The organism is Arthrobacter russicus (assembly GCF_031454135.1).
GTDB classification, from domain to species: domain Bacteria; phylum Actinomycetota; class Actinomycetes; order Actinomycetales; family Micrococcaceae; genus Renibacterium; species Renibacterium russicum.
On the sequence record NZ_JAVDQF010000001.1, the window covers coordinates 1196027 to 1249591 of the forward strand.

Below are 53565 nucleotides of genomic sequence, written 5' to 3' on the forward strand. Positions count from 1 at the left end.
GATGATTCCGACTTCGGATTCTCGAAGCGTCGAAACGCTTTCCCGCAATTTCGCGATACCTTCGACAGGCTCGGCATCCACTTCCTACAGGCTTCTGCACGCCTGCTCGCCGGCGCCAACCCTATTCCGCATCGTCATCGCCGAGCTGCCGCGCTTCCCCGAGTTGGGCGAAGCTCACTTCGGGCATAGCAAAATGCCCTATTTCGACTCGGTCCGCCGCTATCTCGACACCGAGAACGCGCTGGGGACCACCAAGCTCGACGACACGGAGATGGCTGCAGCCCAATTCCTCGGGATGATCTCCAACTACGTTTTCTGGCCCAGGATGCTGCTCATGAACTGGTCCCCCCGACGACGCATCAATAGCACACGCGGTCGGCGAAGCGGTACTGATGATAGAAGCCAGATATGGCGTGGCGAATAGCGCAGGCTGAAACAGCGGGCGTTCCGCACGCAAGCACATGGCGAGGCGCTTACGTTGGTAGGACCTCTAAATGACGGACGCGGGTGGATTCAAACCGAACGTATGGAGGCGGGTCGAAGGGCTAGAATCCGTCTGGGAGCGTGCGAAACGAAGCATCGTGACAGAGTCGTCAGCGGCTTCCGAGCCCGGTCCCGGGGTGGTGTTGAACCTAACGAGACGCACCCGAACACCACTGACGGACGAGAAAGTAGACGCTGTCCGAATCGCCCGTGCCACCCGTGAAAGTGTTATGCCCATCGCCAAACGGTTCGGGATACTCCGGATGACAGTGTGGAAAAGGCCACTTGACACACATAAGGCCTGTCCGGTCAGCTTGCCGCCCGCACGGGCGTGCCGATCAGCTATACACGCTCACTTACCGAAGGTTAATTCCAGCCGGTAGTGTACATACATGGCAAACACCAAGAGTCCCGCAGTTGCCTCCAAGGAACCGGCGAGCGAAATCAACGACACGAGTGGTTCATCCTCGCGAAAGAAGCGGACTGTCAGGCCGTTCCCTGCCACCTCGTTCAAGGAAGCGTTGTTCCTTGCTCAGGCGATACAGAAGCATGGGGCGGGCCAGCGCACTCGGAGGTTGACCCTGTTTGAGGCCCTGGATCGCTCGCCCGATAGCGGCCCAACCCGAAAGCTGATCACCAGCAGTGTTCAGTATGGCATCACAACCGGCGGGTACTCAGCGGAGTGGCTCGACCTGACTCCCACAGGAAAGATTGCCTCGAATCCAACCGCGCCGGATCGAGCGCGCCTGGAGGCAAGCCTCGATCTTGCAATCATCAAGGTCTCCTCTTTCAACTCAATTTACGAGAAGTATTCCGGCAGCCGTCTGCCGACCGCTGAGGTCCTTCGCGATGCGGCCCGGGAATCTGAGGTCGATGAGAGCATTGTTGCGGAATGTGTAGAGACCTTCCTTGCCAATGCTCGTGAACTTGGACTGATCAGAACCATTGGAGGCTCGGAGCATCTTGTTACCGTCGAGGCCGCCATTGAAGCACTCAAAGATACGGAACCTGAAGAGCTAGTCGTGTCCGGAGCGGACGACACCCAGATCGCACCGACCAGTGAAGCACCTCCGACGTCGAGAACTGCCCGAAAAGGCTCACCTGCCGATGGGCTAGAAGATGTATGTTTCGTCATCTCCCCAATCGGTAATGCAGATTCTGAGGAAAGAAAGCATGCCGATCTTATGCTTTCCGCTTTGTTTGAGCCTGCGTTGGCGGAACTCGGTCTCCGCACGGTGAGAGCCGACGGAATTGCTAAACCAGGTTTGATTACCGGTCAGGTAATGGACCACGTAGCGCGAGCTGCTCTGGTTATCGCTGACCTCAGCTTCGGCAACCCAAATGTGTACTACGAACTCGCGCTTCGACACGCAACGCGAAAGCCGATCGTCCAGATCATTCGTACTTCTGACATTCTGCCCTTCGACGTGGGCCAGTATCGGACTGTACACATCGACATGACTGACATCTATACACTTGTGCCTCAGATTGATCTCCACAGGCAGGAGATTACGAGGCAATGTCGCGCCGCCCTCGAAGAGGGAGCAACTTCAGAGAGTCCCCTGTCTCAGTTCTATCCACAGTTCTGGGACCAAATCAGCGTGGGGTAGTGGATCAGGAGGGCATTACCGCCCTCCAACGATGATCGCGGTTCGATCCAGCCGTCGCGGACAATTCCGCAGTGTGAGCATTGCCGCCGCTCTACATACCCGCATCAACCGATGTCAGGTGTTTTTGTACGTTTCAATGGTGGAGCATAGGAGATTCGAACTCCTGCTTTTCTCCCGTATTCACAGGAATCTTTGTGGGGCTACAACAACGCCACTCGCCACCATTTGTCGCCTCCAAACACCTAAATGCATCGCTTGTGACTCGCGGACATACGGTGATCAGGCGCTTGCGTCCTCATCGGTACTATCAAGTTCTGCCGACTCCGCCACGGTTAGGTACCCGATTCGATCAGCGAGAACTTCCGGCGTAACCCACAGCTCGTCCGCCAGCTCCCACACCGAACGGGCCCACTGCTTGCAGCGCAGCAGATCTTCCATAGCAATGAGTCTTCGGGCAGCCTCTACACGGACTCCGATTTCGGCCGCTGTTTTCTGGCATTCAGTGTGCCCACGTTCAATGTGGATCATTTCGTGAGCAAGAACGCATCGTCGTTCAACCTGCAGAAGGCGACTATCCAGCCAAATGGTGCTGTGGCCGTCTGTAATGCCATTCGTGTAATTCAACTCAGTCCAGTTGACGGTAATTTCTGGCTTTTTGCGCAGTTCCCGCCAAGGGTGAAACATGATCTGATCCTAGCTTTAGCGACTGACAGTTTTCATTCATGGTCAGGGTGGTCCTGGGACTCTTCTCCACGCTTCTGAGCTTCGGCATGCAGTCGCTTACCCTCACTGACGCCAGTGTGAGCGGCGAGCGCGAATTCGTCCGGCACGCCGGACTGCGTCGAAGACTGGGCGCTCTTGTTTTCTGATGCCTTGAGGCTTGCTTCCCATTTGTGAAGCCTTGCGATTGTCTCGGTGAGCAGTTCGAGGTCGGTCAGTTCGGAGGCTTTGCTGACTGGCTCCGCCACAGTCCAGCCGTCCATGTAAGCCATGTCGATGCCTCGGTCAACGCCCTCCGGATCGCTGTCGGCCGCATCCAAAAGTCGGCTGATGACGCCGGGACTCCAGGAGAGCGCGTCTTCAAGTTTTCGGAGCGATTGCGGGTTTGGCTCGCGTTCGCCCGTTTCGAACTTTTGGATGGTTTGGGTCGATCCAATTTCGGCCATGCGTGCGAACTCGCGGAGGCCAACCCCCTTTTCGTTCCGCCGCATCCTTGCCAGGTGCCCAATGTGGCTGAGCATTACTTCTCGATTGATCATGTCTCCACTGTGCCTGAGCGCGTGGAGTAACACAACCACACGAACACTTCGAGACTGAGACGAAAAATCGGAAATACACCACTGTAGTTACCCGCGATACACCGCTAAAACTAGGCAGACGGCACATAGTTACTCCACGCAGAGTTGACAAGCAATACGCTGTTACTCCATACTTGATACATGAGCACATCACAAAGACGACGCAAGCGGATTCGCGCCCCGCTCGAACCAAATCCGGAGTATGTCCGCGTCGGCCTCCGCATGAAGGCCGTCCGCGCACCAGCCCGATTGAGCAAAGAGCACCACCTAAGCCAAGACACGGTAGCCACAGAAGCAGGAATGAGTCGGGGCTACTACGCACTCATGGAAAGCGGGTACAAGCCAGTGTTGCCACACTGGGTGCTCCCGCTAGCTGATGCTCTGGGGTGCCCACCTGAGCTTTTTGGAATTGACTGGAAATGAACAGTACTGAATTGCCAACGTTCATCACCGTCAAGGAGCTTGCTGTCCTTCTCAGAACGTCTACGACAAGCATCTACCGCAAAGTCCCTGATTGGCCGCACCACCGATTCGGAACCGTGATCTTGTTCTCTGAAAGCGATGTGTCGGCGATCCTTCAACTCGGGAAAGTCCCCCCCGCAGATCGATGCAGCGAATCAGCGATACCTGAAGAAACCGTTCGACAACGAAACAAGCGACTCCGCCGAGCATAAGAAGGGGTCCAGGAGGCGGCAACCTCCCAGACCCCTAGCACCCACCCAACCTCCTGCAAGGAATTGAAATGGATACCTCATACCCTAAATCACTCACCGTGCACGAAGCAGACAAGGCGCTGCGATTCTTCTTGAACGAGTACCACGAAGAACACGGGCTTAACCTCAACGAAGACCTGTTCTACCCGTTCATGCGGGAACTGTCTTACCGGTTGAATGCGGACTTCCGCGTGATCTACGTGCTTGAAGAAGCCATTGAAGCGCTGGATGAATTGGCGCAGATCGAAGCCGGTACGCACCCGGAGCTGCTCGAAAACGCCGCAGGCACGATCAGCAACCGTGAAGAACTGACCGAAGCCGCGGAAGACTGGTTGAACCGGTCGATCGCTGACGCTCTGATGGGCGCGAAATTCAACACCACGAAACTGCACACGAAGCCGGGCTTCTCGTGGGCTTCCTGAAGCCCACCAAACACGGGCAGGCGTTGCACGAGTATTTGGCCGGCGCCCTTTTCGGGCTCCCTTTCGCGGCGATGTTCCTTGCTTACGGATGGGCGGTCGGTTACTGATGGAAACGCTGTATGCGGGCATCGTTGACCGGCTCAGCAGCGCCGACTATCACCGGTACCACGCGCTCGGTTCGACAAGTCTCAAAACGCTGGCAATGCGTACCCCTGCGCACTACCAATGGGATCTGCATCACCGGGTCGAGAAAAAGGAGTTCGACTTAGGAACTGCGGCGCACTCCATGATCCTAGAAAACGATGACAGCCGGATTGTGCAGGTGAATTTTGACAGCTGGATCAGTAGAGACGCCAAAGAAGCCCGCGCGGCAGCCTACGCAGACGGACTCACTCCGCTGCTGATCAGGGACTACCGGCAGGTTGTGGGCATGCGGGACGCGGTCATGGCCCACCCGTTGGCAAGGCAAGCCTTCACCAATCACAAAGCAGAAACATCCGTTTTCTGGAAAGAAGACGGTCTTGACCTCAAGTGCCGCCCTGATGCGTGGCGACCAGATCTGCTGATCGATTTGAAAACGACCAAGAACGCCGATCCCCGCCATTTCAACAAAACCGTGGCCGACTTCGGATACCACCAATCACACGCCCACTACGTAGACGGCATCAAAGCCGTGACCGGCGAGGAACTGCCCTTCCTGTTCGTCCTGGTTGAGAAATTTCCGCCCTACCTCGTCTCCGTAGTGGAACTCCACCCGCTAGCCGTGGACATGGGACGACGCCTAAACACCAGGGCGAAACGCATCTACCAAGAATGCACGAAAACCGGGATCTGGCCCGGCTACCCCAGATCAGAGCAAATTGAGCTTCCCGCCTGGGCTGCCCAACAAATGGAAGGACTGCTAAATCATGACTGAAATCGTCAAAGCCTCAGACGGCGGACTACGCGCCCAAATGGACTACGCACAAGCCGTATCAACGGGTGCGATGCTCCCCCAGGCATACCGAGGCAAACCAGCGGACATTCTTCTAGCCGTCGGGCTGGGCCAGGCAATGGGTCTCTCTCCTGCCGAGTCGCTGTACCGGATCGATGTGATCCAGGGCAAGCCAACAGCGTCAGCCGAACTCATTGCGGCGAATGTCCGCAAAGCAGGGCACAAACTCCGCGTCATCGGTGATGAGACAACTTGCACAGCACAAATCATCCGCGCCGATGACCCAGACTTTGAATTCAAAGTCACCCGCGACCTGAAGTGGGCTCAGGGCATGGGGTTGCACGCCAAAGACAACTACAAGAAACAACCAGGCACCATGCTCCAATGGCGAGCAATATCGGCTGTCGCCCGGCTGGCCTGTCCTGAAGCGCTTTACGGCGTCGCTTACACCCCCGACGAGCTTGGCGACTTGGGAGAACGCCCCAGCCCAGCACCATCGGCAGTAGACCTCCTAGACGCCAATGGCAACGACGACTTGCCTGGCGAAATTGTCGATAGCCCGCCGAGTGGACGCGACTGGGCTACAGAAATCGGCAACGCTGCCGGGGACACCGAAACCCTGACCGCGCTCTGGCACGAAGCGACTACCACCAACGCCCCACAAGAAGTCATCGCGCAAATCGTCGCAGCAGGAAACGCCGCCAAGGAGGCAACCACATGAGCACCAATATTCAGACCATCGCCGGGAACCTGACCAACGACCCGGAGTTGCGGTTCACGCCGTCCGGCTCGCCGGTCGCGAACTTCACCATTGCCTGCACGCTGCGTGTCTTCGACCGTGCAGCGAATGAGTGGAAGGACGGCGAAACACTGTTCCTGCCTTGCGCCGTGTGGAAAGAAGCCGCCGAGAACGTGGCTGAGTCCCTCACCAAGGGCACCCGAGTGATCGTCACCGGGAAACTCAAATCCCGCACCTACGAGACGAAAAACGGCGAAAAGCGCACCGTCATAGAGCTTGAAGTAGACGAAATCGGCCCCTCGCTGAAGTATGCGAACGCCAAAGTCAACCGCACCCAACGCGAACCCAAGCCAGCCAGCAACGGCACCTGGACCCCACAACAACCCAGCACACCGGCTGCCGACCCGTGGGCGACCCCGGCACCGGCAGAGCCGCCGTTTTAGGCCGCGACCATGGAACCCATTCAAGGTAGAACGAAACCCTACCCACCCAAACCAGGCTACGGGGAAGGCGTCTGTGAGCGGTGCGGACGATCCTTCGTCAATCATCACAACCGGCACCGCGATTGTCGGGACTGTCGGCTTGTCACTGGCTACTACCAACACGCCAAGAGGCGGACCCGTGATGACCTCTGAGCAGATCAAAGCAGCGTTCGAGTATGGCGAGGTAGACGGGTACACCGGCGAAAAGCCCGCAACCTATCAGGACGAAACCCTCCGCCATGCGTACCAGCGCGGGTACACCAAAAGCCGGGCAGAGAAAGCCTTGCACGACGATCAGGCCTGGCTATGCCGTACCAAGTGACCATCTACACCCAGCCCGGATGCGCCCAATGCACCATGACGAAGAAGCTCATGGACCGCGAACTCATCAGCTACGACGAGATCGACATCACCCGTGAACCGGCAGCCCTCACCTACGTAAAGCACACACTGGGCTACCTCCGTGCCCCGGTGGTCACCCTCACCCGCAACGGCGAGGTAGTCCGCGACTGGGAAGGCTTCCAACCGGCGCAAATCAAAGGAATCCACCCATGAAAAGTGAAACCCCGATCAAACAGTGCCCAGTGTGCGCGGTTTACGCGGCCGTGAACTCCGTGCCCCACTGCACTACCAGGACGTGCACCTGGAATCGGTGCTCGTGCGGCACCACCTACGACCGGTACACCGGTAGAACATTCAAAACTCAGGGCACCAGATGAGCGGCTATCAATGGGCCGGTGACACCCGAAAAATCAGCCAGCAAACACGAAACCAGACCGCCCGAAAAGAGCGGCTCATCGCCCAGTACGAAAAGGCCAAGCACGAAGCGGACCAGATGGCCCTCCAAGTACAACGGCAACGCCAACGCATCAGCCGCTACCAAGCCCAAATCGAAGCCGCCAAAACCGAAGAAAACCGAGCCCTAGCGCAACTCGAAAAACACGGCCCGTTCATCCGAGAAACCGCCTACGGCCACGCCAAAACCTTCTTCGACACCCAATACCAAGCAGGCATCAACCGCGCCCAAGCCGAAAACCATCTCCGCACAGCACACAACTCATTCCGCACCCACTGGCTCGAAAAAACCACCGCGTGAAAGGCCGTGATCCCCATCCCCTGGTTCAATGCCGATGACAAAATGCACGGACACCCCAAAGTCCGCAAAGCCGGTCTCAACGCAATCGGTCTCTGGACAGTCTGCGGCACCTACTGCACAGACTTCCTCACAGACGGCCTAGTGCCGCTCTGGTACATCCAAACCTGGCCCAACGGCACCAAACTCGCCAACCACCTAGTCCAAACCGGCTTCTGGGAAGAAGCACCAGACGGCGACTACCAATTCCTTTCATGGGACGAATACCAACGAACCCGAACCAAAGTCATAGCCGAGCGAGAAAAAGCCAGAATGCGGAAACAAAAATGGCGAGACGAACACCCCGACGCAAGCATCTAACCGAACCAATGTCACGCATGCTGTCACACCGTGACGGACGCTGTGACAGCCCCGTTCCGAACACCGTCCGTCACGCCAACCGGAACAGTGCCCAAGACCAAGACCAAGACCAAGTACTTAACTCACCTACCGCTTTTCCCAAAAAAATTGTGGAGACTTCTCCGCCATCGTCACTTAAGTAACCCGCGAGAAAACAACACGGAGGAGGAAAAATCCCATGAACTTCAGCCAAGAAACAGCCCAACACCTCACCGCAATAATCCAAGCCCAACGCCCAGCCTGGACCATCAACGGCATCATGAAAGCCCTACAAGCACTGGCCCACTCCCACACTCCAGGACAAGCCCTGGACCAAGCACTCAACGCAGCCAAAGACCAGCAAGCCAAAACACCGGCAGCAATCATCTTCGACCAATACAGGCACCAAAACCGCGCCACAAAACCGGGCACACAACCCGCTTGCGAAGACCACGAAGGCGAAACCGCGCACAACTGCCGCTGCTGCATCGCAGACGAAAAACTCGGACAACGACCCCGCGAAGCCCGAGGCAAACACCACGACCCAGGAGACCCAAAATGAACCGCATCTACGACATGACCGAAGACGACCTAGCAAAAATAGTTCTCGGAAAAACCATCACCAACATCGACACCAAAAACAACACCTGCACACTAAACGACGGAACGATTCTCGAATTCGAAGACACCTCGGATTGCTGCGCATGGTTCAGCGCGGAACTACACGCTGGACATCTCACACAGAACATGATCACCAACATCCAAGTTGAAGACAAAGCCGCAGACGATCAAGATTTCGACCAAAAATACACAATCCACGTCCTAGCAGAAGCAACCGAAGTGTTGGCAATCGATATCGAAGGAACCCCGACCAGCGGCTACTACTGCCACTCAATCAACCTCAACATCACAAGCAAGGATCAATCATGAACCGCATCAGGATCTACCAATGCAACTGCACCCACTGCACCAAAGGCCACTTCAGCGAACGCCAATGGATCGTCCAATACCCACAACCAGGACGAAACCAAGCCTCAACAAGCACCTTCTCCTACGCACAAAACATCGCAAACACCTACCTCAGAGCAACCGCAAAATGAGCGGCGAAAAGGCGGCAGGTCGTGGTCCGCGTGTGCGTAGTCGGCGGTCTGCGCGGGCTGCTGGTGCGGGGTTTGAGCGGTTGGTGGCGGATTATTTGGCGGCTGTGGTTGATGATCGGGTTGATCGTCGGGTGAAGACTGGTGCGGCTGATAAGGGCGATATTGGTGGACTCAGATTCCTTGGGCGTCGGGTGGTTGTTGAGTGTAAGAACACGAGCGTGTTGTGTTTGCCTGCGTGGACTGGTGAGGCTCGGCGTGAGGCTGCGAATGATGGTGCGGTGGTGGGTGTGGTGGTGCATAAGCGGCACGGCAAGAGCGCGGCGGGTGAGCAGTGGGTTTCGATGACGTTGGAGGACTTCGCCGCTTTGATGCGACTCGGAAACTGATGTATTTATGTATTGCTTATGAAGTGTTTTCGGAGTAGAATTGTTGTTGTCAGGTTGAGCACCAGACCCCGGAAGGAACACCATGAACACCACACCAACGATCGTCAACGTCAGTGCTTTGACCGAGCGGATCGCGGAAGTCCGCACCAGCCGCGACACCGCAGCCTGGAAATCAGCACAAGCCCTCCTCCGGTCCGACACGTCCGAAGCGCTGGACTGGGCCGAAATGGCAGCCGAAGACGACCGAGAAATGACCGCGCTCCAAGCCGAGCTGCGCACCCTGAGGCAGGCCCAAGCATGAGCAATTTTTGTCATTGCGGCCTGCGGAAGGGCGGACCGAAAGACGATCACGAACACGCCGGTTCAACTCGATGCCGTGAACACCGCAAGCGCGTAGACAACGGAGCCAGCCCCTTGCCCGGCGTCCAAAACATCACTTGGGTTGACTGCCCCGGACATTTGGAGGATGCAGCATGAACACTCACCGCACGATCAAAGCCACCGACATCCGTGTAGGCGACACCATCCAGTGGACAACCCTCGTGTGCGGAATCAGCGCGAAATGGAAAATGACGGTTTCAAGGATCGCCGCCGGGACTGTCGGGAACATTGAATTCTTCAAGGTATACAACCAACAGGGCGGCATCCGGCACTTTGACGCCGACGACGAGTTCTACCTGGTGGATCGCCCGGCCCCGAAGCTCCCCACCAAACCCGGAAGCCTCGTGTACGTCGAAGAATTCGAGGGCGAGGAGATTGAACCGCCATTCCTCGCATTCCTTGACGTAAACGGTTACTGGAATGGCGAAAGGCGCTTCCCTGGAGGCCGCGGATGCGCACTCCAGCCCGAGATCACGAAGTGGTCCCCGGCTACGGTCACCAAGGCCACACCATGAGCCGGGGCCAGCTTGCACGCACCCCAAACAACTTCCCCCGCATGAAGTACCGAGGATCTAAGCGTTGGAATCGGTCGAAAGCAATCACACTTCAGATGCTCATCAACAACTCCATATTTCGGGCGTCGTTGGCCAGGGATTACCACGTTTTTGTGCACATTTTTCCCGAAGTCAAGCGCTTCGGAAAGGGGCGGTCATGAGTCATCCGGACACGATTAGCACCTTCGAGTGGGGCGGCAAAACCTACGAAATCGACTGGCCGTATGAGCCGGAAGACGAAAAACTGCGGAACCAGTGGTTCGGTGCGATCTATCTTGACGGTGTGCAAGTCGGAGAATGCGCTTCTGGCTTCGGTGATATTTTCACCACCGAGCAGCAAGTCCTTGACGCAGCTTACGAGGTAATCGTGAGCGGCAACACTGAAGACCAAAGCCACAGATCGACAGAACAGGAGCTAGGACGATGAGCCGGGAGCACATTTTCATCGCCAGCCGGTGCATCTACTGCAACGCCGACTTCCTATGGCTGAACCTCCCGGATGTCTGCGATGCCCGCAATGACGACGAAGCACCGTTCACCTGGTCGACCAAGACTGGTGACCCATTCGCGGGGCGCGAAGTCACCACAGATCAAACGACAGAACCGGAGCCTGGCTAATGGGCATTGTCTTCCCGAACCGGGCCGGTAGCTTTACTGGGCGCTGCGACACCTGCGAATTCATTGTGGCCGAGACAGCATCTAAAAAAGCTATGGATCTAGTCCAAGCCCACGAAATCAAAGACTACCAAACGCACGAACCGGAGCCGAAGGAAAACCAATGACGGTCAAAATCGAGATCGACCACGAAGACCGGGCCTACCGGGCCGAAGTGATGACCATCGACCGGACGACCTTGGGGTTTGAAGACCACGGCATAATGACCGCCTACCTGCACTGTTCAGCCGGTTCGATCGGATGCACCCTGGGCGGCTACTTCATCCGCAATCGCTTCGGAGCCGACTTCCTGGGAACGATCCTGGAAACCCTCAAGGCTCACACCTGGGAAGAACTCAAGGGCAAACGCATCTATGTCCTTTTCGACGGGGAATCGCCATGGGGAAGCCAATCAATTGGTCTAGCAAACATTGATACGGGCGACGTGCTGATATTCGCTGATTTTTGGGAGAAAGCCAAAGCGGAGGAGAACCCATGAGTACCGAGACCAAGGCCGATTACCTGAACCTCTGGTGGGACGTGACCGGCGGCGACTGGCCCATCCCTGATGACATTCCGGCTGAGTTCGCGTGCCGCGTCCTTGAACTCGAAGGCAAGAAGCCAGCCCGCGTGGACCCGAAGCCCGGCGTGTGGATCGTCGGCAGCTACGACGAAGAAGTGAAAGCCGTCTACCAGGACGAGCTACAAGCCCGCCGGCACGCAATGGAGAACGGCCAGAACGTGTACTTCTGGAAATTCGCGGACGAGGAAAACCAATGAGCACGAGCCTGACACAGCAAGTAGCCGAAGCCCTCTACAACCTAGAGCCGCTCGTCACTGGGTACGGAGACCGGGAGCGGAAACTCACCTGGACGGAAACGCAGTACGAGGGGTACAGCGGGAAATACCTGCGTCGGGCTGAGGCGGTTCTCCCGGTCATCCTCGACGCCGCCAAAGAAGCCATTCACGACCAAAAAGTCAAGGCAGCGGTTTACGATCTGGCGTCGGTAGAAGTGATCAGCGCCTACGAAGACGTCCCTGCCGCTATTGACTCGCTAAGGACCACACCATGACTGATTACCAATTACCCGTGCTCCGACGCTTGACCGCTGACGAAGTAGAACCCGGCATGACCATCGCGGCAAAAATCGATGACCTCGTAAGAATCGGTGTTGCCGCAGAGGAGAGGGAAGGCGGCTGGCTCACACCAGAGGGGCATTGGATAGGCGAATCGGCGCACGGTTATGACTTGCTCGCTGAGGCACCGAAACCACCCGTGAAACTCCCGCAGGATAAGGGCGCGGTGATCCGCTACCGCGACCATGGAGGGCGTCAGGAAATCGCGCACCGGTTCGGTAAGTTTTTTGGCACCTGGTACGTAGACGGAAATGAGGAACTTTTCCACGACGAGGGCATTCTTGCCCGGATGAATTCCGACGGCTTCGAGGTTGCGGTCTGGACGAAACCCGAGGAGGAAGCATGACCGCCACAGCGACACTGGCCAAATACCAAGCCCTAGCCGACCAAGCCACTAGTGGGCCGTGGTCATTCCTGCCCTTAGTGAATGGGATGCCTGCCCGGACGATCTCAGCCCGGCCAGGATTCGGGACACCCACGGTCGCCTCGGTGCAAGCCGAGCCAGACGGGGCATTCATCACCGCGTCACGGTCACTTGGCCCAGCAATGGCTGCCGCGCTACAAGAAATTCTGGAATTGCATAAAAAGGACCCCGGCTCGCATCCCTACGAAGACTTGTGCACTGTCTGCGGCGACTACTACCCGTGCCCGACAGTATCCACCATCACCAAACACCTGGAGGGAAAATGAGCGCCACTGACCCGCTACGGGCCGCACTCCAAAACTGGTTGGAAACAAATCGCGAAAAGGAACATGCACGCATAAAGCTCGTGACCTTCGACGGCATAGTCATGAAGGACCGCTACTTCACAACAGACGAAGTCGCCGCACTCCTGGCTGAGCATCCGACACCAACCACCCACACCGAATACGCCGTCAAGGACCAGTCCGGCATTTTTTGGGGCCACGGAACCGACGCACTAAGAGTGGGCGACGATGCCGAACGCTACAACGGGATGCTGTTTACCCGCGAAGTGACCGACTGGGCACCTGTCAAAAACCTTTCACCCTCACCCAAACATGTAAAAAAATGGGCCGAAACTTTACATAAGGAGGAAACATGACGCCGGAGACCTGGACCGCGTGGGCCTTCGGCTTCGCTGTCGGTGCCACGCTCATCAACGCAATCTGGATCATCACCACACCAAGGAACCGGAAATGAACATGTGCCAGTGCTCCCGACCCACCCAAAACCTGATCTGCAATATCTGCCTGGACACGGACACGCACAGCCTCCGCAATCTGCTCATCGACATCCCCGAGCTGCTGGCTGAGCTGGGCACGACCACCGCCAAGCAAGATGTCACCAACCACACCGCCGGCACCGGACACGCCTACGGTTCGCGCCCGCCCATCAATCACGATTCGTACATGCTCGAAGTCGAGCTACAACACCTGTTGCTGGTGATGTGGTTGGCTACCGGTCACGAAGGCACGTACTCGTCCGCACTCGAAGCTGTACACGCCGTCCTAGGTAGGTTCGACCGTTTGGCCACCTACCAAGGCGTGCAATCACTGAAAACCCAACTCACCGACGCGAAGGCCCGGGCTGAACGGCTCATTGTCGGCTCAACAACGCGGGTCATTGTCGGTGAATGCGAATGCGGGACAACGCTCACCGCCGACGAAGACCAACAGGAAACCACGTGCGGGACGTGCTCACAAGTCTATGAAGTAGACGCCTACCGTCGCGATCGCGTCCTCAGCGCTCTCGGCGCAGAAGACCGGCTCTACCGTGCCGCCGAAGCCGTGCGACTGCTCAACAGAAACGGGGTCAGAGTCACGACCAAAGATCTCGAAAACTGGGCCAAGCACCAGCACATCACCCCAGCGGACACCGACAGCAAAGGCCGGAAACTCTACGCCCTGCACACGATTTATGCCCACACCAAGACCGCGTGAAAAGAAAACCTGTTCTAACGCTTGACAACCGACTCGAAAACATTTACCCTAAAAACGTGGGACAACTGTACCCAACTAGAGCAGAAGGCCAGCAATGACTAAGACTAGCTCTGTATCACAGGACACGCTCCAACTCATTCATTATGGCTACGTCCAAAAGGTCGACCAGGCACAAGGCGGACGGTACATCCTCACGGCTTCCCATCGCGCCAACTTTGGCGACTTCGACACCGCCATACACGAAAACCTCGCAACACTGGCAGATGAACCCGGGCGAAACATCTCCCTCGTCATCTTGACCAACAAGGGACGCAAAGCCCTCGCAAGCTAGACACCACCCCCTACCCGCTGCACAGCGGGATAAAAGCCCTGCACCTTCTGGTGTGGGGCTTTTCCCTTGACTGGCGGGTGCCCGGACATTCCGCAGGCTGCTCACCTACGACGCAACCCACAACCGCCGATCCTTTCCGGCCACCGTGGGACACCACCGCGCACCCGCCACCCCACCTGAGCACGAGCACCCCACGCAAAGGACAAGATCATGGCCCCGCAACCCCACATGTGCACCATCGGACACTACTACCACGAGCTACGCGGCACATCAGACCTGCTCCGCGACACAGTAGACCGGTGGGTCAGGGTCAGCGAGCCAGCATCCAGTGTGCTCCGCCAACTCAAAGCATGGATCGAAGACGAAGAGCTAGAACCCGATTATGAACGGTTCAAGCTCGGCATCCCGTCGCTCACCCAGTTGAAAGACCACAATCGGAACACGTGCGTGTGCATCGGGGTCTACAAATGAGCGGCATGCGAGTGTTGCCGCGCATTCCGAAACTATCCCCTGCCGCTAAGAACCTGCGCATCCTCGTTTTCGACATCGAAACCGCCCCTCACCTGGTGCATGCTTGGGGGCTGTTCAAGCAAAACGTTTCGTTGAATCAGATCATTGAACCGGGCAAGGTCTTCGCGTTCGCGTACAAATGGGTCGGCACCGGTAGGACCATGTTCGCGTCCGAGCAATCCCACGGACACGAAGGCATGGTGCAGCTCGCTTGGGACCTGTTCGACGAAGCTGACATCGTGATCGGATACAACAGCGCACCATTCGACATCCCGCACATGCAACGCGAATTCCTCCTCGCCGGGCTCACCCCGCCGAAACCGTTCAAGCAAATCGACCTGCTGAAGACGATCCGGAAGCAATTCAATTTCGCGTCTGGGAAACTCGACTGGGTCGCACAATCACTGGGCATCGGTCACAAGACCCACCATGAAGGTCACATGCTATGGCGGCGCTGCCTCGACGGCGACCCGAAGGCTTGGGCCAAAATGGGCACCTACGCCAAGCAAGACGTTGCCCTGACCGAAAAGCTCTACCACTACCTGCTGCCCTGGCTCACGAACGCCCCACACCTGGGGCAAATGAGCCGCGACGAACATTCATGCCCGTACTGCGGCGGGAAACGACTCCGGCGTGACGGCACAACTCATGCTTTCGTCACGTCATACAGGCTGTACGAGTGCCTGAACTGTCATGCCTGGATTCGAGGAACGAAAAAGCTCCAAGACGCCACGACGACCCGACCGGCGACCATCAACTAAGGGGCGGCTTATCTCCCGGCCACTGGGTCATGTGGTATGCAACGCTCCGGGGTTGGATCCTTCCACAGCAACCCATGGGCGTTGCAATTCTGTCGGCTTGGTGAAGTGGTATCACGGCGGTCTCCAAAACCGCAGTCAGGCGTTCGATTCGCCTAGCCCTCGCGAACACAAATCGTCCTCCCCACCAGTGAACCGCACCATCTGAAGCGGCAGCCAAAGCGGAGAGAGACCGAACCGGCAAAGCGTCCAGCCCGGTAGCACAACCTTGACGCACACACTTCCACAGAGCAGGAGACCGCAAATGTCCATGCACACGAAGCGAGCACTTGAAGCAGCAGTGGCCGCTCATCTTGCCGACGAATGCGACGATGCTTACCTGACCGGTTACGTCATTCAGATTGTTGGCATAGAGCCTTTGGCTGAGCACGAAAACAGCGAGGTCTACCTCACCGCTTTCATGGACTCGTTGCCTTATCACGCCGGAGTTGGGCTGTCCCAGATGCTGGGCCGCTATTTCGACGCTTCATTCGTCTACGGCCCGCAAGAAGAAGACCATGATCTATGACCGGCGGATGGGTCAAGTAGGCATCGTCCTGCGCGCCCGCAAATGGTCGACCGGCTGGTGGGTGGAGAAGATCACGAAATCCCCAGCACACCATGTGGTGATCCACATCGGGTCCGGAAGCTGCATCAGCGCCGAACCCGGCGGTGTTCGCATCCGTAGGAACGACCGATACAAGCACATCATCTGGACTGACTTCGACCTCACCGACGAACAAAAGCACAGCATGTACTGGCTTGCGATCGGCAGACAAGGCATCCCCTACAACTACCCCGCTTTCCTCGTACTCGGCCTCGAATTCCTTACCGGTCTTCCCGCGCCTGGGTGGGTAGCGGATCGGGTCAACGGACTCAACCGGGAAACCTGCTCCCAACTCGCCCACGACATCTACCACGCTGTAGGGCTCAACCCGGCCCTGCACGCCCACATAATCGCTCCCGCCCACTGGTACAGGCTCGCCCAACACGAAGGCTGGACAAACACCACCAAGTAGCCCAGGAGGCTCAACGTGGCTAATCCCAACCCCCTCACGAAGCAAGAACAAGCCCAAATACGTTCCATGTGCGACGAAGGCGTTTCCCGAAACGAGATAGCACGCCGGCTGGACCGATCCCGCTCAACCATCACAAGCTTCTGCTCCCGCCACGGCATCAAGTTTGACGGAACGATCCCCGAAGCAATGGCCAAAGCAGCGGCTATCAACGTGAAAGAACGCCAAGTCGCTGCGCGTGAGCGACGCTTGGAGATCATGGAGCTAGAGGACGAACGCCAATTGCGCGTTCTCAAAGGACAAAGCATCTGGACCACTAGGGTCAAAACCTCAGGTGGTGGAGAGAGATGGGACGAAGTAACTTTCATCCCAGCCGATGATGCTCAACGTAACGCAACGGCGGCAGCAGCGCATACAAGCGCGTTCAAGAACCTCGCACCCCTCGAAGTTGAAGTCGGTTTGCAAGAAGCCTCATCCATGTTGGATAAGGTGATCAGCGCCCTTGGCGTACCCGATGAATGATGCGATCAGCCCGAAGCAGTCGGCGTTCATCAAAGGCTCTTCTGCCCGGGTGAATGTGTGTGAGGGTTCGATCCGTTCAGGCAAGACGATCATAACTTTGTTGCGTTGGCTGATCTATGTGAATCGTGCGCCACGTGGTGGTGAGCTAGTCATGATCGGGCGCACACGCGATGCCGTGTGGCGTAACTGCGTTGGACCCATGCAAAACCCTGCCCTGTTCGGCTCTGCTGCCTCGCAGGTTGTTGGCAACTATGGTGCACCAACGGTGAAAATCCTTGGTCGGGTTGTGCATGTCCTTGGTGCCTCAGACACGAAGGCCGAAAAGGTCATTCGCGGCATGACCGTGGCCGGTTCTTATGTTGATGAGCTGACCGTCATCCCTGAGGAGTTCTTTACCCAGCTTCTCGGGCGCATGTCAGTACCTAAGGCGAAACTCTTCGGCACCACAAACCCGGACAACCCTGGACACTGGTTGAAAACAAAGTTCCTCGACCGCATCAACGACTTGGTTGATTGGACTGCCTGGCACTTCACCTTGGATGACAATCCCGCACTGACTGAAGAGTACAAAGCATCGATCAGGAACGAATTCACCGGCCTCTGGTACCGGCGCTTCATCCTTGGCGAATGGTGCGTTGCTGAGGGCGCGGTCTATGACATGTGGGAGCCATCAAAGCATGTTGTGGCGTGGCAAGACTTGCCACCCATGCGTCGTCTCATCTCAGTAGGTATTGACTACGGAACCCAGCACCCAACTGTTGCTGTTCTTTTGGGCCTCGGATACGACCGCCGACTGTATCTCATCGATGAATTGCGTCTTGACCCCGCGTTGTCCCAAGTGCGACTAAACGACGCCAAACAATCAGCTGAGATACGCGCCTGGCTTGCCAAGGATCACCTGCCGGAACCGTCCGGCCTCAAACCCGAATGGATCATCGCCGACCAAGCCGGGGCATCTCTCCGAACCCAGTTAGCCGATGACGGGATCATTACCCAGGGCGCCGATAAAGCAGTCTCGTACGGGCTCTCAACGATCGCCTGGCTGCTCGGTGAGGGACAGCTGTTCATCAGCGACCGCTGCCCCGGAGTGATCAAAGAAATCCCAGGCTATTCGTGGGACCCGAAAGCCGCCGAAAAAGGCGACGACAAGCCCATCAAAACCAATGACGACTCTCTCGATGCGATGCGCTACGCAATCATCACCACCGAATCGCAATGGCGATCAGAACTACTCACCAACCAACCTATCGCCGCGTAGAAGGGGTCACTATGGCTTTGCCAACCAGTAGCCAGTCATGGCCCCCGAACCAGCTCAGCCGCATTCTGCCCAGTATGGGCGTTTGGTCTGCGTGGTGGGCGGGCGACGCTGACATGCTTTCCTCCGTTTACGGCGGTGCGACGGGCTCAGATCCGACAAGCACCGGGTTTTTCGCTTCAGATCATGGCGGCTTCCGCGCCACGGTGGGACGGGCCTTGACTCGCTGGTTTTGGGGTGAATCATCGCGTGGGCCGGATCGGCGGGTGAAACTGCACGTTCCGATCGCTGCGGAGTTGTGCCAGGCGTCGGCCGATTTGCTGTTCGCCGAACCCGTCACCATGCGTGTTGATGATCAGAAGACGCAGGAACGCATCAACGAACTTGCCAACGACTATCTGCACGCTGAGCTTGCCGAAGCTGCGGAAGTCGGTGCAGCCCTTGGCGGGGTTTTCCTGCGCATCGCATGGGATCTGAAGAACTCGCCCAACGCCCCGTTCTTGACCCACGTTGACGCGGATCAGGCGATCCCGGAATTCGCTTGGGGGAAGCTCACCGCAGTGACGTTCTGGCAGGTCGTAAAACGCGACGGGAAACGTGTCTACCGGCATCTTGAACGTCACGAAACGAACGATCAGGGTGTTGGCATCATTCTTCACGGGTTGTATGAAGGTGAAGAAGACAAGCTAGGTCGGCCCGTTCCACTCACCGACTCAGAGGTGACCGCCGCATTGGCGTCTCACGTTGACGCGTTTGGCATCATCTCGTCTGAGTCAGAAGGACTTTGCGTAGCATACGTCCCTAACCAACAGCCGAACCGGCGGTGGCGAACTGACCCCCTAGGCCGCAACCTCGGACGCTCAGACCTGGACGGGGTTGAACAGCTCATGGACGCCCTCGATGAGGTCATGACCTCATGGATGCGTGACGTTCGGCTGGGTAAAGCTCGGATCATGATCGCGAAATCGTTGCTTCAGAACGTCGGGCCCGGCAACGGTTCGGCGTTCAACGCCGAACAAGAGGCGTACTCGTCCTTGAACATGCTCGGCTCATCATCCAGCGAGGGCGCACCAAAACTCGGCGACATGATCGAACAGGTTCAGTTCAAGATACGGGTTGAAGAACACCGTGCGACCTATATGCAGTTAGTCCAAGACATTCTCCGCATGGCCGGGTACTCGTCCGAGACCTTCGGGTTGTACGAGGGCGGCGGAGCTATCAAGACGGCGACTGAAGTCGAAGCGAAACAACAGCGTTCGTTGTTGACGCGTGACCGGAAGATCAGATTGTGGCGCCCTTCGATCGCCGAAATCGTAGAGAAGCTTCTGCGCGTCGATAAAGCCCTTTTCGGAACCGACGTGACTCCCTCGAAACCGGACGTGAATTTCACAGACGGGGTTCAAGAATCGCAGCTTTCGCTAGCGCAAACAGTGTTGGCATTGCGAAACGCTTACGCGGCATCGGATGAAGTCATCGTCGGCATGGTTCACCCGGACTGGGAAGCAGACGAGATCGCAAAGGAAGTCGGGAAGATCGCAGCGTTACGCCAAGGCGGCAACCTCCCGGACCCGATGTTTTTGCATCCTAATGACGGGAGCCTAAGCGATGGCCCAGACACAGGAAACGCAGATTCAGCAACAAGGGTTGCCGGCAACAGTCGATAGTCTTGCGCTTGCTGTTGTCGTGGTCTATCAGGGTGCCGAGACGGAGCTGATTGTGGGTTCGGGTCGGTTGATCGCTCAGACCATCCGGAGTCCGGACGAAGCACCCTATCTGTTGGGTCGGCTGCAAACTCTGGCCTCTAGCATTCGCGACCGAGTTCGGGGCGCGGTGCTGGACCTTGCGACACAGGTAGTCGATGAAGCTTCACGTAATGGCAATTTGACTGCTATGCGTGAGATTCGACAGCTAGCCGGCACCGGGACGACGCTTGGTCCGGGCTGGCTTCCGCATGATGTGAATAGTGCTCGATTGATGGCTGAAGACCTGGCTCGGCGCTTGGATGCTGCCGCATTACGGATGACCCGGTTCGCCGATGACGCCTACCGGGCCGCAACCACGAGTGCGGCCTTAGCGCAGATACTCGACAAGGCGACCCCGGCAGAGGCACAAGCACAAGCTTGGCGGGAACTTTCCGCGAAAGGCGTCACAGGGTTCACGGACAAGGCTGGGCGGGAGTGGAACCTTTCCTCGTATGTGGAAATGGCTACCCGGACCGCCACGCAGAAAGCCTTCAATGCTTCGCACAAGGACCGTCTAACCCAGGCCGGGATCGTCTATTTCACGATCTCCACGACCGGCCGGCCGTGCCCATTATGCGCCCCGTGGGAAGGCCGGGTACTCGCCGATGCGGGCAAAGGCGTCGCAACCGAAGATGGGTTCACGTTCGAAATCGCGGCGACTGTCGAAGAAGCCACAGCAACCGGGTTGTTCCACCCGAACTGCAAACACACCTTGTCCGCCTTCCTTCCAGGTTCCACAGTTCTCCGGAAGAACACCTGGACCAAGGCTGATGAAGACCAGTACAAGGCCACCCAGAAACTACGTGCGATTGAGCGCCAGATCAGGACCGACCGACTCGTGTACGCCTCAGCGGTCACTGACCTGGAAAAAGCCCGTGCGCGTCGCTCGCTGCGCGAGCATGTAGCCCTGGCCAAAGCCTACGCAGACCAAAACAACCTGCTCTATCGTGCTCGCCGAACGTCGATCGACCTCGGCAACCGACCATAAGTTGTATAGCCCTTTCGTAAGCTACCCACTAAAAACTGATGGCCCGTCCTGGTGGCGGGTTTTTCATGCCTGAAAACAGCCCAGGAGGCTACCCCACCATGAGCGAACAACAGCCAACCGTCCCGGCCCAAGATGCGACCCCGGCTACTCCGGCTAATGCCGCACCAGCCGCACCAGCCGCACCAGATGCGCAAACTCCTGTCGAACAACAAAGCCATCCCGGCGCGGCAGCCGAGTCAATTGATCAGCTCCCCGCTTGGGCGCAAAAGATCATCAAGGACACCCGCAGTGAAGCAGCGAACTACCGGACCAAAGCTTCTAGCGCCGATCAAGCATCACAAGCCACCCTTGACCGGATCGCTTCCGCTCTCGGGCTGAAAGGCGAAGAAAAGCCCGATCCAGAAAAGCTCACCGCAGAGCTGGGCAACGCGCAAGAACAAGCACGACAACGAACCGTCGAACTTGCCATCTACAAAGCTGCCGGACCGAATCAGGCGAACCCTGACGCACTCCTAGATTCCGCATCCTTCCTGGCGAAGGTGCGCACACTCGACCCCAAAGCGGGCGACTTCACGAACCAAGTCACTGACGCCATCAAAGAGGCAGTGACGGCTAACCAATCACTCAAGGCAGTCCGGGCGGCTGGCGCGAGCGGCACAGAGTTCTCTGGCGGGTCCGGCGAACAAGGCCAAATCACCGAAGCGCAACTCGCGCAAATGACCCCTGAACAGATCGTGGAAGCCCAAGAAAAAGGGCTTCTGCGCAATCTGCTCGGATAATCCGAAAGGCATCACATGTCTATCCAGAATTTCCGTCCGGAAATTTGGAGTGCGAACCTGCTGGTCGCTCTCCGCAAGTCCCTTGTGTACACGTCGCTGACCAACCGTGACTACGAAGGCGAAATTGCCGCCGCCGGTGACACCGTGCGTATCACTTCCATTGGTCGGCCCACCATCAAGAACTATGTGCCGAACAGCACTATCATCACGCCGGAAGAAGTCAACGACTCGCAACGCACCCTCGTGGTGGACCAGTCCAAGTATTTCGCCTTCGCCGTAGACGATGTTGATGCCCGGCAGGCCAAGGGCAATGTCATCCCCCAATCGATGAGCGAAGCGGCCTACGGGATGGCTGACGTGGTTGATCAGTACATTGCCAATGGCCTGTTGACTGGCATTCAGTCGGCTAACGCGTTGGGTTCCATCGCTATTGCTTCCGGCAGCCCCAGCGATGCCTACGACAAGGTCTTGGTTCCATTGAAGGTCCGTCTCGACCTGGCCAATGTTCCGACCCAGGGCCGTTCAGTTGTGGTGCGTCCAGAATTCCACGGAGCGCTGCTCCGCGACCCGCGATTCATCAAGGTCAACGAGTCCGGCACCTCTGAAGGTCTGCGTAATGGCATGGTTGGGCGGGCCGCTGGTTTCGATATCGTCTTGTCGAACAACGCCCCGAACACGACCGGCTCCGAGTATGCCGTCATCGCCGGCAACTCGACGGCGTACACCTTCGCGGAACAGATCAACAAGGTTGAAGCGTACCGCCCGCAGTCGTCCTTCTCCGATGCCGTCAAGGGCTTGGCCCTCTATGGCGGCAAACTGGTTCGCCCCGATTCGCTGGCAAGCGCGCTTGTCACCGTCAACTAAGGAAGTAGGTAACTGACAATGGCTCGTACTGCTGTCACCGTCACCGATTTGAATGCGGCGACTTCGGTCGCTGACCCGGCGGGTACAAACGCTGACCCGTCCAACGGCCATACCGTAAACGGCGTGCGCCCTGAAGTCCTGGTCTTCCGTGTCACCAACACCGGCGGAGCTGCTGCCAATGCGACGTTGAAAGCTGGGGCTCAGCCTTTGGCCCCGTCCTCAGGCCAGGGCGATCTGGTTGTTTCCGTCCCGGCGTCAGGAGCGGTCTGGATCGGCCCGACGGAGTCCGCCCGGTTTTTGCAACCGGACGGCTCAGTTGCGCTGGACTTGGCTGCCGGTTTTGCCGGCAAAGTCACCGCTTTCAAGGTCAACCGCCGCTGATCATGCCTGAAACGATGTTCATCCGTGGAGAGGGCGGGTCTGTTTTCGAAATGGGCCTGCCGCTCCACGAGGCAATTGCAGAGCGCCTCCACAAGGGGCATCTCGTGCGGGTAAATCCGGACGGTTCAACCTATACGGAAGCCGACGAGCGGACACCGCCGGCTGTTACTGATCGCAAGACGGAATGGGTTTCTTGGGCAGTCCACAACGGGGCCACCCCTGATGACGCTGAAGCGCTCACCAAAACTGACCTGATCGAGAAATACGGATTGTAGGAGGCTATCGTGGCGGGACTTTTCGGAAACTTTGTAGTCCCCGATCAGCTAGCTCAACCGGATGATCTAAAGAATTGGACTGGGGTCGATCCGCCACTAAACGCTGCCCATTTTTTGCGCTCAGCAACGTCGCTTGTCCTTGTAGCATCGGGTGCAAGCTACTATGCAACTGATCCCGCAACCGGCATGGCGACCGATCCCGTTGTTGCCAAAACGCTCAGCGAAGCCACCTGCATACAGGCAGCGGCGTGGATAGCGCTCGGCATTGACCCGGCAACAGGCGGCGTCATCGTGGCCGGGGTCGCATCAAAAAAGTCAATCGGCACCGCATCGATTGACTATGCAGATGCCGGCCGGGCGGCTCAGGCCAAAGCTCAAGCTGTGGAACAGCTTGTCCCGGAAGCCTTGAGGAAGCTTGCTGCAAACAACCTTCTCGATTCCAACGTCTGGATGTACAGCTAATGGCAGGAGTGGAAGAATTCTTTGTCCATTCGGTCAAGGTGGAAACTTTCCAAGGAACCGGTGCGTATGGTGATGCTTACGCTCCCCCGGTGACGCATTCACCAGCGACCGGAACCGGTGTTTTCCTCGAATCGAAACGGCGGTTGGTGCGGGACAAGTCCGGGCAGGAAGTCATCTCAGAAACGACGCTCTACCTGCGCCCGGCACAGGCCGGACTGTATGAGCCGGATTCGCGGGTGGAGGCCCGTGGGGTGAAGTCTTACGTGATTAGCCGCGCGGTCCTGGACGCTCCCGGCTTGGGCCTGCCCGATCATGCTGTCATCACACTGAAATAGAGGCAGCCATGACTGATAATTTCAGTGCACATCTTGACGAACTCGACGCCAAACTTGACGCGGCGCTGCCCGCGATCGCGTTCAAAGCCATGACGCATGTCCACCAGACTGCGCTGCCGAAAACGCCGCTTGAATCTGGGGATCTACGGGGCGGGTCGTCGGTTGAGAACATTCCTGGCGGGGCACGGGTGCTTTACCCCGGCCCGTATGCCCGGTACCAGGAGTATGGAATCTTGCGCCATGAAGTCGGCCAACGGCTCTACCTGACATCCGCGCTTCTTGAGGAAGCACCGAAGGTCATCGAGATCATTGATGCCGAAGTTCAAAAGGTTGTTGGCAGCTGACCGAACTAAACTCTGATCATGGATGGAAGGCGGCAGCGTGGACTTTGAGAAAGAGTTCTTGACCGGGCTCGCCCAAATGATCGCCGACAGCAACATTGCCGTGTACCGGCCGGACGGCGTTTATGCCGAGGGTGAGGCTGGGATCGTTTTCGGGTTCTGGCCGCAATCCCCCGACGCTTGTATCGTGCTGAATCTGACGCCGCTTTCTGACGAATCGATGATCAACTTTTCCCGCTACATCCTGGAAGTGCACGCCCGTGGCGCGAAAGGTGACCCCTTTGGTGCTTCTGGCCTGGCCGTACCGGTCTTTGACCTGATCCACGGTGCCCGCAACCTCGAAGTCGGCAAAATCCAGGTGACCCAGATTTTGCGCAACGGCGGCTCACCGCTGGAACAGGACGGCAGCCGCCGGGCGAAACGTGCTGACAACTATGTGGTCTGGATGGACACCAACCCGACCCAGTACCGAAGCATCAACGGCTGGGACTGACAATCGTCCCAAGCCCATAACTGAATAGCCCCTAACCACCTGCTAGCCCCGTATCTCCTACGGGGCTTTTTTCATGCCCAAAAAGCCCCTATAGGAGGCCACCACATGTCTACCTCGCTCGCGCGTCGTTTCAAATTTGATGTCTCTGCAGACGGCAGCACCTGGCTGCCGTTCAACGGGATGAACGACTTCAACCCGCAAGAAAACCCCACCTACCAGTCCACCGCCGCTTACGACACTGACGGCTACGACTCGTTCGAAAAGACGCTGACCGCCTGGCAGGTCACCGTGAAAGCATTCCGCCGGTTGAACGCCGGGGTCTTCGACCCCGGACAGGAACTTGTGCGTAACGCCCAGTTCAAGTTCGGTGAAGCCGCCCGGCTCTACGTGCGCTGGTATGACCGTAACGGCGCACCGGAAGCGAAGAGCGGCCGCGCACTGGTCGAATGGAACCAGTCGAAGACCGGCGTAGCCGATGTCGAAGAGGTCACCGCAACGTTCAAAGGTGATGGGTCTTTGACCGCGATCACGAACCCGTGGGCCGCTCCGGCGGTTCCGGTCATCGTCTCGGCGGACCCCTCCGGCGTTGCTGCCGGCGGACAGGTGAAGATCACCGGTTCCGGATTCACCGGCACTGTTTCGACTACCGGTGTGAAGTTCGGAGCCACCAACGCGTCCACGTGGACCTTCGTTTCGGACTCGGTCATTGTCGCCACCGTGCCGGCCGGATCAGCCGGTTCGGCACCCATTGTCGTCACGAACGCGGCCGGGGCGTCAACCGCTTTCCCGTACACGCGCGGCGCATAACACCTGAGCACAACGTCCGTGCCGTCGCTTTCGCATAGCGGCGGCGCGGACTCCCAACTTTTGGAAGGAAACCTTACATTGGCTTTTAGGTCACTCGAAGAAATCAACGGCCCCATCGTTCTACCGATCAGGGGCAAAGAATACACGTTACCCGTCGTCTCACTGAACGATGGGCTGAAGCTCCACAGCATCCTCTCCGGTGAGAACCAGGACGAACTGTTCGAAGAGCTTTACCGCATCCTTCTCGGCGATGCATGGCATCAAATGACCGACGACAAAGTACCTGCCCCAATCATTGATCGGGTCTTTTACACGGCGCTGGCTGACTTCCGGACCGGACGCGAAGCCGCTGAAGACATTTGGGAGAACGGACTCCCAAAAGGCTACAGCGAGATAGCGGCGGCAGCAGTTCAGAAAGCGATGACCCTACAGGGCGCGGAGCCTACGACCCCGCAACCGGACTCTACGAATGGTACGAACGCGAAGAGCAAGCCCGCACCTGGGAAGAAATCCTCGAACACTGGACACTAATCGTCGCCGATTTCGCTGAACACTACACGATACGGCTCCGTGCAGAACCGGTCATGTCCTGGGCGGAATTCGCTGACCTGATCGCCGGCCTTCTTTGCGTTGAATCGCGCCTTTTCCGTGTCCTGAATCCTGCCCCTGACCCGTCCGACTCGATGATTGGGGACACCTAATGTCCGATGGAGCCACCACTACCGGGTCTATTGACGCGAAGCTCGGTATCGACAAGACCGCATGGAACGTCGCGGTCCGGGAAACCAAAACGGAATCGGCCGAACTCGGCGCGCTCAACCCGGAAATCAAGGTTGACGCGAATGTTGCCGAAGCGTTGGCGAAGCTCGAAGCTTTGCAAATGGCTGAGCGGAAACTGCGCATCGCCGAACTCGACTTGGACAAGGTCCAGAAGGATCGCGGCGCAACACAGCAACAGCTTCTGCGGGCTCAGAACGCTTTGTCCTCGGCCACGAACCTGACTCAGCGGTTGACCACTGAACGTGAAAAGGACGCCCAGGCCACGGCCCGGCAAGAATCCGTGGTGCGCCGCTTCAGCGACGCCTTGGACCAGAACACCGAATCCGGCCGTCGCGGACGTGTCGGGTTGCAGGCACTCGTTTTCCTTTCCCCCGCGATCGTGGGCGCGATCGCGCCTATCGGTGCTGCTGCGATCGGCCTGGCCGGCGCTTTCGGTGGGATGGCTGCTGCCGGTGTGCTGGCAGTCATCGGCATCAAAAAGGAAATGGACGCAGGCACTACCACGGGTAACGCTTATGCGTCGGGCTTGGCATCGCTGAAAACGGTTCTGGACTCTTTGGGTAAGACCGCTGCGGTATCCATGCTCGGGTCTTTTCAGCAGGCTACTGCGACGATTACCGCGAATCTGCCTGCCCTGAATTCTCAGATCGGCACGTTCACCGGCCTGCTGGGCAAGATTGGTACGACTGCGCTCGATGGGCTGATCACCGGGTTACGCGTCGCGAACCCGCTGTTTCAGGCTGCCGGATTGGTGGTCCTGGATCTAGTGGAGAAGTTCAACCAGTTCACGGCGTCTACCGGGTTCTCCCAGTTCGTGACCTATGCGGTCGGGCAGCTGCCCTTGGTAATGAATTTCCTGGGTCAGACCGGAACCCTGGTGATGAACCTGGTGCAGGCTTTCGCCCCGCTTGGCCAAGTGACCATCAGCGTCCTTTCTGGCCTGATTGGCATGCTGAACAGCGTCCCGTTGCCGGTGCTGGCTGGTTTGGTCACCACGGTGACTTCGTTGGGGGTTGCTTTCAAGATCGCGCCGGCTGTGATCGCTGCCGGTCAAGCGATTGGCGTTTTCGGTTCCATGGCACAACTGGCTGTGCCCGTCGTGGGCATCCTGTTAGCTGCCCTGGCCGGGCTGGGCGCAGCGGCCCTTTCCGCGTCCGCATCACAAAATCAGGCCACCTACTCGGTCCAGTCTTTCACCCAAGCTTTGAAAGACGACAGCAACGCCATCGGTGAGCACACGCGCGCCCAGGTTGCACGAGCCCTGGCTGATAGCAACGCGGCTGCCGCTGCCCAGGCTTTGGGCATCAGCTCCAAAACCCTCACCGATGCGTCCCTGGGCAACAAAGACGCCATTGAAAGTGTCAACGAGTCACTTGAAACCGCTAAAGGCACGTACGACAACGCGGGCACTGCGGTGCTCAACTTCCTCAGCAACGGCATGGGAATGAGCGTTCAGCAGCGTGACACTGAAGCTGCGGTAAAGCTCGTCACTGACGCCTTGGAGAAGAACAAAAATGGGCTTCTCCAAGGCCAGGCAGCTAACGCAGCTGAAGCCCAGGCATTGGGCGTGAATCAGACCGCTTTGCAGCAACTCGCCGCCCAATATGGGGTCTCGGTGAGTGCTTACCAGAACGCGAAGGACCAGCAGCAGAAAACGAAAGATCAGCTCGACGCGACGACCCTTTCCATGCAGTTGCAAAACAACGCCGCTGGGTTGCTGAAGCAGGCGTGGGACGAGTTCAACGGGAAAACGCTCTCGGTTGAACAGTCTCAAACCCGTGCCGGGCAGGCTACGAACTCTCTCATCTCAGCCCTTCAACTAAACAACGCAGAGATCCGTGGCAACACTGACGCGGCGTTGAGCAACCAGTCCGTTATCCAGTCCAAGGTGCAAGCAGATCAAGCCGCCGCTCAGGCAGTAGCGGATCAGACGAAAAGCACCCAGGCCGGCACTCAGGCGTTTGGCGAGTCCAAGGCGGCACTTGAAGCCAGTCTCCGCTCCCAAGGCCTATTGACCGGCGAGGTTCAGGCCTACATCAACAAGCTCTACGACGTAAACAACTTCAAACCCAAACCTGTTGATCTTGAAGTCAAGTCCGAAGCCGCGCAGGCTGCCGTTGACGCGCTTCAATATCGGCTGTCCATGTTGAAGAACAAGACGATTTACGTAGATGTTCAATCATCGGAGTCAGTGAACAACAATCCACCAGTCAGGCCCGGTCAGATTGGCATGTATGCTTCCGGTGATCTGGTGAAGGAAAGCCCCATCAACTATCTTGCCAGTGGTGGTTCTCCTTGGCCCAGTAGGGGCACCGATTCAGTACCAGCCATGCTCACTCCGGGTGAATTTGTAGTCAAACAGCCCGCCGTTTCAAGTGTCGGGTTGAGCGCACTGCGCTATATCAACCAGACCGGCCAGCTACCCGAGTCCCGGACAGACTCGCCGGGGCCGATCACTGTTCAACTGGTGCTCGATGGGCAAGTCTTGGATTCTCGGATTGTGAATCTTGCCAACTTGCGCGTCGAAGCAGGATTTAGAGAAGCAAATGACAGGGCACAACGGAGGCCATCACGTTAGGAGCTCGCGGACAGTATCACCTGAAGTCCGTTATCCGGGTGATACGTCCACGAAGCCTCATAGTTGGACCATTTTCCGGATTGCATTCCATCCATAGCGCGCGTGGCAGTCATTTTCGACCAGGTGCTGTCCGGCATGTCGAGTCCCGTCAATACGCATTTCAATGTCGCGTTATCAAGGCCATTTCCATACTGGGGTTTCCCTTGAAGTGTGGCCGACTTACCCGAATCCTGAATCTTGGCGTACTTCAAATTGTCTTTGGACACGCATTTGTTTACCGAGGCTTGAACTGCTGGCGGCTCTGGCGTGGATGGCGCGCCCGATCCCCCACCGCAAGCTGCTAGAAAGAAGGCTAGTCCGATGACCGGGGCGAGCAGCTTCCTGGATGTTTTCTGTGTGTTCATGGCGCTAATCATAAGCCCACCCAATGACGTTTTGAGGAGGCCGGCTGATGGCGGTTATGACACGTACTAACCGGGCGTCCAACCCGTCTGCGACTTCGTCCACGAACTACGCCGTGGTTCCTGGTACGTCCGGGGCGGCTGGCCTGTCGAATCAGTCCGGTGCGGGCGCGTTCGGGGCCGGTTTCAACCGGGCCACGTGGACGACAGCTACCACAGCGGCCAGTGGCGGGATCTCGTACACGCAAACGCTGTTGAGCCCGAACGTTCAGTACTCGCATATGGTTTGGGTCAGGTCATCGAAGGCCCAGACGTTGCAGCTTTCGGGCCAGTATCAGAATTCATCCGGCAGTAACGTCGGGTCGGTCTTCACCTCGTCTGCGGCGTCCGTGGCTGCCGGTGTTTGGACCGTGTTCGCGGTCAATGGAGCCACATCGGGTGCAGCGGTTGACCGAGTGGTGTTGTCGGTCGGCGCGGTTTCTGGTGGGTCGAATTGGGCTGTTGGCGACACTTTGGACATTGATGGTGTGCTGATCGAGGCTGCACCGGTAGCTGGTGCGTTCTTTGATGGTTCGTTTGTTTCCGCTGCGAACGTCGTCTATGCGTGGGCTGGATCTGCGAACGCGTCGAACTCGACCGCGACCACGTATCAGCCAGTCGTTGCGGCTGTTGCGAAAGCTGATGCGCCGTGCCCTCGGGTGGAAGTGACGGTGACGGATCTGGCCCCGTTGAATCAGGTCGTGAATGTTTGGCGAACGTCGGACGGAAGGCGGCAAGCGGTCCGTGGCGCTCGCGGGCGGACCATGGTTGCTGCTGATTTCGTCATTGATTATGAAGCCCCGCTGAACCGCTCCCTGACCTATGAAGTGGAAGTCACCGCCGGGGTGAACGCGCTTGCGGTCGTCACGCCGGCCACGGTCATTGTGTCGTCGCAATATTGGTGGATTCAAGACCCGCTGGTTCCGTCCTCAGCCATGGCATTAGCGGTGACGAAGGGCGATTCAAGCCGTCCGGTTTTGACTGCTGCCGCCGTGAGAACCCTCGAATATGCTGCATCGGTTAGTGTGCTCCCTGTTCTCGGTTCAGCGGAGCCGGTAGCGCTGATGGGAACACGGTCGATTGCTGGGAATGTGGATTTCAGCATGTTCACCCAAGCCGCGTCCGCCACGACCGCGTTGCGTAACCTCATCAAGCAGACACCGCTTTTGCTGGTACGCCCGAACGGTGCGCGAAATGACGGCATACCTGGGGTCGCCTATTTCGCCTCCGGTAAACCTGTTGAGCATCCGGTGACGGTCGCTTTCGGTGGGTCATTGACCAGTTGGCAACTCACCGGCGATTTGGTTGCCGCGCCGACGATGAATGTGCTGGTGCCGGTGTGGACGTATGGGACGGTGCAGGCTTTGTGGGCGACGTATCAGCAAGCGCAAACGACGCTTGGTGGGAAAACGTATCTTGATGTGCTCAAATCCCCTTCCGGGGTCTAAATGAAGGAGAAAAATGGCGGATGTTAGGTGTTGGCAGGCGTACCCGGATTCGACGGGCTTTGAGGACGTGGCACGGCAGATCAGTGGCGATACAGCGTATTTGAAAGTCGGGGTCAGTGTCGCTTCCGTGACTGGCTCTGGTGCCCAGTCGGTGATGGTGGTGCAGTGGTCTGATGACGGGACGACGTGGACTGAGACGGAGCCTTTAGCGACGATCACTGCCCCGCCAGGGACAGTGAAAAAGTTCGAGGTCAAAGCCCCGTATTGGCGGATCAAGGGTGTCACGACGGGCACCGACGCGGTAGTGACAAGTAGCGCCTGGGCCATTTACTAAAACCACTCTTTGGGGGTCGTGTGCGGTTCATTGATGAGAACACGGCGAACGCGCTCACCGGCTCCCGTGCTGGTGACTTGATCCGGGTGTATGCCTGGTACGGGGGGAAACTTTCTTTCCCTGATCCTTTGAAGGTCACCTCTTGGTCGATCAATTGGGACCGGTCCCGGCAAGTGTCGCAAATGAATGTGACCATTGTGGACGAGTCCGGGAAGCAAGCACCCTGGCTTTTGGAAGATCCTTTAGGTGTTGGCGGGGCCGAGCTGCAAGTCATTTACCAGGTCGGCTCTGCCGGGTATGTGAACCTGGGGTGGTACCGGATCACCCAATCAGAACCTGATGATCAGTGGCGCTCTTATCTCATTGATGAAAAGGGCAGGATCAACCCGAACACGCCGATTCCTAAAGATAAGCGTCTCGTGTCGGTCCCTGGCGGGACGGTGGTGCAAATCACGGCGCAGGACCGGGGACGTAATGCGCAAAGCTACCGGCTGCTGGCCCCGGAGTCCCCGCCCGGGTCTTCACCGACTATAGTTTCTGAAATTCAGCGGCTCATGGACGGTATAGCCCCGGTCGTCACCACGAGCGGGGTGGTGGATCGGGCGGTGAATAAGTCCTTGGTCTATCAGGACGACCGGCTCAACGCTGTCCAGGACTTGGCTCGGCGCATCCTGTGCGATGTGCGGTTCAATGGTGATGGCCAATGCGAAATCTATCCGCTCACCGCCCAGTCCCCGGTCTGGACGGTGCGCGGCGGGCCGGAGGGTGCTTTGGTGCGGGTCAACCGCTCCCAATCCTTGGACGGGTTGTACAACATTTTCGTCGTGGAAGGCACCGCCACAAATGGTGGGCGCAGCATCCCCGTGACCGGGATCTCACAAATCTCCACCGGCCCGCTCTCCGTGAACGGCCCGCACGGTCGGGTGCCCAAATTCTATTCCTCACCCATGATCTCCACCCAAGCCGAAGCTGACGCTTACGCCCAGACCATGATGAGCACGCAGCTGGCCGGGCTGACGACTGATCTGAAAGTGGAATGCTTGCCGAATCCGGCGATCCAGCAAGGTGACTGGGTGACTATTGCCTCACCGATCGTCAATGGGCAAGAAGCCCTCCTTTCCGGGTCGGTGAAAACCATGGACCTCCGCTCCGCTGGCTCCACGGTCGGCCCCATGGCCCTGACCGTCGAATGCTCCTACACCGATGTGCAAACCGTAATGGGGGGCGTGAATCGTGGCTGACCTGTCCAATCTGGAAACCCAGACCGCGACGGTGCGCACCTACCAAGGTGTGGTCGTCGCCTCCGGTGGCACACTGGCCGTGAACGTCAACGGCCGGGTCATCCCGGCCCGCTGGGCGGACCCCATCATCGCATCAGTAGGCGACACGGTAAGGGTCGAAATATCTTCAGGAGCCACCGGCCAAGGCCAAGCTTTCGTCACCAGCCGACTCACGAACCTGCCCAGGCCCGGGACCGGGAAAGTCAAAACCAACACGCCGGGGACGATCATCACCGTGACCGGCACGGACGGGATCGACTATCCATGCACTTTCCTGGCCTCCTACACCCCCACTGCTGGGGATAATGTGGCCCTGGACTGGCGCGCTTCGCAAGGGAACGTTTTAGGGAAAGTCGGGGTCATCGCCCCACCAACGCCTGCCGGTGGAGGGGTCACTCCCCCACCGGCTCAGCCGCAAACCGGGACGAGCGTTTATGCTGCCTCGGACTCGGCTACTTTCGGGTCTTTCGGCTGGGACCGGTGGGCCGGTGGGGGCGGAAACATTTATCAAGGATCTTATGGTGCCGGACCCTTGTATGGGGCATGGTTTTACTCCGGCTCCCCCCGTGAACTGGCTGGGCGTACGATCAACCGGGTCCAATTCACGCTCGGTGCCCGCCGCACGGTCGGATCGTACAATTCCCCGGTAGCTGTCCATTTCTACGGCCACACCAGCCCGACCCGGCCAGGGGCCGACGTGGCCAGGGTCGCCGGTCCCTTCGATGTGACCATCCCGCCCGGTTGGGCCGGCGGTGTCGTTGACCTGCCAACATCTTTCGGTGCCGCACTCCAATCCGGGGGCGGCATTTCCATTACCGGCGAACCCTACGCCGGGTTCCTTGGACGCTACCAGTCCCCCAGCTCCGGGACTCTATCCCTTGATTGGACCAGATAATGCCCCAGACCAGACCCAATAAATCCACAGTGCCGGTGAACTCGGACGCCTACAATCTGACCGGGGACATGGCCACCATGGCCGACTCGCTCAACGTCGTGGTCCCGGTCGCTTCAGCGGCCGAGCGGGACGGGTTGACGAAAAAACCGAACCTGCTTGTCTCGCGCACCGATCTGGGCGGCGTCATCGAAGCCTGGGACACGAGCCTGAATTCCTGGTCGAAAGGCCGACAATTCGCGTGGCTCCGGGCGCCAGAAATCAAATGGGACTCGACCCGGCGCGGCATCGGCGTCCTAGGCACCGTCATGGACGTCAATAACGACTTCTGCGCACAATCCGGGGTCAGCGACGGCTTCCGGCTGCTCATCCCAGGACTGTACTATGTGGAACTTTTCCTTGCCGGCAACACGCAACCCGGTAGCGGGGTGGCGACTTTCTACCGTGACGGGGACCGCTACACCGAAGCCGGTATCGGCTCTACCGGGTCTTGGTGCGGGATACTCGGGGCCGTCATCTACGTCACTGGTACGTCCGATATCAGTGTCGATGGTTCATCAGCGACCGATTGGTTCATGGTCCCGAACTTCCGTATCACCAGGCTCGGCTGATGGGTTGGGGTGAATGGGCCGCCCTGGCCACCATCACGACAGCGGCAGCAGGGGGCGCTATTTTCATCGTCAAAGTCATCATCCCGTACCTGCGGAAAATCGGTCGAGTCATCGACCGCATAGGCGGGGTGGATGCTGACCCCAAAACCGGTCAAGCGCGCATCCCCTCGATCTTCGAAGACCTCGCTGACCTGAAAACCCGCCTTGACGGACAAGACGCCGTGCTCGAAACGATCCGACACGAAGTCGAATACAACAACGGGACATCAATCAAAGACAGCCAAAGGCGTCAAGAAACCGACACCCGCGACCTGAAAAACAGCTTCGATGACCTGAAAAAAGCTTTCGAAGACCACACATCAGCGCCCACAACCACAGTGAACAACAAACAGGGAGGCTGACCAATGACATACACTCTCGAAACCCAATACACGTCCAAGAACTTCACCCCCGCCGCTCAGGTGCCGGCCATCTTCGGAATGCCCCGGACGATCACCGGAATCACAATCCACCACTGGGGCGGTCTGGGTCAGCTCTTTGAAACCGTCCGCCAATGGCTGTGCACCAACAACGTCCCAACCTCGGCGCACTACATCGTCCAAGCAGGGCTAGTGTCCTGCATCGTAGCCCCAGAAAATGCGGCTTGGCATGCCGGCACGGCACGCGGCAACGCCACCACCATCGGCATCGAATGCCGTCCGGAAGCCACAGACGAAGACTACGCCACCGTCGCCGAGCTTATCCGTGACCTACGCGCCACCTACGGCGACCTTCCGCTCTTCAAGCATTCGGACTGGATTCCGACAGCATGCCCTGGGGTATGGGACCTGCCCCGACTCGATGCACTCGCCCGAAACCAACCCCCCACAGAAAAGGACTGGTTCGACATGGCCAACCTCGATGACCTGAAACAAGCAATCCGTGAAACTGACAACGAGAAATTCTCCCGCCAAGGATCCGTAGGCGGTCAAATGTCCAAGCAAGACTTCTTCGCTTGGTTCGACGCGACCATGGCCTCCGCCGTTCGCCAAGCAGCATCAGCCGCAGCGCAAGCAGTCCTCAATACCCCGATCCCCCGTATCGGCGGCGGGACGATCACCTTGGCAACGATGGCCGCCTACTCCGACGCGAACCGGGAAGCGGGACAGCAAGTACAAACTAGCCTTGTCGAGCAGGCTGTGAAGGCGGCGCTGACTGATGGCACGGTGAAAGTCGATGTGTCCGTGACGGGGGGCAAGTAATGCTGACTTTAGCTTTCTGGGCGGCTGCTTTCGAGCGGGCCGTCAAAACCGTCGCCCAGGCTGCGATCGCGCTGATCGGTACCGGCTCGGTCGGCTTCACGGACCTTAACTGGTGGCAGATCGCTTCCGTGTCCGGGGTTGCCGGAATCGTCTCGATCCTGACCTCCCTGGCCTCTGGTGGATTCACTGACGGGACACCCTCCACTGGGACCCTGGAAACCACCGACGGCACCCGCCTGGCCGGACGCCGGGCAAAACGCTAGCCGAGCACCTTCCAAGGAGGTCAAAATGTCACCACCCGGTACCGTGAAAATCGCACTCGCCGCCACCTACCTGGACGGCTCCCCGGCACGTGGGGTTTTGCAGGTGAAGTACGACGGCGGACCCATGAGCGCCGGAAACGTCGGGTCCAAAGGCCCACGCGGGGCCGGGGCTGGTGTCTTCTACGTCACCACCGCGTCCCAGAAATCCCAATTCGTGTGCACACGTTACACCGATGACCCATGGCCGTCCAAACTCCCCGGCAGACCCGCCTAGACCTATGGAGATCGACCTTGCAGGTTGAATGCTCGAGCACTTAGTCGTATAGTGAAAGTTCGCGTAGTCCATGGGGAAGGGGCCGCATGGGGTACTGGAAGAAGCACCCTGTCAAGGAGTTGAACGCTCTCCTCGGCGAGTATCACGAGGCGGGATGGGAGATCATAGACCCGCCCAAATATTACAAAGTCAAGTGCCCCTGTGGGGGTCATATGCGATCCATACATCTCACTCCCAGCAACCCGAACTATGCTAGGGATTGCATCAAATGGCTTTATCGGCAAGATTGCTACACGGGGAAGGTGGTGGCTAGACGATGATTATGCTCACGCACTCAATGGAATTCAAGCTCAGCGGACACAGCGACATGGAATCTGAATTCACACGCTTCGCTGATGCCCTGATCGACCTGGAAGCATCTGTACCCGGGATGCTCGACTCCTCCGTATGGATGGACGCAAAGCAGCGAAAGCTCGGTGTGACCATCACGGTAGAAGATCAAGACCAAGCCCGCGCCGAGTCGCTGGCTTTCTCCTGCATCATGACAGCGGTCCACGTCGCTGGTGGCCGCGCTGTCGAAATTCCCAGCAGCGAACCCGAGCAAATCCCTTGGGAAGAAGTCGCGGCAGCAAGGCAGTCCGAGCTAGTCGGCTAAGAGCACCATACGATTAGCCCCCGCCCCCACCGGGCGGGGGCTAATTTTGTGTCTACCGGTGTACCTTCATGTGCAGGAAGGTACACCCTTCTGGGTTGAGGGCTTTGAGCTGCTCAACAGCATCATCCGGATAGACATCGCGCTCGATTGTCGCGTCGCTGAGGATGCCGTCGGGGTCGCGGAAGGTGCCAATGATTCTCACGATTCCAGCGTATCGTCTTGGTCGCGTTGTGTTTTGCGCTTGCGGGCTAGGTACCGGCGTCGGTTGGCTACGGCCGCATAGGTACGCCCCAGGCTCCTTGCGATGTCTTCGATCTTGAATCTACGGTCCAGCGCCTTTTCGTCTTCGTCGGCAGTCCACGGCTGCCCATGCTCCACCGCGCAGGCCTGGGTGCGCTCCAGCCGCGCGGAGAGAGTGACCGCCGCAGCCTTACGGCAAGCCGGGCAAGGGCATAGCGGGCCGGGTGAGTGCTCCCCTGCTTCCCAAGCGTCGATGGCTCGCTTTCGGGCGTTCTGGTACTCGGCCTGCCTGTAGTCCCGGCGGGCGTTTTTACATAGCTCACACCTGCACCCAGCCTTCCAGCGGGCCGGGATACCGTGCCTTTCCGGCTGCTTCACCTTTCCGCTGAAGCCAGCTTGCCTTAGAAGGACTTCAACCCTTGTGGTTGAGAGTCGCATTTCTTTGGCGATTTGCGGGCCGGTCATCCCGCGCTCTCTCAGCTCGGCGACGCGTGCGAGCTGCTGAGCCGTGCGCGGGCGCTGGTTAGCCATGCTCCGCCCAGTCGAGTATGGCGTCCGGGAATCGGTCAATCACGCGCGCCCCTAAAGCGAGGTACCAGCCCTTCGGTTTCGGCCCAGCAGGTAAATGGATCGGGGTGCCTGCGACGGCAGCCACAAGGAGTCGGGAAACCTCACGGTCGTGGACTTCTCGAAGATCAAGCAGGGCGCGCACCAGCCCTTCACGGGGCGAGAAGCGGCCACGCTCCCAATCACGAACCGCGCTGATCCCTACGCCAAGCTCATCAGCGAGTTCGCTGAGCGTCAGCCCGATCAGCTTCCTTGTCGCAGCGACCTCAGCTGATGACATTTTCAGATCAGACATCTCCACCCCTTCCAGGTGAGAACGTGCCCCACCCTTTAGCGGGTGGGGCACGTTCTTTGCTTTAGCGTGCGTGACGCTCTACGACGGTCCAAAACTCATCGGCGTCAACCTCCGCGACATTCCAGCAACCGGCGATGTCATGAAGGTCGGAAGCGATGGCTTCGACGTTGAAGTCTTCGCGGCTGGCGTCGCCGTTCTCGATGGCGGAGATGACGTATTCTGCGGCGGTTGCGTTGGTGAACATGTGGCCCTCCTGGGCTTCGTAGCTGGGAGCTTCCCTCCCTTGCTGATACAACAATCATAACACACACTTTTTGGGTGTTGCAAGTGTTTCGTTGAAAACTTCCTCCGCCGCCTCAAGTTCGAACACTTGTTCGAACAGTGCTCCCGGTCTTACACTGCGGTTGTGGGGACGAATCGACGCTACGCGGACCATTACGACAAGCTGCACGCCCAGCGTGCGGCTGAGGCGGCGAGCCGTGAACGACCGATAGCCCTGACTTGGCCGCAGGTGATTTCCAAGGGCGACAAAATCACCTGGATCCCCAGCAGTGAAGAGCAGCCATTCGTGAAAGCCTGGATCAACTTCCCCAGCATTGCTGTCGAGGTCGAAGCCTTTGTGACCGGCTGGTCACCGTGTGCCGTCGAAATAGACTTCTGGCACAAAGAATCCTTCACACAGTACAAAATCTGGGTGTGGGCCAACGCGGTCACGCGCATCCCCAAGGACCAGTCGTGAAGCACCTGCCGCACAGTATTGACGATTACACGCTCCGCAAAAGCGTAGAAACCTTCCGGATCGCTGAGCCCGTTCCCAGTCACGGTAGCGCTGCCGATGCCCGACTACACCACCCAGGAAGCCCAAGGCCTGGCCTTGGAGTACGTTCCGGGGCCGTGAGGTGCAGTCAGGGTCGCGATCCCCTGGCCGGACGCCACAGACGGTATCCTGACCCAGTGGTACGACTCCGACAGGGTAGCCACGATCAGACCGGTGCCGGAAGAATCAACGTAGGGTCAAAAGGGTTGACCGTCCTCGTATTGTTCAGTTTCCGGTCCACCGCGTATTCGACCAGATCGGGGGTCAGCCGCTCCGATTCGGCTTCTAGCCAATCCACGATCTCAGCCCGGCCGCCCTGGTCCAGCTTCTCCGGGGCCAGCCAGTGATCCACACCCTCAGCAGTGAGGAAAGCTGGCATCCGGTCGTGGACCTCCCCGGCAGCGTCTTTACCGGGCCTGGTCACAATCGTGTAGGTGTGGACCCAGCCTTCCGGGGTCTCCCGTGCACTGCACAGCCCAGCAGCCATCAGCAAAGCCCCTTCGCGATGGTGGATGAAGTGCGGCACCTTCACTTCCTTGCCGTCAACCATTGTGGGCACGAATTCGTAATACCCGGACATCGGGACCACGATCCGCTGAGATGACAGTGGAGGCTTCCACATCCCGCTTGTATTCAGCTTCTCAATCGTCGCGTTGATCGGGCGCGGCTTCTTATCGCCCTCTGTGACCCAGGGAGCTTCATAGCCCCACTTCGCGGTCTCGATGACCCGTCGCACCTCGCCGTCCTCGTCCAGGTGCTCCCGCAGGATCGGCGCATGATTCGACGGAGCCACACTAAAGCGGTCTTCCCACTCGAAGGACACGTCCTGGCCCCGGTAGATCTTCCAAAAATTATCTGCCCAGAAAGTTTTCAGCTCAGCCACGTAGCGCCCACACATGCGCACAGCATACGACCGATCCATCCTGGAGTCATCAGCCGCAGGCAGCTTTTAATTCTGACCGGGCCGGTTTAAACTGGAGGTGCCTTCCCCGGCGAAACCTTCACGGTTTGCGGCGCCCCTTCTTGAGGAACACCTCGAAGGGGCGCCTATTTTTGTGCCGGACAGTAATAGATCTTCGCGGCACCGATCACGACGCCGATCTCCGCTGCGAGCACTGTCGTGTCCGCGACACGCACCGGGACCATGACCTCATCGGCCGTTGCGCCCCCTTCAAGCTGCTTACAAGTGTCTTTGGCCATCTGGACCAGGTCCGCGTCCTTTTGCCCTCCTAGACCCTCTTCTGAGAGCAGCGGGCGCACATCAGCAACAAACGACTGATCAGACATAGTCCTTTCCGGCGAAGCGCAGCCCGCGATCGAAGCGATGCCCGCGGCCACAAGAGCAAACGAAAACATGGTTCTTTTCAGTGAAATATTCATCGAAGGTCCTTTGATCTGGAAGTGAGTGGCGGATTCTCATGTCCAGATCAAGGAGGTCTCGAAGGCACTGCAAAAATGCATAAGGTGCAGAATAGGGTGCAGTGCCCTCGCCCCGACTCGGCGGCGAGGGCACTGCATCCCTTTATTTCCGGGGTAGGGCCACTGGGACTTGAACCCAGGACCAAGGGATTATGAGTCCCCTGCTCTAACCAGCTGAGCTATGGCCCCTTGCGGGCAGCACGGAGGCGATCCGCGAAAACCCAACCCGTCCAGCTTAGTGGACGGCCAGCCCAATCATGATGAACCGCTCAGTTGCTGTGCCCGGCCAGCACGTCTGCATAGCCGGCGCCGTAGTAGAGGTCCTCGAACGTGCTCAGCGTCGCGGCCAGGCTGTGCCGCTCGGCCACGGCTTTGCTCGCGGCCCCCATGGCCGCCCGTTCGGCTTCCGGCAACTCCAGGATCGTGCGGATCTTGGCCGCCAGATCGTCGCTGTCGCCGGGCCGGAACAAGAAGCCGTTCTTGTCGCCGTCGATCAGGTGCGGCAAGGCCATCGCGTCGGCCAAAACCAGCGGCGTGGAGGCACTGGCTGCTTCCAGCGAAACCAGCGACTGCAACTCCGCGGTACCGGGCATCGCGAACACCGAAGCGCGGATATAGGCTTCGCGCAATTCCTCGTCCGAGATCAGTCCCAGGAAGCGCACCCGGTCCGCCAAGCCCAGCTTCGCGACCAGATCTTCCAACGCCGGTCGGACTTCGCCGCCGCCGACGATCTCCAGATGCGCGTTCAGTTCCTCCGGCAGCTTGCCGATCGCCCGGATCAGCACGTCGACGTGCTTTTCCTCGGCGAGTCGGCCGGCGAAGAGCACCGTCGGATAGTCGGGCCGGTCGATTTCTTCGCCGGGCTGCAACTCGTAGGCCGCCGAATCGATGCCGTTGGAGACCGCCAGCACCTGGTCGAGTTTGGCCAGCTTCTTCATCGCATCGGCGGCCAACTGCGTCGGGGTGGTGACCACGGCGCCTTTGCGCATGATCTTGCCCATGTCCCGCCAAGAGTTTCGGGCGATGATCTTCAGGAACCACTCCGGGAACGGCAAGAACGGATTCAGGTTCTCCGGCATGAAGTGGTTGGTGGAAATCACCCGGATGCCGCGCCGGACGCATTCCTCCATGGTGGCCTTGCCGATCATGTAGTGGCACTGGATGTGCACCACATCGGGTTTGATCCGATCGAAGAGCTGCGAGATTTCGCGCTTGATCTCCCAGGGGAAGCAAATCCGGAAGTCCGGATTCGTGAACATCGCGTGCGAACGCAGCCGGTGCACCTCGGCCTCGGGCCGGATCTCGGTGTAGCTGGGCCCGACCTCCGGCTGCGGTGCCAAAACGTGAATTTCGTGCCCGCGGGCGCCCATTCCCTTGGCCAGGCGGTAGCAGAACTGCGCCGCACCGTTCATGGTCGGCGGGTAGGTTTCCGCCGCGATCAAAATCACCAGGGGCTTGCGTGGCTCGGCAGCTTCACGAGTCGGGGTCACAGTCGTCCAATCTTGAGGTGCCTGACGCCATTGCAGCCGGCACGGCCGACGGCGTCAAGCTGGCTTCCGGCGGGTGCGCCGTCGTTCGCTATTTCCGCTGCGCCCGCTTGGCCGCATCCCGGGCGTCCCGTTTGCGTTTCACCACGTCCGGGTGGTGCCTCGAGAGCGCAACGACACCCACGATAGCAAGCAATGCGGACGCACCCATGGCAATTGCGATCACGGCGGGCACATTGGGTTGAAGTTCATTCAAAATGATGATCCCGATCGCGATCCCGATCATCGGGTCCACCACGGTGAGGCCGGCGATCACCAAATCCGGCGGTCCGGAGGCGTAGGCGCTCTGCACGAACCAGGAGCCCAACCCCCCGGCGGCGGCGATCGCGACGATCGAATACCACTGCACATTCAGCAGGAACAAGCCGTTCGGGTCCAGCAGCTGTTTCGAAATGATCCGGGTGAGCACGGCCACGAAGCCGAACAGCACCCCGGCTCCGATGATGTAGAAAAACGCCTTCAGCCGATGCCGCCACAGCAGCACCGAACCGCCGAAGACTGCGATCACGATCACCAACAGCAGCGCGATGGTCAGTTCTTCTTCGGCTGTGACGTGAGTATTCTCACGCACCACATTGACCGCGAGCAGCACGAAAATCGCGCTCCCGGCGACGCAGGCGGTAATCGCCACGATGGTGGCCCGGTTCAGCCGGATCCCCTGGTCTTTCGAATTGACCACCGTGGTGATCACCAGCGCGATCGCGCCGATCGGCTGGATCACGGTCAAGGTCCCCATGCTGAGCGCGACGACGTTGAGCAGCATCCCGGCGCCCAGCAGCAACAATCCGAAAACCCAGCGCGGATTGCGCAACAAGCGCATGAACCCGTTGCCGCCCAAGGCTAGACCACCGGTGTTCGCCTGTACCGCGCTGCCCTGCCGTTGCGCACCGAAAGCCAGGAAGAACGCGCCGGCGACCGCGCAGGCGACCGCGATCCAGATCATGCTTTGCCGCGTTCCGTCGGCTCGGCGGAACCGGCCTCGGGCAAGGGGAAATGCAGTTCCCGGTGCTTGCGCACGATGGCCCAGAAATAGTTGTAGGCCGCGATCAGGTGCCCGATGATGCCGAGTACCAGAAAGGTCCAAGCGATATAGGTCAGGGCATTCGGTTCGGCACCGATCGCCCGGGCCAGCAGCAGCATCGGAGTACCGAGCAGCAGTGCTGCAGTGCGCAGCTTTCCGATGATGCTGACCGGCAGATCCGGGTGCCAGCGGAAGAACAGCAGCGAGGTCGTGGTCAGCACTGCGTCCGGAAGCACGATGACGGCGAGCAGCCACAACGGCGCGATCCCCGCGATCACCAAGGTGATCGCGACGGTGATCAGGGCGATCCGGTCCGCCACCGGATCGAGGATCCGGCCCAGCTTCGACGCCTGGTCGAAGCGCCGGGCGATGTAGCCGTCGACCCAGTCGGTGCTGCCCATGACCGCGAGCACGAGCACCGCCCAGCCGTACTCGTCCTTGGCCAAGACCAACCAGACGAACAGCGGAACCCCGAGAAAGCGGACCACGGTGAGCGCGTTCGGGATGGTGAAGATCCGGTCGTGGTCCACGATCGGCCGCCCGGGACGCGAGCCAGCGCCGATCAGTCTCATCCACGCCCCCTCACACCTTGCTCGTCATTCCCGGACACCTACATAAACCTGTCTACAGGGTGAGCCGGTCAAGCCAGCGTCTCCCGCGCGGTAAACCGGCTATCTTTTGAGCAACTTTCGCAGCAGCACGAAGAAGGTCGCCGTGGAAACCGCGGCAATGCTCCACGGCAGCCAACGCTCCCGCGCCTGGTTCAGCGCGGAATCCGGATCGTCGATCAGCTGTTTGGCCTGCTTCTTGACGTCCATCCGTTCGATCAGGCTTTCCCGGACCCGGAGCAAGTGCTTGCGACGGGTCTCGATGCGTTCGCGCAACTCGGCTTCGGACGGCACCGGATCGGCTTCGGCGGCTTTCGCTTCCTGCTCGGCCTTGGCTTCGGCGGCTTTGGCCGCCTTTTCTTCTTTGAGTGCTTGCTTCTCGGCTTTGCTCAACTCGGGTTTGACCAAGGTCTGCGGATCGAATTCGGCGCCTTGGCTGAGCACGCCGATATCGTGCTTGATCCCGCGGATTGCCTCTTCCGGCAGCAGCGGAAGCGCTTGTTTGACCTTTTTCAGCCCCCAGAGCACCGCAATCGCAATCAGCACCAGGAAGAAGAAGGCCACCACCAAGGCTGCCAGCCACGGCCACATGACCGTGGCCAGGCCCATGATCGCGGCGACCACCAGGGCGATGACGAGCAGCCCGAGCACCACCAGGGCCGCACCGAACATTCCGGCGCCGAAGCCGAGCAGCCCGGCTTTGCTTTTGAGCTCGGCCTTGGCCAGGCTGATCTCGTCGCTGAACTGCCGGGGCGCCAATCGGAAAAGGGCCTGGGCATTGCCGAGCAGCGAGTTGTCGCCGGGTGCACCGGCTGAATCGGTTCGGGGACTACTCATCGGTGCTGCCTCCATGGCTGTGGCCGGTCTACCTGTCAAAATTACCATTCGGCTGCCGAACCGTGCTGCCACGGCTTCGCCACGGGTCGTCGCCGCGGGCACCGGACAAGCTGGCTGCCCGGATTGCCAGCGCCTAGAATGAGCAGATCGGAACCGTCAGCGCCGCACCAGTTGCCTGAAAACCCCTAAGGAACCATCGTGAGCACCCTGACGCACCCCGGCGATGCCCTGAGCAAACGGCAGAAACTCGTCTACATCGTCGTTTTGGGGCTGCTCACTGCATTGGCGCCGTTCACCATCGACTTGTATCTTCCGGCATTCCCGATCCTGCAGGCGGATCTCCGAGTCAGTGCGGCGGCGGTGCAACTGACCCTGGCCGCGACAACCATCGGTTTCGCGGCCGGCCAGCTGGTGGTCGGGCCGCTGAGCGACAAATTGGGCCGCCGGCTCCCGCTCATCGTGGCCACCGCGATCCATGTGCTCGCCTCGATCGGCGCCGCGCTGTCCACCGATGTGACCATGCTGGGCGTTTTCCGGGTGTTGCAGGGCATCGGCGCCGCCGGAGGCGGCGTGGTGGCCATGGCGATGGTGCGGGACCTGTTTTCCGGTTACCCCTTGGTGCGGATGATGTCCCGGTTGGCGCTGGTGAATGGCATGGCCCCGATCGTGGCGCCGCTGATCGGCTCCCAACTGCTCTCCTTCATGTCCTGGCCCGGAATCTTCTGGTTGCTCAGCGGCTACGGCCTATTGGTACTGGTCGCGGCGGTTTTCCTGATCGTGGAGACGTTGCCCCCGGAGCTGCGCAAATCGCAGACCAGCATGCTGAGCCGCTACCGGGTGCTGTTCTCCGACCGGATCTTCGTCGGGATGCTGCTCCTGGGCGGGCTGAACTTCGCCGGGCTGTTCAGTTACCTCTCCGCATCGCCGTTCGTTTTCCAAGGGATCTACGGCTTGAGTCCGCAGCAGTACGGACTGCTCTTCGCACTGAACTCGATTGCCGTGGTGATCGGTGTCCAGGTCAGCGCCCGGGTGGTCCGCCGGGTCGGCCCGCAATGGGTGATCGCGGTCGCCACCGCAGTGCAATTCAGCATGGCCGTGCTGATCGTGGTCTTCGACCGGATCGGCCTCGGCTTCTTCGGCACCCTGATTCCGCTCTGGTTCTACATCTTGGCCACCGGATTCATCTTCCCCTGTGTGCAGGTGATCGCCTTGGCCAACCACGGCGCCAGAGCCGGTACCGCCGCGTCCCTGCTGGGCGCCGCGACTTTCGGCCTGGCCGGCGTGATCTCTCCACTGGTCGGCGCCTGGGGAACCAGTACCGCGACCCCCATGGGCGCTATCATGGCAGCATGCATCGGCCTGGGCATCCTCACGCTCTGGCTCGTCGTCCAGCCGAAGAAAGTGCCGCCCCTGTGACCAGCCCAGCCGAGCCGGTGATTGCCGAACCCGACCGGAGGCGGCGAGCCTGGCGGAGTCCTGCGGTGTGGTCCATGCCGGCCGCGGTCACCTTGCTTTTCCTGCTGACCGGCCTGCTTACCGGAGCTCTGGTTTCCGGACCGTCGTCCGAACTGCTCGAAGTGGTCGGGCTGGACTTCAGCACGCCGTACAGCCGCCCCTGGGCGCTGCTGACCTCGGGCTTCTTCGCGGGCAACCTGGTCGAATACCTGGTGGCGGCCGTTCTGCTGTTCCTCGGCCTCTGCCTGGCCACCCGCTTCGCCGGAATCTGGCGTACCGTGCTGGCCTTCGTGGTCAGTGCCGTGCTCAGCGCCTTCCTGCTCAGTCTGCTGCTGGAATGGGGGCTCAACAACGACATCGGATGGTTCGGTTACCTCGCCGGCGACCTGCAGATCGGCAGCTTCGGCGGATTGTGCGGCGCCTTGGGCATGTCCACTGCGGCCATGGATTCGTTGTGGCGGCGTCGGGTGCGCAGTTGGCTGCTCGCGGTGACCATCATGTTCGCGCTGTACTTGGGCACCGGGCAGACCATCATCGCCTTGGTCGGCACCATCGTCGGCATCGGCCTCGGAGCACTGCTGCTGCGGCGTTCGACCGACCACCATCTCCGTCACTCGAGCCTGCGCGAGACCCGGGTGCTGGTCTCCACCGGGGTGGCAGTCTTCGCCGTCGGCCCGCTGCTGAGCCAGCTCAGTGCCGGCTTCGCGATCGGACCGCTCTCCCTGGCCAATCAGTTGATGCTGCAATCGATTCCGGACAAACAGACGCTCAGCGACATCTGCGGCAGCGACCCGGCCTGCATCACCTTGCAGGACACCGTGGGCATTTCCAGCCCCGGCGCAGTGCTGCTGACCTTGATCCCGGTGCTGCTGCTCCTGGTCTGCGCGGACGGGCTGCGGCGCGGACGACGGCTTTCCTGGTGGATCACCCTCGGCGTGCAAAGCTACGTGCTCGCCTTCACGGTGTTCATGCTGCTGATCTTCTACGGTTCTTCGTTGACCGATTTCAGCAGCGAAAACCTCGGCGTGCTGTTCGCCTACATCGTGCCCACCCTGTTGGCTCCGGCACTGATCCTGGCGGTGCTTTGGAGCACCAAGGCAGCGTTCGGCGTCCGGTCCAGCGCTGCGGGCCGGCGGGCATTGGCCCGGACCGCATTCGGGCTCGCCGCCTCATTGCTCGTGGTCTATGCGCTGGCCTGGTTCGCCGAAGACAATCTCGCCAACTCCAGTATCGAAGACCTGCTCACCCAGCTGCCGCATTTGCTGATCCCGTTCCCGCTCCCGTTCGACATCTTCCTCCCGCAGGGGCTGGTTTCGACGCTGCTTTACAACTTCGGCGCCGCCGCGATCTGGGCGGTGATCCTCTACCTCCTGGTGCGCGATTACCGCCGCTTCGGCGGCTTGAGCAAGGACCAAGCGGCCGACGCGCGGCAGGCCGGGTTGCTGATCCGGCGCGGCGGCGGTTCGCTGTCCCATATGGCGCTCTGGGAAGGCAACCATTTCTGGTTCACCCCGGACGGTCAGGCCGGCGTCGCCTACCAGGTGCACCACGGGGTGGCGCTCACCGTCGCCGAGCCCTTCGGCGATCCGCGCTGGATCGGCGATGCCGCACGCGGCTTCGTTTCGCATTGCATCGAACTCGGTCTGGTGCCTTGCTTCTACTCCGCGCCCGCCGAGTTGGGCACCGCCTTGGCCGAGCTGGGGTTCCATCCCTTGGAGGTCGCCGAAGAAACCCGTCTGGACGTGACCGCGCAGACGTTCAAGGGCAAAGAGTGGCAAAACGTCAGAACCGCGCTGAACAAAGCCCGGAAACTCGAGATCACCGACCACTGGGGCAGCTTCTCCTCGTTCTCCCCGGCACTCCGCGCCCAGATCGCGCAACTGAGCGAAGAATGGGTGGCCGAAAAAGCGCTGCCGCAATTGGGCTTCACTCTGGGCGGGCTGGACGAACTCAAAGACGAATCGGTGGTCTGCTGCCTGGCCGTCGACGAAACCGGAGCGGTACTGGCGGTCACCAGTTGGCTGCCGGTCTATGCCAAAGGCGAAATCGTCTCCTGGACCCTGGACTTCATGCGCCGGCACCCGGATTCGTTCAACGGGGTGATGGAATTCATGATCGCCTGCGCCGTGAAGCGCTTCCAGAACTCGGTGGACAGCATTTCGCTCTCCGGGTCCCCGCTCGCCGGGACCGCGAACCCGGAAGCCGGAGAGGAACCGCAGGACGGCATGGAACGTCTGCTCTCATCTTTGGCGGCAGCCCTGGAGCCGTTTTACGGATTCCGCTCCCTGGCCGCCTTCAAATCGCGGTTCCAGCCTTCGTACCGGACGCTGTACATGTATTACCAGGATTCGCTCGCGCTGCCCTCGATCGCGCTGGCGGTCTCCGAAGCCTATTTGCCGGGGCTATCCGGCCGGCAGCGCACCCAGATGCTGCGCCAGTTGATCTCGCGCTGAGCTCATACCGTGGTCTGAACGATTGCCGGGAACAATCATTCCGGACGGCGATCCCCGGGAGATGGCCGTTGCGGCATCGTGGAAGCAAGAAGAAATCCAGCTTCCCCCGAAGGACAGATCATGGGCATCATTTTGGCTTCCAGCACCGCCGTCAACGCCGCCGAATCCGGCGGCATGTTCAGCAAGCTCGCCGGGATGGGCACCATCGGCACCGTGGCCCTGCTGCTCCTGGCCGGGCTCGGCCTGCTCGCCTTGCTGCTGATGCTGATCGGCTGGGTCGGGGCTTTGGCCGAATACCAGGAGCACGGCGGCATCGCCCGGACCGTGCTCTGGGTCGCTGTGGTGCTCTTCCTGCCACTACTGGGCACTTCGCTGTGGGCGGTCTTCGGCCGGCGCCGGCAAGCCAAGGCGGCGAAGGAGCACGCCGACGTCGCCCCCGCACCGGTCGCCCCCGCATCGGCCGCTACGGCATCGGAGCAACCGGTCCGGCAGCCGCGGATGCTTCCGGCCTGATCCGGCGGGTTCTGTTCCGGGCGGGTTCTGGAGTCTAAAATGCAAGCGTGGGCTCAGCCGCCGAACCGCCGCCGATTCCGGCTACTTGGATGCGCAAAGACGAGGCGCTCCTACCCTTGTGGTGGGAACGGCTTTGCCGGCAATCCAGCGCGGGCTCGGCGGCTTCATTCGCCGCCGGGCTCTTCGTCGAAGACCGCCGCCGGCCGATTGCCCAATGGCACAATCCGGCCTTGGATGCGGCCTTGCTGGTGGCACCGGAAACCTCCGCAGAATGGCCGCTGCAACGCTTCGGGATCTTCTATGCGCCGCCGGACGGGACGGTAGTCCGGGTGCATTCTGCGGTGCACGGTTGGCAGCCGAAGGACCCACGCCGGGCCGGCACCGAAACTGCGGCGTTCCACGCCGCGATCGCCGAAGCGGAACGCTTCCTCCAAGTGGAAATGGACTTCGTCTGAGCACCACGCCACCAAGCAAAAGGGCCCCTGAACAACGTTTCCGCTGATCAGAGGCCCTTTTGGGATATTTCGCTCCTCCTGCTGGACTTGAACCAGCAACCCTTCGATTAACAGTCGAATGCTCTGCCAATTGAGCTAAGGAGGAATGAAGCGAGTACTACTCTAACAAAGGATTTCAGCTCTGTGAAATCGAGAACCGCGGTGCTCGGAACACGCCAGAACAGATCGTGTGAAAGCTGAGCCTGAAGTGTTGGATGTGGCGGTTCGGGGACGAATTCCGAGCTCTATTTGTGCGGGCGTGCTCGGCCGCCCTACTCTTCGCGCAACGCCCGGCGTTGCATCTCCAGCTCCATGAGTTCCCGTTGCAGTTGTTGGTACCCCGCCGGGTCCGCAGCCGCATCCATCCGCTGCAAAGCGCCGATCTTCTCGGCTTTTGTCCGAGTCAGTTGCATTTCGAAGAGGCTGCGCAGCATCGAGCGGCAATAATTCTTGAGTCCTTCCTCATTCACCGCGGGCAACGGGGTGACCGCCAGCTCGGACACCAAGGGGCGCAGCGGCTCGGGAGCTTCCTCGGTGACTGCCTGGAGCCAGTCCCCCGCCTCGGGTTGCCCGGCAGCCCGGATCGCCTCGTGCACTGCGCGGTAGGCCGGCACCGCGAACTGGATTCCGCCGAAGCGCAGCCAATCGTCTGCGGTCAGCAAAGCCGGCTGCTGCAAAACCACCTCGAGGCCCTGCCGTTCCATCCGGGCGGCCGGGTCTCGCGGATCGGGGCGGCTGAAGCCAGGCGCCGTCCCGGCGGCTTCTTCGGCCGGCTTCCCGGCCGGGTCGGCATGCTGGGCCGCACGGGAACGGCTCTTCGCGGCATTGTTGACGGCGCGGAGCACTTCGTTCGGGTCCGCGATGCCCAGCCATCCCGCCAATTCCTGGCTGTAGCCCACCCGCGTCGAGCCGTCCCGGATCTCGGCGACCACCGGTGCTGCAGCGCGGAGCCCCTGCACCCGGCCCTCCACGGTGCTCAGATCGAATTTGGCGAGCGTCGAGCGGATGGCGAATTCGAAGAGCGGACGCCGGGACCCGATCAGCGCCTGCACCGCTTCGGAGCCACCGGACTGCCGGAGGTCGTTGGGGTCCTTGCCGCTGGGCTCCACCGCCACGAAAGTCTGCGCCACGAAACGCTGGTCCAGGCTGAAGGCCTTCAACGCGGCGTTCTGCCCGGCCGCATCGCCGTCGAAGGTGAAAATCACCTCACCACCGGTGCCGTCGTCGGAGAGCAGCCTGCGGGCCACCTTGATGTGGTCCTCGCCGAAAGCGGTTCCGCAGGTGGCGACTGCAGTGCCCACCCCGGAAAGGTGGCAGGCCATCACATCGGTGTAGCCCTCCACCACCACGAGCTGGCGGTCCTTGGCGATCGCCTTCTTCGCCAGGTCGATCCCATAGAGCACCTGCGACTTCTTGTACAGGATGGTCTCCGGGGTGTTCAAGTACTTGGGACCCTGATCGTCGTCGAAGAGCTTCCGGGCGCCGAAGCCGATGGTCTCCCCGGCGATGTCCCGGATCGGCCAGATCAACCGGCCGCGGAATCGGTCGAACAACCGGTCCCCGGAATTCCCGGTGGAGAACATCCCGGTCAACCGGAGTTCTTCATCGGTGAATCCGCGGCCGCGCAGATGCTTGAGCAGGGCATCCCAGCCCTGCGGGGCGAAGCCGATGCCGAACTGTTCCGCTGCCGCCCGGTCGAAGCCCCGGCCGGAGAGAAATTGCCGGGCTGCTGCGGCGGCGGGGCTGAGCAGCTGGTCCCGGAAGAATTCCGCCGCGATCTTGTGCGCATCGAGCAGCCGCTGCCGGCGTCCGGTTTCTTCGCGGCGCGGGCCGGAACCGCCGTCTTCGTAATGCAGCTCGAAACCGATCCGGGCCGCCAGCTTTTCCACCGCTTCGGTGAAGGAGAGGTGGTCCACCTTCTGCAGGAACGAAATCACGTCGCCGCCCTCGCCGCAGCCGAAGCAGTGGTAACGCCCGGCTTGCGGCCGGACGTTGAACGAAGGGCTGCGTTCGTCGTGGAACGGGCACAGTCCTTTCCAGGAACCGATCCCGGCGCTTTTGAGCGTCACATAGCTCTCGACGACCTCTTTGATGTCAGTGCGGGCGCGGAGTTCCTCGATATCTTCATGTTTGATCAGTCCGGCCACAGCTCGAGTTTATGCCAAGGGCACGACAAGCCGCGCCAAGCCCAGGATCAGCGCCCAGCCGACTTTCCTTTGACGACACTTGCCGGCCAAGCGGAGGTGGCAGGCAACTCAGCTGTCACAAGGGTTACTTCAGCACCAGGAAATGTCGCGGATGGAAAATGGCTAACCCGCGGTTAGCCGCTGGTGCCAGGCCAATGCCGAGACATCCGTGAGCGAAGCCACCTGGTCGATCACGGCGCGCAACCGGCCGGCGTCGTCCGCCGCCTCGCGCCAGTCCGCGGCGAACATCTTCTCCAGATGCCGGTCGCCACCGGCCGCCAACACCGCGACCAGCTCATGCAGGACCTCCTGCTGCCGTTGGTAAATCGGCTGCCGGTTTTCGCTGGTCATCACGAACGTGGTGGCCAGGCCTTTCATCGCGGCGATCTCGTGCACGGTCTCCGCCGGGACCACGACGTCGGCGGCGAACCTGGTCAGCGGGTCCGGTCCGTAGATCGCCCGGGTGGTGTCCAGCGCGCTTTGGCAAAACCGGCCGATCAGTTGGCTGGTCATGTTCTTCAATCCGGCCATCGAAGCCCGGGAACCGTCGGCGTCGCGGACCCAGACCTCGGTCGCTTCCAGGCGGGCCAGGGCCGCATCGATTTCCGCTTCCTCGGCGTGCGGCAAGTACCACTGCCGGGTATAACCGATCACCCGGCTCCGGGTCTCCGGCTGGTCCAGGAAGGACAGTTGGAAGTGGCCGGCCACAATCGCGTCTTCGACATCGTGGACCGAATATGAGATGTCGTCGGCCAAGTCCATCACCTGGGCTTCGATGCAGCTGTGCCCAGCCGGGGCGCCTTCGCGGAGCCAGTTGAATATCGGCTCGTCATCGGCATAGACCCCGAATTTGCTGGTCCGGTGGCCATGGATCACCGGAGCATCGGCCGCCGACCACGGGTACTTGCAGGCGGCGTCCAGGCTCGCCCGGCTCAAGTTCAGCCCGGCCGGCAATCCTTCGGCAGTGAACACCTTGGGCTCCAACCGGGTCAACAACCGCAGGGTCTGCGCGTTCCCTTCGAACCCGCCGATCGCGTGCGCCAAGTCGTTCAGCGCGGACTCGCCATTGTGCCCGAACGGCGGATGGCCCAGATCATGGGCCAAGCAGGCCGTGTCCACGACGTCCGGATCGCAGCCGAGCACCCGGCCCAGTTCCCGGCCGACTTGGGCGACTTCCAGCGAGTGGGTGAGCCGGGTGCGCACGAAATCGTCGGTGTCCGGAGCCACCACCTGGGTCTTGGCGCCGAGCCGGCGCAGCGCCGACGAATGCAGCACCCGGGCGCGGTCCCGCTCGAACGGGCTGCGGTAGCTTTTCTTGGCCGGTTCCTGGACGAACCGTTCGGCGTCCGGGGCCGAATAGCCGGTGGTCTGCGAAGTCTCCGCCACGATTTCAGCCACCGGAGACATCCAATTCCGCCGCCGCGATATTGGCCTGCTGCTCGGCGTCCAGATCGCGGTCCGCCAGCCAGTTGTTCGGCAGTGCAGTCCGCTTGGGGGTGCCGGCCCGGCCACGCGGCCCTTCGGCATCGACCCCGGGATAAGGCGATTCCATATCGAGTTGGTCCAGCAGTTCGCGCAGCACCGCAAGGGTCGGCACGGCAGCGAGCTTGGCCCGCAGTTCACCGCCCACCACATAGCCTTTGAAGTACCAGGCCATGTGTTTGCGGATGTCCCGCAGCGCCTTCCCCTCCTCGCCGAAAGTTTCGATGAGCAGCTGCGCATGCCGGTAAACGGTGTCCGAGACTTGTTGCAAGCCGGGCCGGAACCGCCGGGAATCGCCGTCGAACGCGGCCATCAAATCGCCGAAAAGCCACGGTCGGCCCTGGCAGCCGCGGCCGATCACCACGCCGTCGACGCCGGTCTCCCGCACCATCCGGATCGCATCTTCGGCGCTCCAGATATCCCCGTTGCCCAGCACCGGGACATCCGGCAACGCTTCGCGCAACCGGGCGATCGCAGACCAATCGGCCACGCCGGAGTAGAACTGCGAGGCGGTGCGCCCGTGCAGCGCGACCGCGGCGACGCCGGAATCCCGGGCGATTTTCCCGGCCTCCAGATAGGTCAGATGGTCCTCGTCGATGCCCTTGCGCATTTTGATCGTGAGCGGGATATCGCCCTTCGACGCTTCGCGGACTGCGGTGCGCACGATCGAG

Annotated in this window: 72 protein-coding genes, 2 tRNA genes and 1 pseudogene (1 of these 75 running past the window's edge); 56 read left to right on the forward strand and 19 right to left on the reverse strand. The window is 59.9% G+C overall.

The genetic code is table 11. The features are described from left to right. Position 1 precedes the first annotated feature (1 nt). Both JOE69_RS05560 and JOE69_RS05565 read left to right on the forward strand, forming a co-directional pair. The gene (locus JOE69_RS05560; protein ID WP_309796780.1) at positions 2–424 is read left to right on the forward strand and encodes a TetR/AcrR family transcriptional regulator C-terminal domain-containing protein; all 423 of its coding nucleotides are present in this window, start codon (positions 2–4) and stop codon (positions 422–424) included. A gap of 451 nt (positions 425–875) precedes the next feature. Further along, positions 876–2093, forward strand: a complete 1218-nt coding sequence (locus JOE69_RS05565) for a hypothetical protein (protein WP_309796781.1) — start codon at positions 876–878, stop codon at positions 2091–2093. 137 nt (positions 2094–2230) lie between these two features. Here JOE69_RS05565 and JOE69_RS05570 read toward each other — a convergent pair. The 3 genes and pseudogenes from JOE69_RS05570 to JOE69_RS05580 all read right to left on the reverse strand — a co-directional run bounded on the left by JOE69_RS05570 (position 2231) and on the right by JOE69_RS05580 (position 3352). Beyond that, a pseudogene (locus JOE69_RS05570) lies at positions 2231–2308 on the reverse strand. A gap of 64 nt (positions 2309–2372) precedes the next feature. Continuing rightward, the gene (locus tag JOE69_RS05575; RefSeq protein ID WP_309796783.1) at positions 2373–2777 is read right to left on the reverse strand and encodes a M48 family metalloprotease; all 405 of its coding nucleotides are present in this window, start codon (positions 2775–2777) and stop codon (positions 2373–2375) included. A 32-nt stretch (positions 2778–2809) separates the two neighbouring features. Then, entirely contained in the window at positions 2810–3352 is a 543-nt protein-coding gene (locus tag JOE69_RS05580) for a helix-turn-helix domain-containing protein (protein ID WP_309796785.1), read from the reverse strand. A 261-nt stretch (positions 3353–3613) separates the two neighbouring features. Here JOE69_RS05580 and JOE69_RS17845 point away from each other — a divergent pair, with 261 nt between their 5' ends. The 40 genes from JOE69_RS17845 (at position 3614) to JOE69_RS05775 (ending at position 29522) form a co-directional block, all read left to right on the forward strand. Continuing rightward, on the forward strand, positions 3614–3814 hold the full coding sequence (locus tag JOE69_RS17845) for a helix-turn-helix domain-containing protein (RefSeq protein WP_374709739.1): 201 nt from the start codon (positions 3614–3616) through the stop codon (positions 3812–3814). A gap of 319 nt (positions 3815–4133) precedes the next feature. Next, entirely contained in the window at positions 4134–4526 is a 393-nt protein-coding gene (locus JOE69_RS05585; RefSeq protein WP_309796787.1) for a hypothetical protein, read from the forward strand. A 106-nt stretch (positions 4527–4632) separates the two neighbouring features. Next, complete coding sequence (locus JOE69_RS05590) at positions 4633–5442, forward strand: PD-(D/E)XK nuclease-like domain-containing protein (protein WP_309796789.1); 810 nt, start codon at positions 4633–4635, stop codon at positions 5440–5442. Further along, positions 5435–6181 (forward strand): recombinase family protein, encoded by a 747-nt coding sequence (locus JOE69_RS05595; RefSeq protein ID WP_309796790.1) that lies wholly within the window; start codon positions 5435–5437, stop codon positions 6179–6181. Before JOE69_RS05590 ends, JOE69_RS05595 begins: the two co-directional genes overlap by 8 nt. Then, on the forward strand, positions 6178–6642 hold the full coding sequence (locus JOE69_RS05600) for a single-stranded DNA-binding protein (RefSeq protein WP_309796791.1): 465 nt from the start codon (positions 6178–6180) through the stop codon (positions 6640–6642). Before JOE69_RS05595 ends, JOE69_RS05600 begins: the two co-directional genes overlap by 4 nt. A gap of 181 nt (positions 6643–6823) precedes the next feature. Then, positions 6824–7003 carry a hypothetical protein gene (locus JOE69_RS05605; protein WP_309796793.1) on the forward strand — a complete coding sequence of 60 codons (180 nt, stop codon included), beginning with the start codon at positions 6824–6826 and terminating at the stop codon, positions 7001–7003. Next, the gene (locus JOE69_RS05610) at positions 6988–7236 is read left to right on the forward strand and encodes a glutaredoxin domain-containing protein (protein WP_309796796.1); all 249 of its coding nucleotides are present in this window, start codon (positions 6988–6990) and stop codon (positions 7234–7236) included. Before JOE69_RS05605 ends, JOE69_RS05610 begins: the two co-directional genes overlap by 16 nt. A 160-nt stretch (positions 7237–7396) precedes the next feature. Next, complete coding sequence (locus tag JOE69_RS05615; RefSeq protein WP_309796797.1) at positions 7397–7777, forward strand: hypothetical protein; 381 nt, start codon at positions 7397–7399, stop codon at positions 7775–7777. Between the two features lie 6 nt (positions 7778–7783). Continuing rightward, positions 7784–8134 carry a hypothetical protein gene (locus JOE69_RS05620; protein WP_309796799.1) on the forward strand — a complete coding sequence of 117 codons (351 nt, stop codon included), beginning with the start codon at positions 7784–7786 and terminating at the stop codon, positions 8132–8134. 217 nt (positions 8135–8351) lie between these two features. Continuing rightward, entirely contained in the window at positions 8352–8714 is a 363-nt protein-coding gene (locus JOE69_RS05625) for a hypothetical protein (protein ID WP_309796800.1), read from the forward strand. Beyond that, positions 8711–9082 carry a DUF7448 domain-containing protein gene (locus JOE69_RS05630; RefSeq protein WP_309796803.1) on the forward strand — a complete coding sequence of 124 codons (372 nt, stop codon included), beginning with the start codon at positions 8711–8713 and terminating at the stop codon, positions 9080–9082. The genes JOE69_RS05625 and JOE69_RS05630 overlap by 4 nt, the downstream gene beginning before the upstream one ends. 638 nt (positions 9083–9720) lie before the next feature. Continuing rightward, positions 9721–9939 carry a hypothetical protein gene (locus JOE69_RS05635; RefSeq protein ID WP_309796805.1) on the forward strand — a complete coding sequence of 73 codons (219 nt, stop codon included), beginning with the start codon at positions 9721–9723 and terminating at the stop codon, positions 9937–9939. Between the two features lie 172 nt (positions 9940–10111). Then, positions 10112–10534: a hypothetical protein gene (locus JOE69_RS05640; RefSeq protein ID WP_309796808.1), complete on the forward strand. Its 423-nt coding sequence runs from the start codon at positions 10112–10114 to the stop codon at positions 10532–10534. A gap of 64 nt (positions 10535–10598) precedes the next feature. Then, complete coding sequence (locus JOE69_RS05645; RefSeq protein ID WP_309796810.1) at positions 10599–11000, forward strand: hypothetical protein; 402 nt, start codon at positions 10599–10601, stop codon at positions 10998–11000. Further along, complete coding sequence (locus tag JOE69_RS05650) at positions 10997–11191, forward strand: hypothetical protein (RefSeq protein WP_309796811.1); 195 nt, start codon at positions 10997–10999, stop codon at positions 11189–11191. The genes JOE69_RS05645 and JOE69_RS05650 overlap by 4 nt, the downstream gene beginning before the upstream one ends. A gap of 160 nt (positions 11192–11351) precedes the next feature. Continuing rightward, positions 11352–11726 carry a hypothetical protein gene (locus tag JOE69_RS05655; protein WP_309796813.1) on the forward strand — a complete coding sequence of 125 codons (375 nt, stop codon included), beginning with the start codon at positions 11352–11354 and terminating at the stop codon, positions 11724–11726. Next, on the forward strand, positions 11723–12007 hold the full coding sequence (locus tag JOE69_RS05660) for a hypothetical protein (protein WP_309796815.1): 285 nt from the start codon (positions 11723–11725) through the stop codon (positions 12005–12007). The genes JOE69_RS05655 and JOE69_RS05660 overlap by 4 nt, the downstream gene beginning before the upstream one ends. Next, positions 12004–12300, forward strand: coding sequence for a hypothetical protein (locus tag JOE69_RS05665; protein ID WP_309796817.1), 297 nt, complete (start codon positions 12004–12006; stop codon positions 12298–12300). The genes JOE69_RS05660 and JOE69_RS05665 overlap by 4 nt, the downstream gene beginning before the upstream one ends. Then, positions 12297–12710 carry a hypothetical protein gene (locus JOE69_RS05670; protein ID WP_309796819.1) on the forward strand — a complete coding sequence of 138 codons (414 nt, stop codon included), beginning with the start codon at positions 12297–12299 and terminating at the stop codon, positions 12708–12710. The genes JOE69_RS05665 and JOE69_RS05670 overlap by 4 nt, the downstream gene beginning before the upstream one ends. A gap of 340 nt (positions 12711–13050) precedes the next feature. Next, positions 13051–13428 (forward strand): hypothetical protein, encoded by a 378-nt coding sequence (locus JOE69_RS05675; RefSeq protein WP_309796821.1) that lies wholly within the window; start codon positions 13051–13053, stop codon positions 13426–13428. A 94-nt stretch (positions 13429–13522) separates the two neighbouring features. Next, positions 13523–14266: a hypothetical protein gene (locus tag JOE69_RS05680; RefSeq protein WP_309796822.1), complete on the forward strand. Its 744-nt coding sequence runs from the start codon at positions 13523–13525 to the stop codon at positions 14264–14266. A 541-nt stretch (positions 14267–14807) separates the two neighbouring features. Then, positions 14808–15068, forward strand: a complete 261-nt coding sequence (locus JOE69_RS05685; RefSeq protein ID WP_309796824.1) for a hypothetical protein — start codon at positions 14808–14810, stop codon at positions 15066–15068. After that, positions 15065–15868 (forward strand): ribonuclease H-like domain-containing protein, encoded by an 804-nt coding sequence (locus JOE69_RS05690; protein ID WP_309796828.1) that lies wholly within the window; start codon positions 15065–15067, stop codon positions 15866–15868. Before JOE69_RS05685 ends, JOE69_RS05690 begins: the two co-directional genes overlap by 4 nt. Before the next feature lie 301 nt (positions 15869–16169). Continuing rightward, the gene (locus JOE69_RS05695) at positions 16170–16433 is read left to right on the forward strand and encodes a hypothetical protein (RefSeq protein ID WP_309796830.1); all 264 of its coding nucleotides are present in this window, start codon (positions 16170–16172) and stop codon (positions 16431–16433) included. Then, entirely contained in the window at positions 16423–16923 is a 501-nt protein-coding gene (locus JOE69_RS05700) for a hypothetical protein (RefSeq protein ID WP_309796831.1), read from the forward strand. Before JOE69_RS05695 ends, JOE69_RS05700 begins: the two co-directional genes overlap by 11 nt. Before the next feature lie 15 nt (positions 16924–16938). Continuing rightward, positions 16939–17442 (forward strand): helix-turn-helix domain-containing protein, encoded by a 504-nt coding sequence (locus JOE69_RS05705; RefSeq protein WP_309796833.1) that lies wholly within the window; start codon positions 16939–16941, stop codon positions 17440–17442. Then, on the forward strand, positions 17435–18700 hold the full coding sequence (locus tag JOE69_RS05710) for a PBSX family phage terminase large subunit (RefSeq protein ID WP_309796835.1): 1266 nt from the start codon (positions 17435–17437) through the stop codon (positions 18698–18700). The genes JOE69_RS05705 and JOE69_RS05710 overlap by 8 nt, the downstream gene beginning before the upstream one ends. An 11-nt stretch (positions 18701–18711) precedes the next feature. Then, positions 18712–20361, forward strand: a complete 1650-nt coding sequence (locus tag JOE69_RS05715) for a phage portal protein (RefSeq protein WP_309796836.1) — start codon at positions 18712–18714, stop codon at positions 20359–20361. Next, positions 20303–21427: a phage minor capsid protein gene (locus JOE69_RS05720; protein ID WP_309796838.1), complete on the forward strand. Its 1125-nt coding sequence runs from the start codon at positions 20303–20305 to the stop codon at positions 21425–21427. Before JOE69_RS05715 ends, JOE69_RS05720 begins: the two co-directional genes overlap by 59 nt. Positions 21428–21525: 98 nt before the next feature. After that, a complete protein-coding gene (locus tag JOE69_RS05725; protein ID WP_309796840.1) occupies positions 21526–22206 on the forward strand; it encodes a hypothetical protein in 681 nt (226 codons plus the stop codon). Between the two features lie 15 nt (positions 22207–22221). Beyond that, positions 22222–23070, forward strand: coding sequence for a phage major capsid protein (locus JOE69_RS05730; RefSeq protein ID WP_309796843.1), 849 nt, complete (start codon positions 22222–22224; stop codon positions 23068–23070). Positions 23071–23088: 18 nt separating this feature from the next. Next, positions 23089–23451: a hypothetical protein gene (locus tag JOE69_RS05735; RefSeq protein ID WP_309796845.1), complete on the forward strand. Its 363-nt coding sequence runs from the start codon at positions 23089–23091 to the stop codon at positions 23449–23451. 2 nt (positions 23452–23453) lie between these two features. Further along, positions 23454–23726: a hypothetical protein gene (locus JOE69_RS05740; RefSeq protein ID WP_309796847.1), complete on the forward strand. Its 273-nt coding sequence runs from the start codon at positions 23454–23456 to the stop codon at positions 23724–23726. Positions 23727–23735: 9 nt separating this feature from the next. Continuing rightward, on the forward strand, positions 23736–24188 hold the full coding sequence (locus JOE69_RS05745; RefSeq protein WP_309796849.1) for a hypothetical protein: 453 nt from the start codon (positions 23736–23738) through the stop codon (positions 24186–24188). Positions 24189–24277: 89 nt separating this feature from the next. Beyond that, the gene (locus JOE69_RS05750; RefSeq protein ID WP_309796851.1) at positions 24278–24523 is read left to right on the forward strand and encodes a hypothetical protein; all 246 of its coding nucleotides are present in this window, start codon (positions 24278–24280) and stop codon (positions 24521–24523) included. An 8-nt stretch (positions 24524–24531) separates the two neighbouring features. Next, the gene (locus JOE69_RS05755) at positions 24532–24867 is read left to right on the forward strand and encodes a hypothetical protein (protein ID WP_309796853.1); all 336 of its coding nucleotides are present in this window, start codon (positions 24532–24534) and stop codon (positions 24865–24867) included. Between the two features lie 22 nt (positions 24868–24889). After that, the gene (locus tag JOE69_RS05760) at positions 24890–25357 is read left to right on the forward strand and encodes a hypothetical protein (RefSeq protein WP_309796854.1); all 468 of its coding nucleotides are present in this window, start codon (positions 24890–24892) and stop codon (positions 25355–25357) included. A gap of 105 nt (positions 25358–25462) precedes the next feature. Beyond that, positions 25463–26164: a phage tail tube protein gene (locus JOE69_RS05765; RefSeq protein ID WP_309796856.1), complete on the forward strand. Its 702-nt coding sequence runs from the start codon at positions 25463–25465 to the stop codon at positions 26162–26164. A gap of 78 nt (positions 26165–26242) precedes the next feature. Next, positions 26243–26695 (forward strand): DUF7426 family protein, encoded by a 453-nt coding sequence (locus JOE69_RS05770; RefSeq protein ID WP_309796858.1) that lies wholly within the window; start codon positions 26243–26245, stop codon positions 26693–26695. Positions 26696–26864: 169 nt separating this feature from the next. Further along, a complete protein-coding gene (locus JOE69_RS05775; RefSeq protein ID WP_309796860.1) occupies positions 26865–29522 on the forward strand; it encodes a hypothetical protein in 2658 nt (885 codons plus the stop codon). Here the strand turns inward: JOE69_RS05775 and JOE69_RS05780 are convergent. Beyond that, positions 29519–29926: a hypothetical protein gene (locus tag JOE69_RS05780; protein ID WP_309796862.1), complete on the reverse strand. Its 408-nt coding sequence runs from the start codon at positions 29924–29926 to the stop codon at positions 29519–29521. The genes JOE69_RS05775 and JOE69_RS05780 overlap by 4 nt on opposite strands. Positions 29927–29973: 47 nt before the next feature. Between JOE69_RS05780 and JOE69_RS05785 the strand changes: the two genes are divergently transcribed. The 9 genes from JOE69_RS05785 to JOE69_RS05825 all read left to right on the forward strand — a co-directional run bounded on the left by JOE69_RS05785 (position 29974) and on the right by JOE69_RS05825 (position 36960). Continuing rightward, positions 29974–31410, forward strand: a complete 1437-nt coding sequence (locus JOE69_RS05785) for a hypothetical protein (RefSeq protein ID WP_309796864.1) — start codon at positions 29974–29976, stop codon at positions 31408–31410. Positions 31411–31764: 354 nt separating this feature from the next. Next, positions 31765–32985, forward strand: coding sequence for a hypothetical protein (locus tag JOE69_RS05790; RefSeq protein WP_309796865.1), 1221 nt, complete (start codon positions 31765–31767; stop codon positions 32983–32985). Further along, positions 32978–33919 carry a hypothetical protein gene (locus tag JOE69_RS05795; RefSeq protein WP_309796868.1) on the forward strand — a complete coding sequence of 314 codons (942 nt, stop codon included), beginning with the start codon at positions 32978–32980 and terminating at the stop codon, positions 33917–33919. Before JOE69_RS05790 ends, JOE69_RS05795 begins: the two co-directional genes overlap by 8 nt. Beyond that, the gene (locus tag JOE69_RS05800; RefSeq protein ID WP_309796870.1) at positions 33919–34527 is read left to right on the forward strand and encodes a hypothetical protein; all 609 of its coding nucleotides are present in this window, start codon (positions 33919–33921) and stop codon (positions 34525–34527) included. Before JOE69_RS05795 ends, JOE69_RS05800 begins: the two co-directional genes overlap by 1 nt. Further along, entirely contained in the window at positions 34527–34928 is a 402-nt protein-coding gene (locus tag JOE69_RS05805; RefSeq protein ID WP_309796872.1) for a hypothetical protein, read from the forward strand. Before JOE69_RS05800 ends, JOE69_RS05805 begins: the two co-directional genes overlap by 1 nt. 3 nt (positions 34929–34931) lie before the next feature. Then, positions 34932–35768 carry a peptidoglycan recognition protein family protein gene (locus JOE69_RS05810; RefSeq protein WP_309796874.1) on the forward strand — a complete coding sequence of 279 codons (837 nt, stop codon included), beginning with the start codon at positions 34932–34934 and terminating at the stop codon, positions 35766–35768. Next, on the forward strand, positions 35768–36031 hold the full coding sequence (locus JOE69_RS05815) for a holin (protein ID WP_309796875.1): 264 nt from the start codon (positions 35768–35770) through the stop codon (positions 36029–36031). Before JOE69_RS05810 ends, JOE69_RS05815 begins: the two co-directional genes overlap by 1 nt. Before the next feature lie 25 nt (positions 36032–36056). Next, the gene (locus JOE69_RS05820; RefSeq protein WP_309796877.1) at positions 36057–36305 is read left to right on the forward strand and encodes a hypothetical protein; all 249 of its coding nucleotides are present in this window, start codon (positions 36057–36059) and stop codon (positions 36303–36305) included. A gap of 337 nt (positions 36306–36642) precedes the next feature. Further along, positions 36643–36960 (forward strand): hypothetical protein, encoded by a 318-nt coding sequence (locus JOE69_RS05825; protein ID WP_309796879.1) that lies wholly within the window; start codon positions 36643–36645, stop codon positions 36958–36960. Positions 36961–37012: 52 nt separating this feature from the next. On the opposite strand, the gene JOE69_RS05830 is transcribed toward JOE69_RS05825, so the two are convergent. The 4 genes from JOE69_RS05830 to JOE69_RS05845 form a co-directional block, all read right to left on the reverse strand. Further along, complete coding sequence (locus JOE69_RS05830; RefSeq protein WP_309796881.1) at positions 37013–37162, reverse strand: hypothetical protein; 150 nt, start codon at positions 37160–37162, stop codon at positions 37013–37015. Beyond that, complete coding sequence (locus JOE69_RS05835; protein WP_309796883.1) at positions 37159–37731, reverse strand: hypothetical protein; 573 nt, start codon at positions 37729–37731, stop codon at positions 37159–37161. Before JOE69_RS05835 ends, JOE69_RS05830 begins: the two co-directional genes overlap by 4 nt. Next, positions 37724–38062: a helix-turn-helix domain-containing protein gene (locus JOE69_RS05840; protein ID WP_309796885.1), complete on the reverse strand. Its 339-nt coding sequence runs from the start codon at positions 38060–38062 to the stop codon at positions 37724–37726. Before JOE69_RS05840 ends, JOE69_RS05835 begins: the two co-directional genes overlap by 8 nt. Positions 38063–38123: 61 nt before the next feature. Beyond that, the gene (locus JOE69_RS05845) at positions 38124–38306 is read right to left on the reverse strand and encodes a hypothetical protein (RefSeq protein WP_309796888.1); all 183 of its coding nucleotides are present in this window, start codon (positions 38304–38306) and stop codon (positions 38124–38126) included. A 162-nt stretch (positions 38307–38468) separates the two neighbouring features. Here JOE69_RS05845 and JOE69_RS05850 point away from each other — a divergent pair, with 162 nt between their 5' ends. After that, positions 38469–38801 (forward strand): hypothetical protein, encoded by a 333-nt coding sequence (locus JOE69_RS05850; protein ID WP_309796890.1) that lies wholly within the window; start codon positions 38469–38471, stop codon positions 38799–38801. A gap of 244 nt (positions 38802–39045) precedes the next feature. Here JOE69_RS05850 and JOE69_RS05855 read toward each other — a convergent pair whose 3' ends face one another. From JOE69_RS05855 to JOE69_RS05885, 7 genes are all read right to left on the reverse strand, one after another. Beyond that, positions 39046–39801 carry an SOS response-associated peptidase gene (locus tag JOE69_RS05855; protein ID WP_309796892.1) on the reverse strand — a complete coding sequence of 252 codons (756 nt, stop codon included), beginning with the start codon at positions 39799–39801 and terminating at the stop codon, positions 39046–39048. A 125-nt stretch (positions 39802–39926) separates the two neighbouring features. Next, complete coding sequence (locus tag JOE69_RS05860) at positions 39927–40259, reverse strand: DUF732 domain-containing protein (protein ID WP_309796894.1); 333 nt, start codon at positions 40257–40259, stop codon at positions 39927–39929. A 154-nt stretch (positions 40260–40413) separates the two neighbouring features. Beyond that, positions 40414–40487 (reverse strand) — tRNA-Ile (locus JOE69_RS05865). Between the two features lie 80 nt (positions 40488–40567). After that, positions 40568–41788, reverse strand: a complete 1221-nt coding sequence (locus JOE69_RS05870; RefSeq protein WP_309796895.1) for a glycosyltransferase — start codon at positions 41786–41788, stop codon at positions 40568–40570. A gap of 88 nt (positions 41789–41876) precedes the next feature. Further along, positions 41877–42788, reverse strand: coding sequence for a DMT family transporter (locus tag JOE69_RS05875; RefSeq protein ID WP_296364010.1), 912 nt, complete (start codon positions 42786–42788; stop codon positions 41877–41879). Next, on the reverse strand, positions 42785–43438 hold the full coding sequence (locus JOE69_RS05880) for a CDP-alcohol phosphatidyltransferase family protein (RefSeq protein ID WP_309796905.1): 654 nt from the start codon (positions 43436–43438) through the stop codon (positions 42785–42787). Before JOE69_RS05880 ends, JOE69_RS05875 begins: the two co-directional genes overlap by 4 nt. Before the next feature lie 99 nt (positions 43439–43537). Next, positions 43538–44311 (reverse strand): phage holin family protein, encoded by a 774-nt coding sequence (locus JOE69_RS05885; RefSeq protein WP_309796906.1) that lies wholly within the window; start codon positions 44309–44311, stop codon positions 43538–43540. A gap of 198 nt (positions 44312–44509) precedes the next feature. Here JOE69_RS05885 and JOE69_RS05890 point away from each other — a divergent pair, with 198 nt between their 5' ends. The 4 genes from JOE69_RS05890 to JOE69_RS05905 all read left to right on the forward strand — a co-directional run bounded on the left by JOE69_RS05890 (position 44510) and on the right by JOE69_RS05905 (position 49187). After that, the gene (locus JOE69_RS05890) at positions 44510–45727 is read left to right on the forward strand and encodes a Bcr/CflA family multidrug efflux MFS transporter (protein ID WP_309796908.1); all 1218 of its coding nucleotides are present in this window, start codon (positions 44510–44512) and stop codon (positions 45725–45727) included. Beyond that, entirely contained in the window at positions 45724–48219 is a 2496-nt protein-coding gene (locus tag JOE69_RS05895) for an MprF family protein (RefSeq protein WP_309796910.1), read from the forward strand. The genes JOE69_RS05890 and JOE69_RS05895 overlap by 4 nt, the downstream gene beginning before the upstream one ends. Before the next feature lie 120 nt (positions 48220–48339). Continuing rightward, positions 48340–48732: a hypothetical protein gene (locus JOE69_RS05900; RefSeq protein ID WP_309796912.1), complete on the forward strand. Its 393-nt coding sequence runs from the start codon at positions 48340–48342 to the stop codon at positions 48730–48732. A gap of 47 nt (positions 48733–48779) precedes the next feature. Continuing rightward, on the forward strand, positions 48780–49187 hold the full coding sequence (locus tag JOE69_RS05905) for a hypothetical protein (protein ID WP_374709675.1): 408 nt from the start codon (positions 48780–48782) through the stop codon (positions 49185–49187). A 72-nt stretch (positions 49188–49259) separates the two neighbouring features. Here the strand turns inward: JOE69_RS05905 and JOE69_RS05910 are convergent. The 4 genes from JOE69_RS05910 to dusB all read right to left on the reverse strand — a co-directional run. Beyond that, positions 49260–49332 (reverse strand) — tRNA-Asn (locus tag JOE69_RS05910). Between the two features lie 166 nt (positions 49333–49498). Further along, positions 49499–51373, reverse strand: a complete 1875-nt coding sequence (gene dnaG, locus JOE69_RS05915) for a DNA primase (RefSeq protein ID WP_309796914.1) — start codon at positions 51371–51373, stop codon at positions 49499–49501. 162 nt (positions 51374–51535) lie between these two features. Next, on the reverse strand, positions 51536–52819 hold the full coding sequence (locus tag JOE69_RS05920; protein WP_309796916.1) for a deoxyguanosinetriphosphate triphosphohydrolase: 1284 nt from the start codon (positions 52817–52819) through the stop codon (positions 51536–51538). Further along, positions 52803–53565: the 3' portion of a tRNA dihydrouridine synthase DusB gene (gene dusB / locus JOE69_RS05925; protein ID WP_309796918.1), read on the reverse strand. The gene runs 419 nt beyond the window's last position; only the last 763 of its 1182 coding nucleotides appear in the window; the start codon falls outside the window, past its right edge — the gene reads right to left on this strand; the stop codon is at positions 52803–52805. Before dusB ends, JOE69_RS05920 begins: the two co-directional genes overlap by 17 nt.

What these genes read in the sequence shown, in the direction of transcription:
- JOE69_RS05585 (WP_309796787.1), top strand. Translation starts at nt 4,134, where the DNA reads ATGGATACCTCATACCCTAAATCACTCACCGTGCACGAAGCAGACAAG.
- JOE69_RS05765 (WP_309796856.1), top strand. Translation starts at nt 25,463, where the DNA reads ATGTCTACCTCGCTCGCGCGTCGTTTCAAATTTGATGTCTCTGCAGAC.
- JOE69_RS05820 (WP_309796877.1), top strand. Translation starts at nt 36,057, where the DNA reads ATGTCACCACCCGGTACCGTGAAAATCGCACTCGCCGCCACCTACCTG.
- JOE69_RS05600 (WP_309796791.1), top strand. Translation starts at nt 6,178, where the DNA reads ATGAGCACCAATATTCAGACCATCGCCGGGAACCTGACCAACGACCCG.
- JOE69_RS05650 (WP_309796811.1), top strand. Translation starts at nt 10,997, where the DNA reads ATGAGCCGGGAGCACATTTTCATCGCCAGCCGGTGCATCTACTGCAAC.
- JOE69_RS05695 (WP_309796830.1), top strand. Translation starts at nt 16,170, where the DNA reads ATGTCCATGCACACGAAGCGAGCACTTGAAGCAGCAGTGGCCGCTCAT.
- JOE69_RS05860 (WP_309796894.1), bottom strand. Translation starts at nt 40,259, where the DNA reads ATGAATATTTCACTGAAAAGAACCATGTTTTCGTTTGCTCTTGTGGCC.
- JOE69_RS05660 (WP_309796815.1), top strand. Translation starts at nt 11,723, where the DNA reads ATGAGTACCGAGACCAAGGCCGATTACCTGAACCTCTGGTGGGACGTG.
- JOE69_RS05665 (WP_309796817.1), top strand. Translation starts at nt 12,004, where the DNA reads ATGAGCACGAGCCTGACACAGCAAGTAGCCGAAGCCCTCTACAACCTA.
- JOE69_RS17845 (WP_374709739.1), top strand. Translation starts at nt 3,614, where the DNA reads ATGAAGGCCGTCCGCGCACCAGCCCGATTGAGCAAAGAGCACCACCTA.
- JOE69_RS05800 (WP_309796870.1), top strand. Translation starts at nt 33,919, where the DNA reads ATGCCCCAGACCAGACCCAATAAATCCACAGTGCCGGTGAACTCGGAC.
- JOE69_RS05755 (WP_309796853.1), top strand. Translation starts at nt 24,532, where the DNA reads ATGACTGATAATTTCAGTGCACATCTTGACGAACTCGACGCCAAACTT.
- JOE69_RS05810 (WP_309796874.1), top strand. Translation starts at nt 34,932, where the DNA reads ATGACATACACTCTCGAAACCCAATACACGTCCAAGAACTTCACCCCC.
- JOE69_RS05825 (WP_309796879.1), top strand. Translation starts at nt 36,643, where the DNA reads ATGGAATTCAAGCTCAGCGGACACAGCGACATGGAATCTGAATTCACA.
- JOE69_RS05780 (WP_309796862.1), bottom strand. Translation starts at nt 29,926, where the DNA reads ATGAACACACAGAAAACATCCAGGAAGCTGCTCGCCCCGGTCATCGGA.
- JOE69_RS05670 (WP_309796819.1), top strand. Translation starts at nt 12,297, where the DNA reads ATGACTGATTACCAATTACCCGTGCTCCGACGCTTGACCGCTGACGAA.
- JOE69_RS05815 (WP_309796875.1), top strand. Translation starts at nt 35,768, where the DNA reads ATGCTGACTTTAGCTTTCTGGGCGGCTGCTTTCGAGCGGGCCGTCAAA.
- JOE69_RS05880 (WP_309796905.1), bottom strand. Translation starts at nt 43,438, where the DNA reads ATGAGACTGATCGGCGCTGGCTCGCGTCCCGGGCGGCCGATCGTGGAC.
- JOE69_RS05605 (WP_309796793.1), top strand. Translation starts at nt 6,824, where the DNA reads ATGACCTCTGAGCAGATCAAAGCAGCGTTCGAGTATGGCGAGGTAGAC.
- JOE69_RS05885 (WP_309796906.1), bottom strand. Translation starts at nt 44,311, where the DNA reads ATGAGTAGTCCCCGAACCGATTCAGCCGGTGCACCCGGCGACAACTCG.
- JOE69_RS05625 (WP_309796800.1), top strand. Translation starts at nt 8,352, where the DNA reads ATGAACTTCAGCCAAGAAACAGCCCAACACCTCACCGCAATAATCCAA.
- JOE69_RS05630 (WP_309796803.1), top strand. Translation starts at nt 8,711, where the DNA reads ATGAACCGCATCTACGACATGACCGAAGACGACCTAGCAAAAATAGTT.
- JOE69_RS05720 (WP_309796838.1), top strand. Translation starts at nt 20,303, where the DNA reads ATGGCCCAGACACAGGAAACGCAGATTCAGCAACAAGGGTTGCCGGCA.
- JOE69_RS05725 (WP_309796840.1), top strand. Translation starts at nt 21,526, where the DNA reads ATGAGCGAACAACAGCCAACCGTCCCGGCCCAAGATGCGACCCCGGCT.
- JOE69_RS05740 (WP_309796847.1), top strand. Translation starts at nt 23,454, where the DNA reads ATGCCTGAAACGATGTTCATCCGTGGAGAGGGCGGGTCTGTTTTCGAA.
- JOE69_RS05920 (WP_309796916.1), bottom strand. Translation starts at nt 52,819, where the DNA reads ATGTCTCCGGTGGCTGAAATCGTGGCGGAGACTTCGCAGACCACCGGC.
- JOE69_RS05785 (WP_309796864.1), top strand. Translation starts at nt 29,974, where the DNA reads ATGGCGGTTATGACACGTACTAACCGGGCGTCCAACCCGTCTGCGACT.
- JOE69_RS05845 (WP_309796888.1), bottom strand. Translation starts at nt 38,306, where the DNA reads ATGTTCACCAACGCAACCGCCGCAGAATACGTCATCTCCGCCATCGAG.
- JOE69_RS05760 (WP_309796854.1), top strand. Translation starts at nt 24,890, where the DNA reads ATGGAAGGCGGCAGCGTGGACTTTGAGAAAGAGTTCTTGACCGGGCTC.
- JOE69_RS05690 (WP_309796828.1), top strand. Translation starts at nt 15,065, where the DNA reads ATGAGCGGCATGCGAGTGTTGCCGCGCATTCCGAAACTATCCCCTGCC.
- JOE69_RS05560 (WP_309796780.1), top strand. Translation starts at nt 2, where the DNA reads ATGATTCCGACTTCGGATTCTCGAAGCGTCGAAACGCTTTCCCGCAAT.
- JOE69_RS05655 (WP_309796813.1), top strand. Translation starts at nt 11,352, where the DNA reads ATGACGGTCAAAATCGAGATCGACCACGAAGACCGGGCCTACCGGGCC.
- JOE69_RS05710 (WP_309796835.1), top strand. Translation starts at nt 17,435, where the DNA reads ATGAATGATGCGATCAGCCCGAAGCAGTCGGCGTTCATCAAAGGCTCT.
- JOE69_RS05685 (WP_309796824.1), top strand. Translation starts at nt 14,808, where the DNA reads ATGGCCCCGCAACCCCACATGTGCACCATCGGACACTACTACCACGAG.
- JOE69_RS05680 (WP_309796822.1), top strand. Translation starts at nt 13,523, where the DNA reads ATGAACATGTGCCAGTGCTCCCGACCCACCCAAAACCTGATCTGCAAT.
- JOE69_RS05730 (WP_309796843.1), top strand. Translation starts at nt 22,222, where the DNA reads ATGTCTATCCAGAATTTCCGTCCGGAAATTTGGAGTGCGAACCTGCTG.
- JOE69_RS05640 (WP_309796808.1), top strand. Translation starts at nt 10,112, where the DNA reads ATGAACACTCACCGCACGATCAAAGCCACCGACATCCGTGTAGGCGAC.
- JOE69_RS05580 (WP_309796785.1), bottom strand. Translation starts at nt 3,352, where the DNA reads ATGATCAATCGAGAAGTAATGCTCAGCCACATTGGGCACCTGGCAAGG.
- JOE69_RS05615 (WP_309796797.1), top strand. Translation starts at nt 7,397, where the DNA reads ATGAGCGGCTATCAATGGGCCGGTGACACCCGAAAAATCAGCCAGCAA.
- JOE69_RS05575 (WP_309796783.1), bottom strand. Translation starts at nt 2,777, where the DNA reads ATGTTTCACCCTTGGCGGGAACTGCGCAAAAAGCCAGAAATTACCGTC.
- JOE69_RS05735 (WP_309796845.1), top strand. Translation starts at nt 23,089, where the DNA reads ATGGCTCGTACTGCTGTCACCGTCACCGATTTGAATGCGGCGACTTCG.
- JOE69_RS05610 (WP_309796796.1), top strand. Translation starts at nt 6,988, where the DNA reads ATGCCGTACCAAGTGACCATCTACACCCAGCCCGGATGCGCCCAATGC.
- JOE69_RS05900 (WP_309796912.1), top strand. Translation starts at nt 48,340, where the DNA reads ATGGGCATCATTTTGGCTTCCAGCACCGCCGTCAACGCCGCCGAATCC.
- JOE69_RS05775 (WP_309796860.1), top strand. Translation starts at nt 26,865, where the DNA reads ATGTCCGATGGAGCCACCACTACCGGGTCTATTGACGCGAAGCTCGGT.
- JOE69_RS05675 (WP_309796821.1), top strand. Translation starts at nt 13,051, where the DNA reads ATGAGCGCCACTGACCCGCTACGGGCCGCACTCCAAAACTGGTTGGAA.
- JOE69_RS05855 (WP_309796892.1), bottom strand. Translation starts at nt 39,801, where the DNA reads ATGGATCGGTCGTATGCTGTGCGCATGTGTGGGCGCTACGTGGCTGAG.
- JOE69_RS05715 (WP_309796836.1), top strand. Translation starts at nt 18,712, where the DNA reads ATGGCTTTGCCAACCAGTAGCCAGTCATGGCCCCCGAACCAGCTCAGC.
- JOE69_RS05875 (WP_296364010.1), bottom strand. Translation starts at nt 42,788, where the DNA reads ATGATCTGGATCGCGGTCGCCTGCGCGGTCGCCGGCGCGTTCTTCCTG.
- JOE69_RS05805 (WP_309796872.1), top strand. Translation starts at nt 34,527, where the DNA reads ATGGGTTGGGGTGAATGGGCCGCCCTGGCCACCATCACGACAGCGGCA.
- JOE69_RS05840 (WP_309796885.1), bottom strand. Translation starts at nt 38,062, where the DNA reads ATGTCTGATCTGAAAATGTCATCAGCTGAGGTCGCTGCGACAAGGAAG.
- JOE69_RS05835 (WP_309796883.1), bottom strand. Translation starts at nt 37,731, where the DNA reads ATGGCTAACCAGCGCCCGCGCACGGCTCAGCAGCTCGCACGCGTCGCC.
- JOE69_RS05590 (WP_309796789.1), top strand. Translation starts at nt 4,633, where the DNA reads ATGGAAACGCTGTATGCGGGCATCGTTGACCGGCTCAGCAGCGCCGAC.
- JOE69_RS05595 (WP_309796790.1), top strand. Translation starts at nt 5,435, where the DNA reads ATGACTGAAATCGTCAAAGCCTCAGACGGCGGACTACGCGCCCAAATG.
- JOE69_RS05635 (WP_309796805.1), top strand. Translation starts at nt 9,721, where the DNA reads ATGAACACCACACCAACGATCGTCAACGTCAGTGCTTTGACCGAGCGG.
- JOE69_RS05565 (WP_309796781.1), top strand. Translation starts at nt 876, where the DNA reads ATGGCAAACACCAAGAGTCCCGCAGTTGCCTCCAAGGAACCGGCGAGC.
- JOE69_RS05700 (WP_309796831.1), top strand. Translation starts at nt 16,423, where the DNA reads ATGATCTATGACCGGCGGATGGGTCAAGTAGGCATCGTCCTGCGCGCC.